Origin of the sequence: Rhodoplanes sp. SY1 (genome assembly GCF_046000175.1) — a bacterium.
Classification (GTDB): domain Bacteria; phylum Pseudomonadota; class Alphaproteobacteria; order Rhizobiales; family Xanthobacteraceae; genus Rhodoplanes.
The window spans coordinates 1-57,671 of the sequence record NZ_JBEOMB010000010.1 but is presented as its reverse complement, the minus strand read 5'-3'; the positions used below and the strand labels follow the sequence as shown (position 1 = coordinate 57,671).

Below are 57,671 nucleotides of genomic sequence, written 5' to 3'. Positions count from 1 at the left end.
ATGGACGATCCGCGCCACGTGAACGTGCGCATGCACGGCGCGACGCCGCCCAACGTCTACCGCCTGACCATGCGCGAGAGTCTGTTCCACGGCGTCCGCGCGCTGCGGATGACGCCGGTCGACCAGAGCAAGATGTACGGCCGCGCCGGCATCCTGGCGCATTCCTACATGCTCGGCCCGAGCGGCCAGTCGAACGGCTGCGTGTCGTTCAAGGACTACCAGGCGTTCCTTGACGCCTATCTGCGCGGCGAGGTGAACAAGATCGTCGTGGTCGAGCGGCTCGACTCGGCGCCCGGCGCGCCCCAGGTCGCGTCGTCGAACTGGCTCTCCGACACGCTCGGCAAGCTCTTCAAGAGCGACAGCAGCACCGGCCAGTACGCCGAGGCCGGCGCCAACTGAGGCGCTCGCCTTCGATCGTGGCGACCCGAGCCGCGCCCTGAACGAACGGCGGCGTGTCACGCCACGCGACCTTCCACACCACGTGATTTTCCACGAGGGTCTCAGCCCCTCGCCAGGTGCGAGCGTCCGGATCGGGCCCGCGAGCGTCGCGCGCCGCTAAAGACCCGTCCGACCGCTACCGCGCAGGTCCGGGACGCGGACGACGCCCGCGGTCCGGATTCCGTCGGCGGGCTCGGCGGCTCGGGCCGATTCCGGGATCGGACCGGTGGCCGCGGCCATATATGACCGCGGCCTGATCAGCAGAGGACGCTCAGTGCTCGAGGCCGGTCGGGGTCGGCACGTTCTCGGGCTCGAGCGTCATGCCGGAGAGCAGCGCCATGGTCTCCATCAGGGCCGCGAAGTCCTTCTCGAGATAGGCGTCCGGATCCTTCTGCAGCTGCGCCGCGCCGAAATGGGTCTGGATCATCTCGCGCGCCGCCGCCGTCACCGGCATGGTCACGTCCATCTCGCGGCCGAGCTCGAGGCCGAGATCCATGTCCTTGCGCATCAGCTCGGGCGTGAAGGTCGTGGTCCAGTCCAGATTGACCAGCGCCGGCGACTTGTAGGCCGTGAAGGTCGAGCCCATCACGCTGTTGTTGAGGAACTTCAGGAAGGCGCTGCGCGACACGCCCATCTTGTTCACCAGCAGCGTGATCTCGATCAGGTTCTCGATGACGACGCCGAGCATCACGTTGTGGGCGATCTTGCAGACGCGGGCGAGCTCGCCGTCGCCGACATAGGAGACGCCGTGCGGCGCGATCACGTTGATCAGCGCCTCGGCCTGGCGGAACGCCGCCTCCGGGCCCGACGCGACGGCCGACAGCTTGCCGGCCTTGATCACCTTGGCGTTGCCCGACACCGGACAGGCGACGAACTCGCCGCCGCGCTTGGTCAGCTCGGCCCGGATGTCGGCCGAGGAGTCGACCGAGATGGTCGAGCAGTCAACCAGCACGGGCGGCACCTTGGCACCGGTGGCGGCACCGTTCTCGCCGAAATAGACCTGCTTCAGATCGTCGCCGGTCGACACGATGGAGAACAGCACGTCGACGCCGGCGAGATCGGACGGCTTGTCGACGATCTTGCCGCCATAGGCGGCGAGCGGCTCGGCCTTCGCGCGGGTGCGGTTCCAGATCGACACGTCGTGCCCGGACTTCACCAGCCGCTCGGCCATCGCGTAGCCCATGCGGCCCATGCCGATCCAGCCGACCTTCTGCGTGTTCTGCGCCATCCTCGTGCTCTCCTCGCTCGTTCTCGACCCGCGCGGTCGGATGCGTTTTCGGGGCGCCGACCGGGTGGCGCGTATCACGTCGAACGCGTGATACACGGGACGGCACGGCGTGTCGACGACGGCACCGCGGCGATCGCGGCGCGTCTTGTGCGCCGCAGCACGAGCCGTCGTGCAATCGTTTGCATTTCTCATTGCACGCTGCCCGAAGTCATGTCAATCTGCCTGCGAGACGGGCCGCCTTGGGCCCGCGCCGTCGTTCTTCCGGGAGATCAACATGGACCAGCATCTGCGCGCCATCCGCGCCGAGGACATCGATCCGCGTCACGACTGGGGTCGCGCCTTGCCGGCGCTCGGGACCATGGGGGTCGACTTCGAGGAGCGCGTCGACTACCGCCGCCTGCACCGCTACCGCTTGTCGCGGGCCCGTCAGGCATTGGAGAACTCGGAGCTCGGCGCGCTCCTGGTCTTCGACGTCAACAACATCCGCTATCTCACCTCGACCAAGATCGGCGAGTGGGAGCGCGACAAGCTGGCGCGGTGGGCGCTGCTGACCCGCGGCGGCGAGCCGATCGTCTGGGACTTCGGCTCCGCCGCCATGCATCACAAGCTGTATGCGCCGTGGCTCAAGCCGGAGAACTGCCGGGCCGGCCTCGTCGGCCTGCGCGGCACCGTGAACCCGGCCTTCGGCCTGATGGAGAAGCACGCCAAGGAGATCGCCGCGCTGCTGAAGGAGGCCGGCGTCCTCGACATGCCGATCGGCATGGACATCGTCGAGCCGCCGATGATGTTCGAGCTGCAGAAGGCCGGCGTGAAGGTCGTGGACGGCCAGCAGGTGCTGCTCGAGGCGCGCGAGATCAAGTCGGCCGACGAGATCGCGCTCTTGAACCGCGCCGCCGCCATGGTCGACGGCGCCTATCAGGTCGTTTGGGACATGCTGCGCCCCGGCGTGCGAGAGAACGACGTCGTCGCCGAGGTGAACAAGTTCCTCTACACGCACGGCTCCGACGACGTCGAGGCGATCAACGCCATCTCGGGCGAGCGCTGCAACCCGCATCCGCACAACTTCACCGACCGGATGCTGCGTCCGGGCGACCAGGCCTTCTTCGACATCATCCAGTCCTTCATGGGCTACCGCACTTGCTACTATCGCACCTTCAACGTCGGCAAGGCGACGCCGGTGCAGCACGACGCCTACAAGCAGGCGCGCGAGTGGCTCGACAACGCCATCGCCCGCATCAAGCCGGGCGTCACCACGGCGCACATCTGCGAGGTGTTCCCGACCGCCGAGGAGTTCGGCTTCCCGGACGAGCTCGCCGCCTTCGGCCTGCAGTTCGCGCACGGCCTCGGCCTCGCCCTGCACGAGCGGCCGATCATCTCGCGCGTCGTCTCGATGGACCACCCGACCGAGATCAAGGAGGGCATGGTGTTCGCGATCGAGACCTACTGCCCGGCCAAGGACGGCTACTCGGCCGCCCGCATCGAGGAGGAGGTCGTGGTGACGGCGACGGGCTGCAAGCTGATCACGCTCTTCCCGGCCGAAGAGCTGCCGATCGCCGGCCGCTGGTGAGGGACGCGATGGCCAAGAAGACCGCGGAGACCACGGTGCTCGACCGCAGCAACGACGATATCGGCGAGGCGGTGCGGCTCGAGCTGTACCGCAAGCAGCAGGTGATCCGGCAGGCCGAGCAGCGCGCCTACGATCTGTTCCTGCAGAACCTCGTCAAGGGCACGAGCCATCTCTCGCTCGGCCAGGAGGCGATCGCCGCCGCCTTCGGCACCGCGATGAAGCCGGGCGATCTCTCCTTCTGCACCTATCGCGGGCACGCTCACACGCTCGCCCGCGGCGTCTCGGTGGAGAAGATGCTCGGCGAGCTGATGCAACGCGACAACGGCCTGATGCGCGGCAAGGGCGGCTCGATGCATCTCACCTCGGTCGAGCATGGCGTGATGGGCTCCTACGCCATCATCGGCGCGCATCTGCCGATCGCCTGCGGGGCGGCGCTCACCGCGCAGTACAAGGGAACGGGCGACGTCGCCGTCTGCTTCTTCGGCGACGGCACGACCAATATCGGGGCCTTCCACGAGGCGCTGAACTTCGCCGCGATCTGGAAGCTGCCGGTCGTCTTCGTGTGCGAGAACAATCTCTACATGGAGTACACGGCGATCCACGAGGTGACGGCCGTGAAGCATCCGGCCGCCGATCGCGCGGCTGCCTACGGGCTCGAGCGCATCATCGTCGACGGCAACGACGCCGACGCCGTCTACCGCACGGCGCAGACGGCCTTCGCCAAGGCGCGCGCCGGCGACGGCCCGTCGCTGATCGAGTGCCTCACCTACCGGCACAGCGGCCACTCGCGCGCCGACCCCGCCAAGTACCGGCCCGAAGGCGAGCTCGAGCGCTGGAAGGAGCGTGACCCGATCAAGATTTATCGCGAGCGCCTGAAGAGCTTCGGCATCGCCGAGAGCGTGATGACCAACATCGACCAGGAGGTCGCCCGCATGGTGGATGCGGCGACCGAGGCCTGCAAGGCGGCGCCGATGCCGCCCGAGGACATCCTCTTCACCGACGTGTATGCCGATGGAGGCTGGGCATGGCGGAACTGACCTATCGCGACGCGGTCGCCCGCGGCATCGCCCAGGAGATGGCGCGCGACAACGACGTGATCTTCTTCGGCGAGGACGTCGCCAAGGCTGGCGGCGTGTTCAAGGCGACGGTGGGGCTGCTCGATCAGTTCGGCCCGATCCGCGTGCGCGACACGCCGATCTCCGAGCAGGCGATCCTCGGTGCCGCCATGGGCGCCGCGATGACCGGCCTGAAACCGATCGCCGAGATCATGTTCTCGGACTTCCTCGCGGTGTGCTGGGATTACGTGGCGAACGAGTTCCCGAAGAGCCGCTACATGACCAACGGGCAGGTGAAGTGCCCGCTGGTCGTACGCACCGGCAACGGCGCCGGCTCGCGCTTCGGCGCGCAGCATTCGCAGTCCGTCGAGAACTGGTGCATGATGATCCCGGGCCTCAAGGTGGTCGCGCCGTCGAGCCCGGCCGACGTGGTCGGCCTGCTCGCCGCCGCGGTGCGCGATCCCGATCCGGTGATCTTCTTCGAGCACAAGTCGCTCTACGCCGTGAAGGGCGAGGTGCCGGACGGCGAGATCGTCGACACGCTCGGCACCGCGAAGATCCTGCGCCCCGGCAAGGACGCGACCGTGCTGGCGCTGGCCCTGATGGTGCCGCGCGCCCTCGCCGCCGCCGAGACGCTCAGCGCCGAGCACGGCATCGAGGTCGAGGTGGTCGACGTGCGCTCGCTGGTGCCGCTCGACATGCAGACCATCCTCGGCTCGGTCGCCCGCACGCATCGGCTGTTCACCGTGGAGGAGAATCCGCGGCTGTGCGGCTGGGGCGCCGAGATCGTGTCGATCGCCGTGGAGGAGGCGTTCTACGATATGGACGGCCCGCCGGTGCGGATCACCACGCCGCACATTCCGCTGCCGGCCGCCGATGCGCTTGAGGACATGGTGCTGCCGACGCCGGCCCGGATCGTCGAGACGATCCGCCGCAGTCTCGGGAGCTGATCACGCACGGCGGCGCGGGTCACCTCTCCCCGCATGCGGGGAGAGGTCGGATCGCAGAGCGATCCGGGTGAGGGGGGGCTTCCGCGAAGCAGAAGCTCGCTGAAACGCCCCCTCACCCCGACCCTCTCCCCGCGTGCGGGGAGAGGGAGTGCGTCCGTTCCGTGGCGGGCGACCGACGAGATTCGAGGAAGACATCATGTACGACAATCTGATCGCCGGCGTTCCGACCGACCTGTGGATCGGCGGCGCGTGGAAGAAGGCCTCGGACGGCTCGCGCTTCGACGTGATCGATCCGGCGACCGAGAGCGTGATCACCTCGGTGGCGAGCGGCACCGTGGAGGACGCCAAGGCGGCCGTCGACGCCGCCGCCGCGGCCGGCGCCGAATGGGCGGCCAAGAAGCCGCGCGAGCGTGGAGAAATCCTGCGCAAGGCGTTCGAGCTGTTCACCAGGGAGAGCGAGCGCTTCGCCAAGCTGATCACGCTGGAGAACGGCAAGGCGATGCCGGACTCGCGCGGCGAGGTCGCCTATGCGGCCGAGTTCTTCCGCTGGTTCGCCGAAGAGGGCGTGCGCAACCTCGGCCAGCTCTACAACGCGCCCTCCTCCGGCGCGCGCATCATGGTGCAGCACCGGCCGGCCGGCGTCGCCTGCCTGGTGACGCCGTGGAACTATCCGGCCGCGATGGCGACCCGAAAGATCGCGCCGGCGCTCGCCGCCGGCTGCACCGTGGTGCTCAAGCCCGCCTCCGAGACGCCGCTCACCATGCTGGCCCTCATGCCGCTCTTGAAGGAGGCCGGCGTGCCGGACGGCGTCGTCAACGTGGTGCCGTCGCGCCGCTCCGGCGCCGTCGTCTCGGCGATGCTGCACGACATGCGGGTGCGGGTCGTCTCCTTCACGGGCTCGACCGAGGTCGGCGTGAAGCTTCTCCGCGAGGCCGCCGACAACGTGGTGCGCCCTGCGATGGAACTCGGCGGCAATGCGCCGTTCCTCGTCTTCGAGGACGCCGACCTCGACGCCGCCGTGGACGGCGCGATGATCGCCAAGATGCGCAACCAGGGCGAGGCCTGCACGGCGGCGAACCGCTTCTATGTGCACGAGGCCGTGCACGACGCCTTCGCCGAGAAGCTCACCGCCCGCATGGCGGCGCTGAAGATGGGCAACGGGCTCGACGAGTCCGTCGCGCTCGGCCCGCTGGTCAACGCCGACACGCGCGACAAGGTGCAGGAGCTGGTCGACGACGCGGTCGCCAAGGGCGCCAAGGTGACGGTCGGCGGCACGCGGCCGGACGGAAAAGGCTTCTTCTATCCGGCGACGGTTCTCACGCACATCAGCGACGATGCCAAGCTGCTACGCGAGGAGATTTTCGGTCCGGTCGCGGCGATCAAGACCTTCAAGAGCGAGGACGAGGCGATCCGCGAGGCGAACGCCACCGAGTACGGGCTCGCAGCGTATCTCTACACCCGCGATCTGAGCCGCGGCCTCCGCGTCTCCGAAAAGCTCGACTTCGGCATGATCGGCCTCAACCGCGGCCTGATGTCCGACCCGGCGGCGCCGTTCGGCGGCATGAAGCAGTCCGGTCTCGGCCGCGAGGGCGCGCACGAAGGCCTGATGGAGTTTCTGGAGACCCAGTACGTCTCCGTGAACTGGTGAGGCCGAGGGCCGGCGACGCGCCGGCTCTCCCTCTCCCCGCACGCGGGGAGAGGCGAGGGACAAGGCCGCCGCCATGGCGGCAATCGTCTGCAGAGGTTGGGACCACGATGGACATCCTGATGCCGCAGCTCGGCGAGACGGTCGCCGAAGGCAAGATCACCACCTGGTTCAAGCAGCCGGGCGACACGGTGGCGCCGGGCGACAATCTGTTCGAGATCGAGACCGACAAGGTGTCGATGGAGGTGCCGGCGATCACGGGCGGCGTGCTGGCCGAGATTCGCGTGCCGGCCGGCCAGGCCGCGCCGGTCGGCGCGGTCGTCGCGATTCTGTCCGGTGACGGTGCCGCCGCGGGCCCCGCGACCAGCGAGACGGCCAAGACCGGCGCGCCGCCCGCCAACACGGCGGCAGCCCCGGCGCCTGCGCCCACGCAAGCGCCCGCCCAGACCAAATCAGCTCCGCCAGCGGCGCCGGCTCACGCCGCGTCGCCCGTCACGTCGAGCCTGCGCAACGGCCCGCTCGATCCGTTCCACGCGGTGCGCATGCCGGAGCGGAATTTCGGCCCGGCGCGGCTCGCCGGCGGCCGCACCATCACGCCGCTCGCCCGCCGTCTCGCCGCCGAGGCCGGCATCGACGTGTCACGGATCACGGCCACGGGCCCCTACGGCCGCATTCTCGCGCGCGACGTGCAGAGCGCCATGGCGAGTGGCGCCGCGACGGCTGGGCATGCGCTGGCGATCGGCCCGAGCGCCGAGCGCGTGAAGGCGCTCTACGAGGCGGGCAGCTATGCCGAGGTGCCGGCGGACGGCATGCGCAAGACCATCGCGGCGCGCCTCGTCGAGGCCAAGCAGACGGTGCCGCACTTCTATCTGTCGTGCGACGTGACGCTCGATCGCCTGCTCGCGTTGCGCCACGAGGCGAACGGCTCCGCCCCGCACGACCGCGACGGCACGCCCGCCTGGCATCTCTCGGTCAACGATCTCGTCGTGCGCGCGCTGGCCCGCGCCCTCGTCCAGGTGCCCGCCGCCAACGCGGTGTGGGCCGCCGACCGCATCCTGCGCTTCGATCGTGTCGACATCGGCATCGCGGTCGCACTCGACGACGGCCAGGGCCTGATCACGCCGGTGCTGCGTGACGCCGCGGGCAAGCCGATGAGCGTGGCCGCCGCCGAGACCAAGGATCTGATCGCCCGCGCGCGCGACAAGAAGCTGAAACCCGGCGAGTATCAGGGCGGTGTCAGCACGGTGTCCAATCTCGGCATGTACGGCATCAAGGAGTTCGCCGGCATCATCAACCCGCCGCAGTCGACGTTGCTCGCCGTCGGCGCCGCCGAGCGCCGGCCGGTCGAGGCGGAGGGTGGCGGCGTCCGCTTCGAGACCCGCATGACGGTGACGCTCTCCTGCGACCACCGCGTCGTCGACGGCGCGCTCGGTGCGCGACTTCTCGCCGCGTTCAGGCACGCGATCGAGCATCCCACGGGGCTCCTGATGTAACGTCCGGGCGCCCCGTCACCGCCGCACGAACGCGGCGGGACCATCGAACGAACAAACAGGAGGAACGGCTATGAGACTCTTCAAGACGACGGCGCTCGCCGGTGCGGCGCTGCTCGCCCTCGCTGCCCCGGCCCTGGCGCAGGGATCCTCGGCGGCCACCTGGCCGACCCAGATGGTGCGCATCGTCGTGCCGTTCTCGGCCGGCAGCGTCACCGACACGCTCGCCCGCATCATGACCGACAAGCTCGCCGAGATGTGGAAGCAGCAGGTCATCGTCGAGAACCGCCCCGGGCTGCCGGGCACGACGAGCGTCGCCAGGGGCCAGGCCGACGGCTACACGCTCATGCTCACCTCCAACGGCCACACCATCGCCAAGACCATCAACAAGAACATCTCCTTCGATCCGGTGGCCGACTTCGCCGGCGTGACCAAGATCGCCTCGGTCCCGATGGTCGCCGTGGTGCCGCCCGACCTGCCGGCCAAGAACCTCGCCGAGTTCATCGCGCTCGCCAAGGAGAAGCCGGGCAAGCTGAACTTCTCCTCGGCCGGTCTCGCGTCCACGACGTTCCTCTCGGCCGAGGTGCTCAAGCAGGCGGCCAAGATCGACGTCCAGCACGTCCCCTACAAGGGCACACCGGAGGCGACCACGGCGGTGATCCGGGGCGACTCGCAGCTCTATTTCACGCCGATCCCGCTCGCCCAGGAGCTGACCGCCGGCAACAAGGTGCGGGCCATCGCGATCAATTCCGGCACCCGCAGCGACCAGATGCCGGACATCCCGACCGTCAAGGAGACGGTGCCGTCCTACGACTACGACTCGTGGTTCGCGGTGCTGGCGCCGGCCGGCACGCCGAAAGACGTGATCGCCAAGGCGAGCCGCGACATCGCGACCGTGCTGAAGATGCCCGACGTGATCGAGAAGGTGAAGCAGCAGGGCGCCGTGCCGGCGCCGACCTCGCCGGAGGCGCTCGACGCCCAGATCAAGCGCGAGGTCGAGCTCTACGCCAAGCTGCTGCAGGAGGCCGGCGTCGCGGCGAAGTGATCACGTGTGTCGGGCGGTCGGTCTCCGACCACCCGGCCCGTTCCTCAACGCGCCGCGGCGAGCCCGCGGCGCGTCTTTCCTTTGTGGGCCGCGACGCCGGTCGAGCCGCGCACGACCAGCTGGACCGGGAGCACGATGCGGACCGGACGCCGCTGCCGCGCCGCGCCGCCCTCGATCGCCTCGATCAGCAGGCGCGCCGCCTCCCGGCCCGCCTTGTACTGCTGGACCCGCACGGTGGTCAGCGCCGGCACAAAGCGGTCGGCGTAGGGCATGTCGTTGAAGCCGGTGACCGAGACGTCCTCCGGGCAGCGCAGGCCGTAGCGCTGCAGCACGTCGATCACGCCGACGGCGAGGCGGTCGTTGGCGCACAGGATGGCCGTGAAGTCGCCGGTGCGGGCGAGCAGCGCCTCGGCGCAGCGCGCGCCCTCCTGCTCGTTGAAGCCGTCCGCGAACACCATAAGCCGCTTGTCGAGCGGCAGCTTGAGCTCCCGCCGGGTCGCCTCGAACGCCTCCCAGCGCGTGTAGCCGGTCGATATGGTGCGCGGCCCGGCGATGTTGGCGATGCGCCGATGGCCGAGCGAGACGAGATGCGTCAGAGCATGGCGAATGCCCGCGCGCTCGTCGAAGATGACGCAGGGTGCGATCGGCTTCTTCGTCTCGCGGAACACCGTGACGACCGGCACGTCGCCGATCCGCGGAATGAGCTTGTCCTCGAAGCGGCTGCTCGCGAGCGCGAGCCCGTCGACGGAGCGGGCCAGCATCGACGCGACGATCTCGGACTCGCGCCCTTCGTCGCCGTCCGTGTTGGCGAGCACGACGGCGTAGCCGCGCTCGCTGAGCACGTCCTCGACGCCGCGGATCATCGGCGGGAACACCGGATCGGTGATGTCCGGCACCACGATGCCGATCGTGCGCGAGCGATTGGTGCGCAGCGAGGCCCCGGCCGCGTTGGGGCGGAAGCCGAGCTTCTGCGCGACCTCGGCGACCTTGGCGGCGACATCCGGCGAGATCAGATGGCAGGTCTTGGGGTCGAGCGCGCGCGATACCGTCGACACGTGGACGCCGACGATCCGGGCGATGTCGCTCATGGTCGGACGGCTGCGCATGTCCGGTTCGCCGTGGCCCCGTCGTCGTGGCTGAATGTCGCGGGGATTGTATTTGCACGGTCGAGACGACGCAATGCAATCCATTGCATTGGCAGTGCGGGCGATGCCTCGGGTCTCGGCGACGCGAGACGCCGGACGAAGACGATCAGGACGAACGACGGTCAGGACGGCGCGACGGCCCGGACCGCCGGGACAGCGGCGGCGGGTCCCGTCAATCCGGCTTGATGCCACCGTCGTGCACCAGGGCGCGATACTTGGCGTGCTCGCTCGCCGTGTAGTCGGCGAGCTCGCGGCGCGTGCCGTCGCCCGGCGTCACGCCGACGCTGCGCAGCCGCTCGATCACGTCGGGCGACGCGAGGGCCGCCTGCAGCGCGGTGCTGAGCGTCGCGAGGATCCGCTCCGGCGTCCTGGCCGGCGCGAACAGCGCGTACCACCCGTTGACGTCGAGATCGGCGACGCCGACCTCCGCGAAGGTCGGAACGTCGGGGAAATCGGGGTTCCTTCGCTTCGCCGAGAGGGCGATGGGACGCACCTTCGCGCCCGCGATCAACGGCGTGGCGTTGGTGGTCGAATCGAAGATCACGTCGAGCCGCCCGGCCATCAGGTCGAGAATGTGCGCGCTGCCGCCCTTGTAGGGCACATGGACCATGTCGAGGTTGTTCTTCAGGCAGAAGCTGACGCCGGCCATGTGTAGCGGCGAGCCGTTGCCCGACGAGCCGTAGGTCACGCGCCCGGGATTCGCCCTGGCCGCGTCGATCACATCCTTCAGCGTTCGGAAGGGCGCCCCCTCGTGCGTGATCACGACCATGGGGGCGGTGCCGATCAGCCCGATCGGGGCGAAATCGTCCACCGGGTGGAAGTCGGTCTTGACCAGCAGCGGCGTCACGGCGTTCGAGGCGAAGCCGCCGAGAAACAGCGTGTGGCCGTTCGGCGCGGCGCGCGCCGCCTGACTGGCGCCGATCAGCGTGCCGGCCCCTGGCCGGTTGTCGATGATGACCTGCTGCTTCAGGCGGTCGGCGAGCTTCTGACCGATCAGGCGGCCCAGCATGTCGTTGGCGCCGCCGGTCGGATACGGCACGATCAGGGTGATGGGCCGCGACGGCCATGCCTCGACGGCCTCGGTGTCGTCGACACCGGCGAGCGGCCACGTCAGCGCCGCGGCGACACCGATCATCGCGGCGCGTCGGCTGCCGCACGGAGACGCTTCGGATCGGGTCGCCGGGCCGGCCGGCAACCGAGCCGCGAGATACCTCGACACGCGGAAGACGCCGGTCGATATCACGTCCGCACACCTCCCATCTCGACTCGATCGACGATCGAATCTGCGCGCATGCGAGGTTCGCCCTGTCCAGCATGTAAGGACGTTCGACGCGCGCTGACAAGAGTGGCGGCGGATGTGAATTTCGAGCCGGCGATTCCGCCGGATGGTGGTTAGCTCCCGATTAGTCGGATCGCGGCGCGGACGGTACCGTGGGGCGTCAGGCCGCCTTCCGGGTTCCCCAGGCCGGGAACGGATCGTCGAGGCGCGCCCAGGCCTCCGGCTGGAAGGCCTCGGTCTCGACCAGGCAACGTTCGAGCATCGTCGCGATGCGGGCCCGGTTCATGGTGCCGAGCGTGCCGATGAAGACCAGCTCCTGCCGGCGGTCGCCGAACTCCGGATCCATCCTCTCCCGCATGCGCGAGAGCGCCTCGCCGTCGTCGGGCCAGTGCTTCTTCGGCACCGCCGCCCACCACAGGCCGAGCCCACGGGTCGCCACCATGGCACCGGCGAGGCTGAACTCGCCTGCCCAGTCGGGCCGCGTGGCGAGCCAGAAGTGCCCCTTGGCGCGGATCACGCCGGGCAGCGGCGTCTGCAGGAACGCGTCGAAGCGCTCCGGCACGAGCGGTCGGCGCGCCCGCCAGACGAAGCTCGTGATGCCGTACTCGGCGTCCTCCGGCACGTGCTCGGCGTGGCCGTAGAGCTCCTTGAACCACAGCGGATGCTGGTGCGCGCGGGTGAAGTCGAACAGGCCGGTGTCGAAGATCGCGTCGGGCGCGACGCGGCCGTGGTCGGCCTCGATCAGCCGCGCGTCCGGATTGAGGGCGCGCACGATGTTGCGGGCCGCCTCGCGCTGCGCCGGCGTCGCGTCGGCGTACTTGTTCAGCACGACGATATCGGCGAACTCGATCTGCTCGACCAGCAGGTTCACGAGCGTGCGCTCGTCCTCCTCGCCGGCCGTCTCGCCGCGATCGGAGAGGAAGTCGGTCGAGGAATAGTCCTTGAGCAGGTGGATGGTGTCGACGACCGTCACCATGGTGTCGAGTCGGGCGACGTCGGAGAGGCTCTCGCCCGTCTCGTCGCGGAACTCGAAGGTCGCCGCGACGGGCAGCGGCTCGGAGACGCCGGTGCTCTCGATCAGCAGATAGTCGAAGCGCCCCTCGGCGGCGAGCCGGCGCACCTCGCGCAGGAGGTCGTCGCGCAGCGTGCAGCAGATGCAGCCGTTGGTCAGCTCGACGAGCTTCTCCTCGGCGCGCTTCAGCTCGGTCCCCTCGCGCACCAGGTCGGCGTCGATGTTCACCTCGGACATGTCGTTGACGATGACGGCGACCCGGCGGCCGGCGCGATTGTTGAGCACGTGGTTGAGCAGCGTCGTCTTGCCGGCGCCGAGGAAGCCGGACAGGACCGTGACGGGGAGGCGAGTGTCGGGCATGGCGCGAACCTGAATTTATGCAATGTTATACTATAACAGTATCTACGATGAAACCGCCCGGGCGGCAAGAGCGCCGTCATCACCCGGCGTTCGCGTCGAGACGGCGGGTCAGCGAAGCACCAGGACCGCGCCGAACGGCGCCGAGGCGCCGACATGCGCGGGTGGCACCGCCCAGATCACCGGGGCGCGCGGCCGCAGGCGGGCCGGGCCGTCGAGATCGGTCAGCACCACGATGATGTCGGGCGCGTGCCGATCGGCCTCCTCCAGGAGCGGCGTGAAGTCGGTGCCGCCCGCACCGTCGAAGACGATGTCGCGCAGGTCCGAGCGGCCGGGCTCCCGATGCGCGACTTGGCGCACCCGGTCGTCGCCGATGACCAGCACGAGGCCGGCCTCCTGGCGGCGCGAGATGGCGTCGATCTCGTCGGCGAAGCGTCCCATCAGGGCGTCGTCGATGGAGCCGGAGACATCGACGACCACGGCGAGGCGCGGCACCCGCCGAGCCGTCGTCGAGCCGGGCTCCCAGGGCATCCGGCGCCCACCGGCGCGCCCCTGATTGGCGAGGTAGGAGCGTGACGGCCGCGACCACGAGAGATCGGGTTTTCGCGCGAGGCCGCGGGCGAGGCGGGTGCGCAGCACCTGCTCCCATGGCGTGTGGGAGCGCGGCAGATCGGCGATCAGGGTGCGCAGCATCGAGAAGGCGCCATCGCCCGCGTGGCCGCGCACGAGGCGCTCGCTCCAGTGTCGCATCGCCTCGGCCTCCGCCTCGGGCGCGCCGAGGGCCGCGGGGTCCGGCCGCAGATCGGCGGGCGCGTCGCGGCCGAGCACCCGGGCCGCCATGGCGCGCGGGCCGTCCTCGCGGGCTTCCGACTGCTGCACCGGGTCGGCCGGCGCAGGGCGACCGTCGGAGTCGCCGGCGCGCGCCGACGCGCCGCGATCGCTGCGCCGCGTCGAACGCCCCTGCCCCTCCGGCTCCGGTCGGCGGCGATCGTCGATCTCCCGGTAGAGCCGCTCGACGTCCCAGGCGAGCAGCGCCGCCTCGACCGTGAGCTTTTCGCCGAGCGCCCGCTCGAGCAGCCGGTCGAGCGTCACGGCGCCGGGCGGCAGCTCCAGCCAGGCGAGATGATCGAGCGTGCTGTTGACGATCGCGTCGGCGCAGATCGTGAACAGCTCGAGATCGACATCGCCGACGAGCCGCTGCAGATCGACGTAACGCTGCGCGTGGCGAAGCGCGATGTGCAGCACCTCGTGGGCGACGAGCCCGGTCTGGCGCGCCAGCGGCAGACCTGCGAAGGCCGCGCCGTAGAAGACCGCGTCGCCGTCGGTGTGGACGATGGGAGCCGCGCTGTCGGCCGGCAGGTCGTGATGCCGCACCCACAGCGCGAGCCCGCCGGTCGAGGGCGCGAACTCCACCATGCGCTGGATGGCGCGCGTGCCGCGATGCTCGTAAAGGGCCGGCGCATCGGCCGGAGCAGCATCGGGCCGGTCCGCCGTCATCGGCCCTCGCCGTCGCGGCGCCGCTCGTCCTCGCGGCGCGCGTCGTAGCGGCGATAGGCTTCGCTCGCCAGGATCGCGCCCTCGGTGCCGTCGGCGAGCGCCTTCTGCATCAGGAGCTCCATGGCGAGCGTCTGCGCCTCGCGGATCGGCAGCGGCACCGGCCCGCGGATGTCCGGAAGCTGCTCGACGATGGCGACGGCGCGGGCCATCGCGACGGTGTCGGTCGCCGCGGCCAGGAGGCCGTAGATCAGGCCATAGAGCCCGTCGAGCGTCTTCGGCAGCAGCGCCGCCGTCTCGGCGCCGGGCGCGGCGGCGAGCAGCCGCACCACGTCGGCGCCGGCCGAAATCTCGCGCAGCACGCCGAAGAACTCGGCCGCGTTGGCGGCGCCGATGCGGCCCTGCACGAACAGCCGCCGGCCCGCTTCGGAGAGGCCGGAGTTGAGCACGTTGGAGATGTCCTCCCAGCCGCGCGGGCTGGCGCCGACCAGATGGTCGGCGGCGAGCTGCGCCTGGGTGTCGTCGAGCTTGTCAGGGCGGACCTTCAGATACGCCATCACCTCGGGCGCGAAGCGGTGCTCGATCGCATAGGCCAGGAAGGCGTCGATGACGGTCTGGATGTTGAAGTGGAACATGCGGTCGGCGAGCGCCGTGCCCATGTCGTGACTGACCGCGCCGTGGAAGCTCGCATTGCCGGCAGCGACGACGAGCCAGCCGTCCGGCAGGCGGTAGTTGCCGACCCGACGGTCGAGGATCAGCGAGTAGGCCGAGATCTGGAGCCGCTGGTCGGCCGCAGTCAGCTCGTCGAGGAACAAGATGCCGTCCGGCTGGTCGGCGCCGGGCAGGAACTCGGGCGGGAACCACACGGTCTTGGCCAGCGTGTCGTCGGCGAAGATGGCGCCGCGGATGTCGACCGGCTCGATCGTCGTGAGCCGCAGGTCGACCAGCGGCACGCCGAAATGCGCCGCGACCTGACGGACGATCGACGATTTTCCGACGCCCCGCGTGCCCCACAGCATCGAGGCGCGCCGCCGCAGCACCGGGTCGGCGAACTGCTCGATCAACGCCGCCTTTGCGGCGGCGATCGAGACCGGCGGAAGGTTCAGCGGATTGCCGTGCATGGGTCCGGACCGCCCGCTCAGCCGCGCGACGCTTCGGGCGCCGTCGACGCCGCGGAGCCGGCGTCGAGCCCGGCACCCGCGCCGCCCCCCGTGTCGGCCCGGGGCCGCCACGTCGCCGTCGCGGAAACGCGCGGCAGCGGCGGGATCTCGATGCGCGGAATCTCGCGGAAGCAGAAGAAGGCGACCAGCATCAGGGGCGGCGCATGGAACAGCGCCATCCACAGGCCGGAGTTCTGGTCGAGCTCGAGCTTGGAGAGGAACAGCGTGCCGATCAGCAGAGCGAGGCTGACCAGCAGCGGCACGGCGCGGCGCAGCACCACGCCCCATCGCGCCCGGTAGAGTCGCGCATGAAACCGGCTCGGCGGCTCGGCGAGCGTGCGGGCGAGATGCGCGGCGCCCGTCGTCAGCGCGGCCTCGGCGGCGCGGCTGCGGCCGGGCTCGCGGCCGTGCGGCTTCAGGGTGCCGATCCATCTGTGGCCGTTGCGCCGCAGCGTCGACCAGTCGGTGCCGAGCACGGCGAGCAGATCCTCGGTGAGATCGAGCCGGCCGCCGTCGACCGTAGTGATCTCGAGGTCGGCGAGGTAGCGCCGGAGCGCCGGCATCTTCAGCGTCAGCACCACGTCGCCGAGCACCTCGTCACCGAGCCGAGCGATACCGTCGGTGAGCACCAGCGCGTCCGCCGCGCCGTCGGACGGATCGACGCGCCAGCTCATCCCGACCACCCAGCCGGCGCCGGTGCAGACATGCCGCTCCGGCGCGACCGCAGCGAGTCGGTCGAGCAGCGCATCGAGATCGCGACCTTCGATCTCGAGCCGCGCCGTGACGCCGGCCGGATCGTCGAGCACGCGGGTAAGGCGCCACGGCGCCTCGGCGGTCTCGGGGGCGTCGAGCACAATGGTGATGCGTTCGCTGGAACGGTCCGCGGGGGACGTCGGCGTATCGGCGTCCTCCGCGCCCGGCGCGGGGGGCTGCGGCACGAACACCAGACGGCGCGCCTGGCGGTCGCTCGCGGCCGTGTCGAGGCGCAGTCCGCGCCGCGTGAACGGCGCGACGAGCCGCAGGATCTCGTGATGGGTCATCGGTGTCATGGGCGCACCACCATCCCGAAAGACATCGTGCCGATCCGCCCGACGCGGCGCGAGAAGGAACGCGCGCGAGCCCCGTCGGGATACGCGGGCGGTTCGCGGTCGGATCACGCCAAGGTCGAAATGCGAGCCCTCGATTGGAGGTGTTATAGCCGTCGCCACACTGGAGCGTCACCCGGGCGAAAATCGCACCATGCCGGTGAGGGCGGCGAGCAGATCGAGCCCGTGCGGCCAGGGGCCGAACCCCGCCTCGGCGTTGATGTGACCCGCCTCGCCGAGATCGGCCGGCACGGCGCTCCAGGTGCGGATCCAGTGCTCGGCGCGGGAAAACCGCATCACCGGGTCGTTGTGGCTGACCACCACCAGGGCCGGGACGCCGAGCGGCCCGTCGGGCACGCGCTCCTCCGCCTCGAAGCGGCTCGGCTCGGCGGGGGCGACGAGCATCAGCCCGGCGACCTGCGGATGGCGGTCACCGGCGACGCACGCGGCGGCCAGTGCGCCGAGCGAGTGGCCGATCAGCACGGCCGGCCGCCGCCGCTCGCCGAGCAGGCGCAGGATGGCTGCGATCCACAGCTCGATGTCGGGGTCGTCCCACCGCTTCTGGGCGATGCGCTGAAAGATCGGAAGGCCGTCCTGCCAGAGGCTCTGCCAATGCTCGGGGCCCGAATCCTTGAATCCCGGCACGAGTACGAGATCGAGGCGACTCGCAGCCTGCACGAGAATGTCCCGGGTGCCTCCCGAGAGGAACGCGATCATCTCCGAAGGCCTTGATCCGTCGGGCGGACGCCCGCCCGGACAATAGGCGGGCCGGGCGACCGCTTCAATACGAGCGCAGCGCCGGGCCGCTGCGCAGAAGACGGGGGAGCCGATGCAGCGCCCAGGTGACGGCGAGCAGGTCGGCGCTGCCACCCGGGCTGAGATTCCTGCCGATGAAGGCGTCGTCCAGCGCCTCCATGCGGGCGACGAAATCGCGCGCCGCGACGCCGCCGGCCCGCTCGACGCGTGCCGCCTCGGCGCGGGCGAAGCGCAGCCCCGCGATGCCGCCGCGGGCCGCCAGGTTGGTGTCGGCGTTGCGGGCGAGGAGATGCAGGAAGGCGGCGGCGAATGCCGTGTCCTCCGCGTGGCCGTCGGAAAGCGCACGTTCGAGCACCGGCAGGGCGCCGTGCCGCACCGTGGCAAAACCGGATTCCGCCTCGCCGCGCGCACCGGTCAGGCCGTGCGCCTGAAAGAGCCGTTCGCCGGCGGTGCGCGGCTCGCCCGGCCGCCGCAGCTCGCGGGCGACGATGCCGTCGGCGATGCGGGCGACCTCGTCGCAGACGGCGTCGGCGTCGATCGGATCCGCGGCCGGATCACCGGAGGCCCACAGCCGGCCGACAGCGGTGAGCAGCAGCCCGAACGCGAAGATGCTGCCCTTGTGGGTGTTGACGCCGCCGCTCGCGGACAGCATCGCCCGCTCGCAGGCGAGGCCGGCGGGACGCGCCAGCGCGAGCACGGCATCGGCCGGCACGGCGGCGCATTCGATCCCGAGCATCACGAACTCTGCGAAGCCGGGGCGCAGCGCCGCCGCCGAACGCTCGAAGGTCGCGACGTCCATGTCGCGATGCGAGCCGGTGTTGCGGCGGTCGACGAGGCCGGGCTTCGGCGTCAGCCACACCTCGCGTAGCAGCGCCTCGACGACGAGATCGGCGAGCGAGCCGGCGAGGCGAGCCACAGTCTCTCCGCTCGTCCCCGCGCAGGCGGGGACCCAGGGGCCGCACCCCTGGGCCCTGGATCCCCGCCTGCGCGGGGATGAGCGGAATTCGGCGGCTCCGGCTTGTTCACCAGGCATCGTGTCAGTCGACCGGACAGCAGAGCCAGGCATCGACCCTCTCCTCCATCGCGGTCAGCAGCGCATCGAGCGGATGCGCACGCGAGCGGGCGCACGCATGCGCCGGAGCGTCGCAGACGAGGCAACGCCGCGGCGGCAGGCCGAGGTCGCGGCGCGACACGGCCCGGTCGCCGGGCGCGGCGACGTCGAGGTCCCACAGGCGGCCGAGCGGATGCAGCTCCTCCAGCTCGACCAGCGCCCGCTTGAGGGCGCGCGGATCGGCCGCGACCGCGATCAGCGCCTCCGGCCCGGTCGGGCCGGTTTCCGCTGCGAGCGTCGTCGTCGTGAAGCCGCGGGCGGCGAACAGCCGCTCCAGCGCCGCATGCGCGGCGGCCGCCGCCGTCCGGCTCAGCTGAGAATCCTTCACCGGCCCCGGCATCACCACCGAGAGCGTGACGAGCGACACGTCGGGCCGGGCCGCGAAGGCATCGCGACGGCGGGCGACGCGGCGCTCGCGCGCCGCCAGCATCGCCTCGATCGTCACGGCCGGACCGGCCCGACGATCGTCCGCCGCGAGAGTCTTCGCGTCGCGCGTCATCCCTTCACCTGGCGGACGACGTCGATCACCGAGCCGTCGCGGTAGCGGATGATGCCGACGACCTTGTCGAGGAACGCGATCGGCTGCGGCTTGCCGGTCAACGAGCACGCGCGGGCGTAGAGATCCTCGATCGTGGTGACCGGCAGGCCGGCCGCCTTCAGCCGCTCGGCGACATCGGGCCGCCGCGGATTGACGGCGATGCCGTGATCCGTGACCAGCACGCCGATCGTCTCGCCCGGCGTCACCACGGTGGTGCAACGCTCGACCACGGTCGGGATGCGCGAGCGGATCAGCGGGCCGACGACGATCGGCAGCGACGCGCCGGCCGCCGTGTCGGAGTGTCCGCCGGAGGCGCCGCGCATGACGCCGTCCGAGCCCGTGATCACGTTGACGTTGAAGTCGAGATCGATCTCCAGCGCCGACAGGATCACCATGTCGACCTGATCGACCGAGGCGGCCTTGGCGGTCAGATTGGCGTAGGTGTTGGTCGAGATCTCCAGGTGCTCGGGGTTCTTGCCTAGCGAGGCGGCGGCGACCGCGTCGAAGCTCTGGGTGTCGAGGATGCGGCCGACGAGCCCCTTCTCGTGCAGGTCGACGATCGAGCCGGTGATGCCGCCGAGCGCGAAGCCCGCCTTGATGCCCTTGCGGCGCATCTTCTGCTCGAGGAAGCGGGCCGTGGCGGTGGCCGAGCCGCCCGTGCCGGTCTGCATCGAGAAGCCGTCCTCGAAATAGCCGGCGTGCTCCATCACGTCGGCGGCCCAGCGCGCGATCAACAGTTCGCGCGGATTCGAGGTGATGCGCGCCGCGCCGACCGAGATCTTGGCCGGGTCGCCGATCTGGTCGACCTTGACGACGAGATCGACCTGATCCTGACGGATCGAGGCCGGGGCGTTGGGATAGGCGACGATCTCCTCGGCGAGCAAGATCACGGTCTTGGCGCGGGCGGCGTCGACCATGGCGTAGCCGAGCGAGCCGCAGCGCGACTTGCCCGACACCGCATTGGCGTTGCCGAACGGATCGGCCGTGGAGACGCCCAGGAAGGCGACGTCGATCGCGATCTCGCCGCGGTCCATCAGATGAACCCGGCCGCCATGCGAATGGATGTTGATCGGCTCGTCCATCAGGCCGTTGGAGATCGCCTCGGCGAGCTTGCCGCGCATGCCGGAGGTGAAGATCCGCCGAATGACGCCGGACCGGATGTGCTCGATGAGCGGCGTGTTGCACGACAGCAGCGACGACGGCGCGAGCGTGAGGTCGCGAAATCCCATCTCGGCGAGCTTGGCGACGACGAAGTTGATCGTCTGATCGCCTTCGCGGAAGGCGTGGTGGAACGAGATGGTCATCCCGTTCTTCAGGCCGGAGGCGCGGATCGCGTCCTCGAGCGACGTCGCCAGCTTGCGGCCGTGCTTTTCCTCGCGATCGGCGAGCCAGGGCGCGGCGGCGGCGACGCCGCCGAAGAGCGGGACGCCGGTCGGCGGGGCGAAACCGGCGAGGCGGGTCTGGATGGTGTGGGTCATGGCTTCGTCCTCGCTCACTGCCGGACGCCGGAGGCCGCGGCGCGTTGCAGCACCACGCGCGCGTGCTGGATCACCGGGGCGTCGATCATCTTGCCGTTCAGCGAGACCACGCCGAGGCCCTGCTGCTCGCCCTTCTCGGCGGCCGCGACGACACGGCGCGCGTAGTCGACCTCCTCCTGGGTGGGCGCGAAGGCGTTGTGCAGCAGCTCGATCTGGCGCGGATTGATCAGCGACTTGCCGTTGAAGCCGAGCTTCCTGATCAGCTCGACCTCCTTCAGGAATCCGTCGTCGTCGTTGACGTCCGAGTAGACCACGTCGAAGGCGTCGATCTTGGCGAAGCGGGCGGCATGGAGCACGGCGCAGCGCGCGTAGAAAAGCTCGGTGCCGTCGCCGCGCTCGGTCTGCATGTCCATCACGTAGTCGAAGCCGGCGAGCGCGATGCCGACCAACCGCTTCGAGGCGGTGGCGATGGCGACCGCGTTGACGACGCCCGATGCGCTCTCGATCGCCGCCATCAGCTTGGTCGAGCCGACCTCGCGGCCGCAGGCGCGCTCGATGCGCTCGACCTCGGCCTCCAGCGCGTGGACGTCGTCGGCCGTGTCGGTCTTCGGCAGCCGCACGACGTCGACGCCGGCCCGCACCACCGCCTCCAGATCCTTCAGGCCGAAGGGCGTCGACAGCGGGTTGATCCGCACCGCCGTCTCCATGGTCCGGTACACCGGCATCTGGAGGGCGTGGAACACCAGGAGGCGCGCCGAGTCCTTCTCGCGCAGCGAGACGGCGTCCTCGAGATCGAACATGATGGTGTCCGGCTTGAAGACGAACGCCGTCGACAGCATCGCGGCGTTGGCGCCCGGCAGGAACAGCATGCTGCGGCGAAGCGTCATGACAGGGCACTCCAGTCGGCCGTCCATTCGTCGACGGCGCGCGACACCGCCGTCTGGACGCGGGCCGCGATCACGCAGTCGAGCGCGCCCTTGTCCTCGATCATCACGAGGCCTTCCTCGATGCCGAGCTTGGCCAGGCAGTCGCGCACGACCGCCTCGATCTGGGCGCCGAACTGATGAACGACCTCGCTCTGCAGCACGACGGCGAGCTCGCCCTCGCGCGGCGATATCCTGACCATCAGGTCGCTCGACTCGAGCGTCCCGGCCAGGGCCTCTCTCACGATCTTCATGCGGTGTCCTTTCGGCGTTGCGCGGCGTCGGCGACCTTCGGCGGGGGAGCGCCCGCGGCGGGCCTCAGGCGGCGGAGGTTCGCGGCGCGCGATACTTGGTTTCCAGGAGCTGCAGGGTGGCGGGCGGCACCAGCCGCCGGATGTGGGCGAAGTCGCCGGCGGCGAGCAGCCGGCGCACCTCGGAGGCGGAGATCGGCGTCGCGTCGCATTCGGTGCGGGCGATCTCGACCATCTCGACGGGCGGCATCGGCGACACGTCGCCCATCAGCCACTCACGCATGTCCGCGTTGTACTTGAAGGTGGTCGGGCAGAACGGCTCGGTGCCGACGAAGCGATGCGTGATGCCGAGCGCCGGGGCGATGTGCTCGCGGAAGATCAGGAGATCGATCGCCGTGCAGCAGTTCTCGACCAGGCCCTTCTCCTTGAGGAAGTAGGCCGAGAAGGTGGCGCGCGACACCATGTATTCGGAGCCGTGGTGCAGCGTGGTGCGCGGGATGTCGCCGATGCCGGCGGCGACGAGCGCGTAGCGGTCGCGGTAGGAGATCAGCGACACGTCCTCGGCGACGACGAAGACGTGCAGCCAATCGCAGGCCGCGGCGGCCTGCTCGACCAGATAACGATGGCCGCGGGTGAACGGGTTGGCGTTCATCACGACGGCGCCGGTTTTCGCGCCGGGTCGGCGGAGCCGCTTCAGCCGATCGCAGTAGGTCCGAATCCCGATGGGCGTGTTCTCCATCAGGGCGACGAGGTCCGGCACCTCGGCGAGCAGATAGAAGCCGCAGGCGCGGAAGAAGTCGACGCAGTCGGGCTTGGTGTAGAGGAACAGGTGGCTGTGGCCGCGCTCGTGGGCCACGTGGCTGATCTCGGTCAGCAGGGTCAGACCGAGCGATTCGCCGCGAAGCTGAGGCGTGATCGCCGCACACTTCACGATGTTCTTCTCCAGCCCGGCACACGCGACGAGTGCATGGCCGCGTCGGAACACCACGAAGGCCTGGACGCCGGCTTCGTAGTCCAGGCCGCAGGTCGCGAGAAACCTGCGGATGTCCTCGCGCTCGTCCGGCTCGCGGGCCGGGTCGACCGTGTAGGACTGCAGTTCGGACGTCATCGCATTCACTCTCGATCGAGCGGGTGGTGCCGCCGCATTGCGGCGAAACTCCGTGCTCCGCTCGGGAGAATCGGCGCACCGCACGGGGCGGCGCGCCGATTCGGGCCTCCTCAGACGATCTGCGCCAGGAAGATCAGCACCAGCGTGACAGTGATAGCACCACCGATGCGCGTGGCGATCTGCGCAAACGGCATCAGAACCATGCGGTTCGCCGCCGTGAGGATGGCGACGTCGCCGGTGCCGCCCTGCCCGGAGTGGCAGGCGTTCACGATCGCCGCCTCGATCGGGTACATGCCGATCCGCTTGCCGACCAGGAAGCCGGTGCCCATCAGGGTCACCACGGTCGAGACGATGATGGCGAGGTGGGTGGCATTGAACGCGGCGACGAGCTTGTCCCAGGGGGTGATCGAGACGCCGACCGCGAACAGGAGCGGGAACGTCACCGAGACCTGGAAGAACTTGTAGACCACGCCGGCGCCGGCCTGAAGCTTGGGCGACACCAGACGGCCGAGCTTGATCGCCACGGCGAGGAACAGCATGGCGACCGGCCCGGGAAGCCCGGTGAGCTTGTAGACCAGCATGCCGAGCAGATAGAACGTGCAGGCCGTGATCAGCGCGCCGGCGACGACGCCGGGGCCGATCGTCGACGGGTCGACCCGCTCCTCGGTCGCGGCGACGTCGTTCGCGACGCCGGGCTGGAGCTGACCCTCGCCGGTGAGATGCGGGTAGCGCTTGCCGATCGTGTTGAGCGCGCCGGAGAGCAGGATCGCGGTGAGGCTGCCGAGCATCACGCAGGGCAGCACGGTGGCGAACATCTCGCCCTGCGGCTGATGCAGGATCTCGGAATAGCCGATCGACAGCGGGATCGCGCCCTCGCCGACCCCCCCGGCCATGATCGGCACGACGATGAAGAAGAAGGTCTCGTAGGCCGACTTGCCGAGCGCGACGCCGACCAGCGTGCCGACGATGCCGGCCGCGACCGAGCCGATGGCCAGGGGGATGAAGATCTTCAGGAAGCCCTTGATCAGCACCTGCCGGTCCATCGCGAAGATCGAGCCGACGATGATGCAGGCGATGAACAGATAGAGGAACTGGGTCTGCTTCGAGAACTCGGTGGTGACCCGCACCACCTCGGCCGGCAGCAGATGATAGAAGGCCAGCGCCGACGGGATGAAGGTGGCGAAGATCGCCGCCGCGCCGACCTTGTTGAGGATCGGCATGCGCTTGCCGAGCTCGCCGCAGGCGAAGCCGCCGACCGACAGCATGCCGATCGCCATGGTGATCTCGCCGGAGAGCTTTCCGATATACGAGTAGTAGCCGATGATGCCGACCAGGGCGACGAAGATCGGCAGCGGCACCACGCCGATATTGGTGTCGACGATCTTCCACCAGGTGCGCAGCCAGGTGCCGCGCGGCTTCGCTCGATCGACCGCGGCCATCTCGGGCAGCGATCCTTCCAACTGCAACGTCATGACATCCTCCAAACGACCGCGATTCTCACGGGATCGAGCTGCCCGCTCGTGCCGGTCCGACCAGATCGGGACCTGACACGAGGACTTCCGACGACGCCCGAACTCTCGGACGCGGACTGCTCCGCAATCGCCGTGCCACCGCGCGAGGGATTCCCAAGTGGTTAAGAAGACGTGATAATTTCCGGCGCCTCCGGATGTCTGCGGATGTCGGCGGACCTGGTTCCGGACGGTCCTTCGGACGGTTCGAAGGGGCGATTTCCGAGAATCCGGAATTCGGCGCGGGCGCGGTCGTTCTCACGGAGACGCGCGGACGGCACGCGGATGCGTAGAACTCGGGATGGCGCCGACCACCGGCGCAGGGCAGCACGTCGAAGGCGCGGCCCGTCCTCGCGGTGATCAGAACGGCGCGGCCCGCGACACCCCCGGAGATCCGCCTTGAGCCTGTTGTCTCACGTCACGATCCGCGCCCGGCTGATCCTCGCCATGGCGCTGTCGCTCCTGCTGCTGGTCGCGGTCGGCCTGTCGTCGCTCGATGCGCTCGCCACCGTGGACCGTGCCACCCGGGATCTCTACGCCCGCTGGCTGCCGGCCGTGCACGACCTCTCCGAGATCAAGTACGTGATGGCGAGCCACCGGCTGCGCTTCATCCGCGCCATTCTCACACCGGAGGTGGAGGAGCGCGCCCTGGTCTTCGACGCGGCCGAGCAGCGGCGCAGCGACGTCGCCGCGCTCAGCCGCGCCTTCTCGGCGCGCCTCTCCGATCCGGTCGAGACGCGGCGCTTCGCCGACGCGATGGCGGCCTGGGACGTCTATCTGGGCGAGGAGCGCCTGATCCGCGAGAGCCTCGCGAGCCGCTCGCCGGGCGAGATCGCGACCCTCGTCAACGGCCCGTCCCGGCTCGCCTTCGACGCCGTCTACGCGGCGATCAACCGGGCGATCGCGTTCTACAGCAGCGGCGCCGACCGCTCCGGCGCCGATGCGGTCGCCACGTTCCGGCAGGCGATGCGGCTCAACCTGACGCTGTTCGTCTTCGCGCTGGTGCTGATGGCCGGCTTCGTCGTGATCGTCGTGCGCTCGATCGGCCGTCCGATCGAGCAGATCACCGAGACGATGCGGCGTCTCGCCGAGGGCGACCGCACCGTGTCGGTCGCCGGCCTCGAGGGCACCAACGAGATCGGCCGCATGGCGGCCGCCGTCGACGTGTTCCGCAACTACCTGATCGAGCGCGACGCCGCCCGCGCGGCGTTGGAGCGCGCCTACGAGGATCTCGAGGGGAAGGTCGAGGCGCGCAGCTCGGAGTTGCGGATCGCCAACGCGGCCCTCAAGGCCGAGGTCGACGAGCGCGACAAGGCGAACCGCCAGCTCAAGTCGATGCAGGAGGAGCTGATCCGCACCGAGAACCTCGCCGTAATCGGCCAGCTTTCCGCCGGCATCGCCCACGAGCTGAACCAGCCGCTCGCCGCACTCGCCACGCTGTCGCAGAACTCGGTTCGGTTCCTCGACATCGGCGACGAGGCGACGGTGCGCGAGAATCTCGACCGCATCGTCCGCCTGGTCGACCGCATGGGCATCCTCACCAGCCGGCTGCGCTCGTTCGCGCGGCGCACCGGCGCCGAGCGCGAGGTAATCGATCTCGGCCGCTCGGTGGAGAACGCGCTCGCGCTGCTCGGCCACCGGCACGACCGCGAGCACATGCGCATCGTGCTCGATCCGTCCGAGACGCCGGTGCTGGTCCACGCCAACGCGGTCCGGGTCGAGCAGATTCTCGTCAACCTGATCTCCAACGCCTTCGACGCGACCCGCGGCGTCGCCGACGCCGTCGCCGTGATCGCCTGGCGAGCGGCGGGCGGGTGCGCCGCCCTCACCGTGACCGACAACGGCCCCGGCTTTGCGCCCGACATCCTCACCCGCATCTTCGAGCCGTTCTTCACGACGAAGTCGAAGAGCGGCGGCGGTCTCGGTCTCGGCCTCGCCATCTCGGCCGACATCGCCCGCGTCTACGGCGGTTCGCTGACCGCGACCGATGCGCCGCAGGGCGGCGCCGTGTTCACGCTGACGCTGCCGCTCGCCGACGCTTCGGGCGGGGCGGCGGCGAGCGTCGGCGAGGGCGCGTAGCCGTCAGCTCTGCTCGCTGTCGAGGCCGTGCTTCTTGATCTTGTCGAACAGGGTCGACTTCGCCGTCGACAGGGTCTTGGCGGCGCGCAGCACGTTGCCGTGATGACGGCGCAGCTCCTCGGCGATCAGCGTCTTCTCGAACAAATCGACGGCCTCGGCGAGCGGCACCGGGCGATCGTTCGCCGCGGTCGACACCTTGATGCCGAGCACGTGACGCTCGGCGCAGTTGCGCAGCTCGCGAACATTGCCGGGCCACGGATGCGCCATCAGCTCGCGCACCGTCACCTCGGTCACGGCGGGCGGCTCGCGGCCGTGACGCAGCGCCGCCTGGGTGACGAAGTGCTCGAACAACAACGGCACGTCCTCGCGCCGCGCGCGCAACGGCGGCAGCTCCAGCGTGACGACGGCGAGGCGGAAATAGAGGTCGTTGCGGAACCGCCCGGCGCCGCTCTCGGCGGCCAGATCCGCCTTGGTCGCCGCGACGACGCGGAAGTCGACCGGAATCTGCTGATTGGAGCCGAGCCGCTCGATCACGCGCTCCTGCAGCACGCGCAGGAACTTGATCTGCATCGGGATCGGCATGCTCTCGATCTCGTCGAGGAACAGCGTGCCCTGCTGGGCGTGCTCGATCTTGCCGATGCGGCGCTTCACGGCGCCCGAGAAGGCGCCCTGCTCGTGACCGAAGATTTCGCTGTCGAACAGCGTCTCCGGCAGGCCGCCGCAGTTGAGCGCGACGAACGGCCCGCGCCGGCCGGAGGCGTCGTGCAGGCATCGCGCGACCAGCTCCTTGCCGGTGCCGGTCTCGCCGAGGATCAGCACGTCGGCCGAGGTCGGGGCGATCTCCGAGACGGTGCGGCGCAACCCGCCCATCGCGGCGGAGCGGCCGATGATGCGTCCCTCCAGGCTGCCGAGCCCGGCGAGCTGCTTCTTCAGGCCACGCACCTCGAGCGTGAGGGCGCGCTTCTCCAGCGCCCGCTTCACCACCTCGACCAGATGCTGCGACGTGAACGGCTTCTCGATGAAGTCGTAGGCGCCGTCGCGCATCGCCTGCACGGCGGTCGCGACGTCGGCGTGCCCGGTCACCAGGATCACCGGCAGGGCCGCGTCCTGGGCGAGCAGGTCGCGCATGAAGGAGAGCCCGTCCTGGCCGGGGAGGCGGATGTCGCAGACGACGATGCCGGAGAAGCCCGGCCCGAGCAGCCGTTGCGCCCTCTCGGTCGACTCGACGCCGAGGCTCCTGATGCCCTCCAGCGTGAGCGCCTGGACGCAGCCGAGCCGGACGTCGGCGTCGTCCTCGATGATCAGCACCTGCGGGTCGGACACGACGAGCCTCCTGCCGAAGTGCGTGCGCGGGGGATTGGGGGGTACGCGGCTTCGGGATCCGAACGCAAGCAAGACGCAGGCGAGCGGCGCGCCGAACGCCGGAGGTTTAGTTCGGAGGAGCCATCATCAACAATATGGCAACCTACTTAGAGTCGTTTGCCGGTCCAGAGCGGTTTTCGCTGAATGCCCCACACTCCGCTCATTCCCGCGGAAGCGGGAATCCGGGGCGTCACGTGCGGCCCCCGGATCCTCGCCTTCGCGGGGACGAGCGGAAGTCGGGGTCGGTTCATGACAACCGAAAAACTGGTCTAGCCGTCCCGGAGGGGATCCGCAGAGCGACGGACCGACCAGCGCGCCTCGATCCGCGATGAACATGCCGGATATGCGACGTGGCGTCGGCGCTTCCGCGATCCGGAGCGCCGAGCCGGCGCGTTCTGAAAATGTCGCGAGCGCCGACGAAACAATCATCCGGACGTGTGAAGGAGCACATCGGCGACGCATTGCGTCGTTCGGGCGACGAGGATCGGCGATGTCCGGATCGCCGGACGTCGTTTCGCTGAATTTTCCGGAAATCCAGCCGAGGAGCGCGCGCTGGTCGTCACACTCGCTTAACGAATGGAAGCCCATTCAGCCGGTTGCAGTCGCATGCGTGCGAGCCTCGCTCTGGCACGCCGCTTGCGACGCGGCGTCGCTGGCGTGAGCCGGTGGCGTGAGCGCGCGACATCGCGACCACGCGACATCGTGAACACGTGATCACGATCTGGTCGGCTCCGCGTGCGATGCAGATTGCGGGACGTGACGTCCCTGGTTACCAACACCGGCCCGCTCGGCCCGCGCATCGATTCGCGGAGCGGAGCGACCGGACCGGGCGGCACCGGCCGCCCCGTTTCCTCGGGTTTCGAACAGGCAGGTTCATCATGCGCCGTTTTCGTCGAGCCAAGATCGTCGCCACCGTCGGGCCGGCCAGTGCCGCGCCCGAGATGCTGCGCGCCCTGCTGCTCGCCGGCGTCGACACGTTCCGGTTGAACTTCAGCCACGGCACCCACGAGGATCACGCCCGCGTCCACGCCGCGATCCGGGCGCTCGAGCAGGAGATGGGCTGCTCGGTCGGCATCCTGCAGGACCTGCAGGGCCCGAAGATCCGCGTCGGCACCATCGCGGGCGGCGCCATCGTGGTGGAGGCGGGCGACCGCATCCGTTTCGTGCGCACCGGCGCCGACGGCGACGCGATGTCGATCCCCCTGCCCCATCCCGAGATCTTCGCCGCCGTGCTCCCCGGCCACGAGCTGCTGATCGACGACGGCCGGGTGCGCGTGAAGGTGACGGGCCTCGGCGACGACACGATCGACGCCGAGGTGCTGCTCGGCGGCACCATCTCCAACCGCAAGGGCGTCAACCTGCCCGGCACCGTGCTCGACGTCTCGCCGCTGACCGAGAAGGACCGCCGCGACCTCGCCTTTGGGCTCGAGCTCGGCGTCGACTGGGTGGCGCTGTCCTTCGTGCAGAAGGCCTCCGACGTGATCGAGGCGCGCCGGCTGGTCGGCGACCGCGCCGGGCTGATCGCGAAGATCGAGAAGCCGAGCGCCATCGAGGCGATCGACGACATTCTCCGGCTCTCCGACGGCGTGATGGTGGCGCGCGGCGATCTCGGCGTCGAGATCCCGCACGAGCACGTCCCGGGCCGCCAGAAGGAGCTGGTGCGGGCCTGCCGCCAGGCGGCCAAGCCCGTGATCGTCGCGACCCAGATGCTCGACTCGATGGTCGGCGCCCCGACGCCGACGCGCGCCGAGGCGTCCGACGTCGCCACCGCGATCTACGACGGCGCCGACGCCGTGATGCTCTCGGCCGAGTCGGCGACCGGCAAGTATCCGGTCGAGACCGTCGCCATGATGGACCGGATCATCCGCGCCACCGAGGCCCACAAGCTCTATCACTCGATCGTCCAGGCCTCGCAGCCCGGCACCGAGGAGACGGCGCCGCACGCCGTCGCGGCCGCGGCGGCCGATCTCGCCGAATCGGTCGGCGCGCCCGTCATCGTCGCCTTCACGTCGTCCGGCACCACGGCGAGCCGCATCGCCCGCAAGCGGCCGGCGCTGCCGATCCTGGCGATCACGCCGCACCGGGAGACGGCGCGCCGCCTGTGCCTGCTGTGGGGCGTCCACGGCACGCTGGCCGGCGACGTCGGGTCCTACGAGGAGATGGTCGAGCGCGGCATGGCGGTCGCGGCCGGCGAGGGCTTCGCCCAGCCGTTCGACTTCGTCGTCATCGTCGCCGGCGTCCCGTTCGGGCGCGCCGGCACGACCAACAATCTCCGCGTCGTCCAGATCTCCGACCGGCGCGAGTCCTGATCAGGTCGAAGCATCCTGCTCACGGGGGCGCCCGGCGGTGGACGCTGCGGCGCCCTCGTGATCACCACACGTAGCGCAGCGTGCCCTTGCCGGCGTAGGTGGAGGTGGTGTTCGAGAGCTCGCCCTCGAACGTGCCGGCGAGCGAGATGCCGTTGCGCCAGCGAATCTCGGCGCCGGCCGTGGCGAGCGCCGAGTCGGCGGCGGGCCGCACCCCGTTCACCGTGAAGGTCGCGCCGGGCAGCATCTGGAAGGCCGCCGACACGGGCCGGTCCGTGTTGGTGTCGTGCGCCCAGGCGAGCCGCCCCCGCAACGTGATCAGGCCGTCGCCGAGCAGGCCGTGAGCGAGCGGCACGGCGGCGTCGAGCCGGACGCCGAGCTCGCTGCGCAGATTCGTCGTCGTCTGCGCCGCATAGGCGAGCGCGAACTGGCTGCTGCCCGACGCGACGCTCTCCTGATAGCCGGGCAGATGGACGCTCGACACCTGCAGGGCGCCGTAGGGCGCGATCCCCATCGTGGCGTTCAGCCACGGCGCGATGCGCCAGCCGGTCTCGGCGCGGCCCGACAGCGTGCTCGCCTTGTAGCGCGCCGAGAGCTTGTCGAAGCCGGCGACCGAGACGGTGCGCTCGGTCTCGACGTCCTGCCAGCCATAGGCGAGCGCGCCGGAGACATAGAGAGGGCCGGCGGCGTGGCGGCCGTAGACGCCGGCCTGGAGCACGTCGGCGCGACCGCTGCCGAGCCCGTCCGCCACCGCGAAGTCGAAGCCGGCGCCGCCGAGCGCGACGCCGATCCGCGTGTCCGGCGCGACGCGGCGGTCGGCGCCGACGACGGTGCCGTAGACCCGGCTGGTGGTGGCGCTCGCGCCGACCATGCCGCTGCCGTTCACGGTGCTGGTTCCGCCGTAACCGGAGGCCCACACGCCCCAGCGCTCGCCGACGCGATCGAACTGCCGAGACGCAGCTCGCGCGTCGGCCGGCGTCACAGCCGCGTAGGCGGCGCGCACGGCGGGATCGCGCAGCGCCGCCTCCTCGGGTGCGTAGGCCGTGACGCCACGCTCGCTGCCCGGATTGCCGGCGTCGCCCGAGACCGGGTCGAGCATCATGACGAACTGCTGCATGGCGCCGAGCGACACCTGCGTGCCGGCGGCGCCGGGCTGACCCGAGACCTGATTCAACGCAGTCGAGAGCTGCGGCCCGCGCGTGTTGAGGAGCACGTCGAAGCCGGCCGGCGGCGTCGCGCCGCTTTCGACCGCACGGTTGATCGCGCCGGCGACACTGGACTGGTTGCCGCTCGCGCCGGCGGGGAGCTGGAGCGTGTCCGGATCGAGCACCAGATAGACGTTGGTGGCGTCGTAAGTGAGACGCGAATTGCGCACGTCGGACCCGAAGCTGCCCGTGACGGCGAGCCCGGCGAATTGCGTGCCGGCGAAGCCGCCGGCTGCATTGACGATCGTGTAGCTGCGCGGGCGAAAGCTGCCCGGCAGCGCCGCCGCCTGCACGGTCGCGCCCGTGAGAGTCGCGACGCCGGTGACGTCGGTGCGATCGGCCGCGCTCGGCGACACCTCGACCCGGTAGGTCGAGCCGGCCGCGAAGCTCAGGTCGCCGGCCACCGTGAGGGTGCCGATCGAATGGCCCGGCGCCAGCGTCGCGCCGCCGGCGATCGTCGTGGTCGAAACCATGCCGGTGCCGGCGAGCGTCGTGCCGCTGGTCATGGTCAGGCTGCTGGAGGCGGCGATCGAGCCATCCACCACCAGCGCGCCGCCGCTCACGGCGGTCGCGCCCGTGTAGGTGTTGGTGCCGGCGAGCGTCAGCGTGCCGGTGCCGGTCTTGATCAGCGACGCGCCGCTGCCGCCGCCGATGCCGCCATCGGCGACCACGCCGCTCACGAGGGTCGACAAGTTGTTGCCGCCGACCATCAGCTCGTCGGCGCCGAGATGAAACGTGCCGGCGCCGGCGATCGAGCCGGCGGTGAGCTTGCCGTCGCCGCTCTGCCCCATCGACCTCGAGAAATCGACCGAGGCGCCGGCGTTGTTGACGATGGTGGCATTGCCGGCCGTGCTGTTGTCGATGAACGACACGCTGACATTATTGACGATGGTGGCGCTGCCGGCCGTGCTGGAGTGCTCGAAAACGAGGCCGCCATTGTTGGTGATGGCGGCATTGCCGGCCATGCTGCTGTCGTGGAACGTCACGCTTCCATTGATGGTGATGGTGGCGCTGCCGGCCGTGCTGGAATGATCGAACGAGATGCCGCCATTGTTGACGATGACCGCATTGCCGGCCGTGCTGACGTTCTGGAAAAACAGGACACTGTCGTTGGTGATGGTGGCGCTGCCGGCCGTGCTCGCGTTGCTGAAGTACACCCTGCCGAGGGCGCTGTTCGTGATGCTGGCGTCCGCAGCCGTGCTGTGATCGTAAAAAGTAACCCATCCGTCATCGTTGATTATGGTGGCGCTGCCGGCCGTGCCGGTGCTGAAGAAGTCCAGACTGCCGCGGTTTGTGATGCTGGCGCCCCCGGCGGTGCTGGTATTGGTGAAATACAGACTGCCGCGGTTGTCGATGGTGGCACTTCCGCCATTGACGACGATTCCCGCCCCGTCGAAGGTGATCTGAAGGAGGTTGATGAAGCTGTAGTTGCTCGCCCCGCCGTTGAACGTCCAGCCCCCGACCGTGGTGTTGCCCGAGAACAACAGGGCGGTGACGGCGGACGTGTCGAAATAGGCCGTGCCGGTCGGCACGCTGCCCGTGCTCCAGTTGGCGGCAAGATTGTATCTGTCCGAAACCGGATTGGTGAGCCAAGTCGCGTCCTGGGCCCGCGCTGGCCCGGTGGCGGGCAGCACCGTGGCCATGACCAGCGCAGTCGACGCCAGCAGGGTGGCCCGCACGCGCCGCCGATCGTTCTGTTGTTCGCTCTTGGTCACCGCCGGGCTTCCCCTCGCCATCGCGGGCCCGCCGCCCCGGACCGGGGACAGGGCGAACCTTCGTTCCGGCCTCCGGGAAGGCCCGGCGGCTGGTGCGATGGTGGAAAAGGGCGGCGGCGATGTCCTGAAACGGCGCGGAGGCGATTCTGAAATTTCCCTGAAATTTGCGCTTTCAGGGCGCCGTCGTTACCGTCGAGGCACACTCCGTCTGGTATCCCGGCGCGGCGTGGGAGAGCAACGAGGCTCCTGCGGTGGAATGATGCTTTGCTTTTGCGGCTGTCGACTGGATCTCGACCGGGCCGAGCTGCATCGTCCCGATGGCGGGGTCGTGAAGCTGCGCCCGAAGACCTTCGAGATTCTCCGGCTGCTCGTTCAGAATGCCGGCCGCGTCCTGCGCAAGCAGGAGCTGATGGAGGCGGTGTGGCCGAACGTCCATGTCGGCGACGACAATCTCTTCCAGTGCATTCGCGAGATCCGCGCGGCGCTCGGCGACGACAAGCGGGAGATGGTCAAGCTCGTCTCCGGCCGCGGCTACCTGTTCACGGCCGAGGTGACGGCGGCACCGTCCGCCCCGGTGCGTCCCGCGGTGCCCCCGGCGGCCGAGTCCGTGCCGGCCGAGCCCACCCTCCCCGCAGTGCCATTGGCCGCGGCAGAGCCCGCCGTATCTGAGGCGGTCGCCGAGGCCGCGCCCCCTGCCCCGCGCCCCGAGCCGCAGACGCGGCCGGCGGCACAGCCCCGCGTCGACCTCCCGTCCGGGCGAGCCGAGCCCCCGCGCGTCCGGCTTCGCCTGCGGCGGCCGGCGGCTGTCGCCGCGGGGGTCGCGGTCGGTGCCGTCGTCGCGCTCGCGGCGGCCGCGCAAGTCTTCCCGCAGGTGATCCGACCCGACCTCGTGTTCCGGCGGGCGCCGCCGACGCTCGCCGTGACGGCGATCGTCGACGCGAGCGGCGACCCACGCGGCGCCGGCGTCGCGGCCGACGTGACGGCGCGGCTGACCGACGGCTTCGCCCGCATCGACACCATCCGGGTGGTGACACCGCGCCCCGCAGAGCACGCCGCCGGCGTCGCGTCGGCCGTCCTGTCCCGTGCTCCGTCTGACTACGAGCTGCACGGCGAGCTGCAGCGCGCCGGGCAATCATGGGTCCTACGGGCTCGCATGATCCGCACCGCGACCCGTGAGGTCCAGGCGGTCGCGACCGTTTCGGTCGATGCCGACGCGCCCGATCTGCAGCTCCAGCAGTCGCGGCTCGCCGCCGGCGTCGGCCATCCGCTGGCGCGCCGGCTCAACGAGAGCCTGGAGACCGGCGGATCAACGACCACGACCACGGCGGCGAGTGCCGGCCGCGCCAAGGTCGTCATCGAGCAGGCCACCGCGGCGATCAACCAGACGTCGCGCGAGCGCTTCGGCATGGCGCAGGGCATGCTGAAGGACGCGCTCGCCGCCGAGCCGGACAATGTCTACCTCGCCGTCGCGCTCGCCGCGCTGCAGATGCGCGGCATCCAGATGGTCTGGTACACGCCGGACGAGGCCGCGGCCGCCGAGGCGCAGGCCGGCGCGGCGCTCGCGCGCGCCCTCGCGGCCAAGCCGAGCTCCATCGCGGTGCTCGAGACGCAGTGCCGCTTCCTCAGCGCCACCAACCGATTTGTCGAGAGCCTGGTGAGCTGCGCGCGGGCCGCGAGCCTCGATCCGTGGAACGGGCTCGCGCTCTATCTGGTCGGCCTCGGCCAGCTCCATCTCGGCCGCTTCGAGGATGCGCTCGCGACCTTCCGGCAGGCCGACCAGTTCGACACCCCGGCGGGGTCGCGCTGGACCTGGCGGCTCGGCGCCGGGTGGGCGCATCTGATGCTCGGCCAGGGCAGCGACGCCGTGCCGTGGATCGAGCGGTCGATCGCCATCACGCCGGGCACCGGGCGCTCGCACATGCTGCTCGCGGCGGCCTATCAGCAGGCGGGTCGTGGCGCGGAGGCGCGCGCGGCCATGCTGGAGGGCCTGCGGCTGCGGCCCGGCACGACGGCGCTCACCGTGATGCCGCCGACCAAGAACGCCAGTCCGATCTACGTCGAGACGGCGGCGCGGGTCGTCGCCCTGATGGTCGCGGCAGGCCTGCCCGAGGAGTGACCCGGCCAAAGCCCCCGTCCGAAGGGCGCGGCCGGCCGGACTTCGATCGCCGAGCCGCCCACCGCGTGAGCGGCCGTTCCGATCATCATGGTCTGCGGGAAAGTGGTGGGCGCACAAGGACTCGAACCTTGGACCCGCTGATTAAGAGTCAGCTGCTCTACCAACTGAGCTATGCGCCCGCACGCCTTGGCGGCGCGCGTCTGTAGCAAACGCTGCCGGCCGTGTCCACCGCGTCGCGTCACAAATCGTGCATGCGCCGAATGCGTCCGGCCGGCTCCGCCGGGCCGGTGCGCGTTTTCGCCCGCGCGCCGCGGCGCTCGCGCGGTGAGCCCGGCTCTCGCCCGGCCCGAAAAGACGTCGGCCGCCGGGCCGAAACCCGGCGGCCTTCGAGGCCCTGCCGTCGCTGGGGGGGCTGGGGGGAGGCATCGGGGTGCGACGCCGGGCCTCTAGTCGAGCCGCGCGGCATCATGCTCGCGGCGTAGGCGAATCTCCTCGTGTCGGCTCGTCGCTGCGTCTCGTCCGCGGGCGGCCGTGTCGGCGAGTCCGAATCAGAGCCGCTCCTCCATGGGGCCGAGCGGTCGGCGATCGTCCGAGCGCCGCGACGAGCCCGAGGGGCCATAGCCGCGCCGGTCGTCGTCGCGGCGGCCTTCCCGCCAACCGCGCCAGTCGTTCCGGCGCCAGTCGTCGTCGCGCCAGTCGTTCCGGTTGTAGCCATCGCGGCCGTAACCATCGCGGCCGTAGCCGTAGCGGTCGTAGCCGCGCCCGTAGCCATGACCACCGTCGCGCCACTGATCGGGGCCGCGGAAGCCGTGGCGACCGTGGTCGTGGAACCGGTCGTGCGGGCGGCCGCCGTGGTGCCAGCCGTGGTGTCCGTGCGGCCCGCGACCGTCGCGCCCGGCGTAGCCGTCCCGTCCGGCGAAGCCGTCTCGGCCGGCGTAGCCGGACCCGAAGGGCCGCGCCAGGGACCAGAAGCGGCGCTTCTGCGATTCGTCGAGCCCGTTCACCAGCGGCGCCGTGGCGTCGGCGAGATCCTTCAGGGCGGCGGCCCGGCGGCTCGCCCGGTCGGCGAAGCGCTGCAGCCGGTCGAGCGGATCGTCGCGCTCGGTGCGGTCACGGTCGGTGCTATCCCGGTCGGCCCGGCGCTCGCGCATCCGGTCGCGGAACTCGGCGCGGGCGGTGGCGCGCTCCTCCATGAACTCCCGCCAAGCGCGCTCGAACGCCGGCCAGGCCTTCTCCTGCTCGGGGCTGAGCGCCAGGCCGGCGCGCAGCGCCGCGATGCGGGCATCGCGATAGGCCTGGGCATCGCTCGCCGTTCCCGGAGCCGTCCGGGCCTGGGGGGCGGGAGCGGGCGCCGACTGCGCCGGGGCCGTCTGGGCCGGCGGCGTCGAGCTGGACGGACCCTGCTGCGCCAGAGAGAACCCGGTTCCCGCCAGCGCGAGCACGGCCGTGCCGGCGAGGAGTGACTTCCACATGACCGTCTCCCGTCGATTACTATGATCACGCTAGTATTCGTCGCCCGGACCGGCAAGTTAAACTTGGGTAAGAATTACGAACCGGCAATGTTCGCCACCATTTCGTCACCGGGATTTGTCCGCGGCATGGCACAGCGGCGGCACCGGGGTGCCGCCCGTCACCCCGCACGGCCCATAATCCCCTGCAAAGTCGCGAATAAACGCCTGCGTTAACCAGTCGGTAACCATGAACCCGGCAAATTTTGCCGGGGGCCGGCTTTTTAGCCGGCGCGCGTGCGCGGGGCGGGGTCATGTCGGACGTAGCGGCGGGTCAGGGCAGATCGAGATTCAAGGTCCCGAGCCTGCACGATATCGGCCAGACGCTGAGGTCGGGCGACATCGCGCTCGCCATCGGCGTGATGACCGTCCTGGTCGTCCTCATCCTGCCGCTGCCGCCGCTGCTGCTCGACTTCGCGCTCGCCATCTCGATCATCACCTCGGTGCTGATCCTGATGACGGCGCTGTTCATCCACACGCCGCTGGAGTTCTCGGTCTTCCCGACCGTGCTCCTGATGTCGACGATGCTGCGGCTGTCGCTCAATCTCGCCTCCACCCGCCTGATCCTGTCGCACGGCCACGAGGGCACGGCCGCCGCCGGCCACGTCATCGAGGCGTTCGGCAACTTCGTGATGGGCGGCAACTTCGTCATCGGCATCATCGTGTTCACGATCCTGGTGATCGTGAACTTCGTGGTGATCACGAAGGGCTCGGGCCGCATCGCCGAGGTGGCGGCACGCTTCAACCTCGACGCCATGCCGGGCAAGCAGATGGCGATCGACGCCGACCTCTCGGCCGGCCTGATCGACGAGAAGGAGGCGCGCATCCGCCGCAAGAACCTCGAGGACGAGAGCTCGTTCTACGGCGCCATGGACGGCGCCTCGAAGTTCGTCCGCGGCGACGCCATCGCCGGCCTGCTGGTCGTCTTCATCAACATCATCGGTGGCATCATCATCGGCATCGCCCAGCAGGGCATCTCGTTCGCCGAGGCCGGCCGCACCTACACGCTGCTCACCGTCGGCGACGGCCTCGTCACCCAGATCCCGGCCCTGATCGTGTCGACCGCGGCGGGCCTCCTGGTGTCGAAGGCGGGCCTCTCCGAAGCCGCCGACAAGGTGCTGCTCCGCCAGCTCTCCGGCTATCCGAAGGCGCTCGGCATGTCGTCGGCCGTGATGCTCGCCATGGGGCTCCTGCCGGGCATCCCGATGCTGCCCTTCTTCCTGCTCGGCGGCGGCGCCGGCGTGCTCGCCTATGTGATCGACAAGCGCGCCAAGGACGAGGTGCAGGTGGCGACGACGACCTCGGCGGCGGCCGCCGCCGCGGCGCCCGCAGAGGAGCCGATCTCGGCCGCGCTGAAGATCGACGACCTCAAGATCGAGCTCGGCTACGCGCTGCTGCCGCTGGTCAACTCGCCGGACGGCAGCGATCGCCTCACCGAACAGATCAAGGCGCTGCGCCGCTCGCTCGCCATGGACATGGGCTTCGTCATGCCCGCCGTGCGCATCCTCGACAACGTGCAGCTCGACGCCAACAGCTACGTCATCAAGATCAAGGAGGTCGAGGGCGGCACCGGGCGCGTCTGGCCGGGCCAGTACATGGCGATGGATCCGATGGGCGGCCAGGTGAACCTGCCCGGCATGCACACGACCGAGCCGACCTTCGGCCTGCCCGCCACCTGGATCGACGCCAGCCTGAAGGAGGAGGCGGCCGTCAAGGGCTACACCGTGGTCGACGCCGCGACCGTGCTGGCGACGCATCTCACCGAGCAGCTCAAGGCCAACATCTCCGAGCTGCTGTCCTATGCCGAGGTGCAGAAGCTCTTGCGCGAGCTGCCCAAGGAGCAGGGCGAGTTGGTCAAGGAGATCGTGCCCGGGCAGATCACCATCACGGGCATCCAGCGGGTGCTGCAGCTCCTGCTCACCGAGCGCATCTCGATCCGCGATCTCGGCACCATCCTGGAAGGCGTCGCCGACGCACTGTCCTTCACGCGCAGCCCCAACGTGCTGGTCGAGCATGTGAGGAGTCGCCTCGCCCGCCAGATCTGCGCCCAGTACACGACGCCGGCCGGCCACCTGCCGCTGATCGCGCTCTCGGCGCGCTGGGAGCAGGCCTTCGCCGAGTCGATCGTCGGCCAGGGCGACGACCGCCAGCTCGCCATGCAGCCCTCACGCCTGTCCGAGTTCATCACGCTGGTGCGCGAGCGCTTCGAAGAGGCGGCCCGCATGGGCGAGGCGCCCGTGCTGGTCACCTCGCCCGGCATCCGGCCGTTCGTGCGCTCGATCGTCGAGCGATTCCGGTCGCAGACGCCGGTGCTCTCGCAATCCGAGATCCATCCGCGCGCCAGGCTGCGGACGGTGGGCAGCATCTGATCAGCCTGACGTCGATCTGCGCTTCGAAGCGCCCCGGACGCGGCCCGTCCGGGGCGCTTTTGCGTTCGGTGCAGCCGCGGCGTTCGGCACGGCACTTGCTATGCAAGGCGGCCACGATCGAGGCCGCGACGGCCCGATCGACCCCTGCCGGTCCGGACACCCCCGCTCCGCCGATGTTTTGGAGGTCCTCATGATCGATCATCCGCGCGCCCGCGCGTCTGCGCTCACGCGCCGTCACGTGCTGATCGGCGGCGCCGCTGCCGGCGTGCTCGGCACGCTGCACGATGCGGCGGCACAGACGGCCGCCAAGGTGACGATCGCGATGTCGCTCGGCGACGTCCCGCGGTTGTGGGCGGGGCCGGACGGCGGCTTCGAGGGCCTGCGCTTCGGCGGCTACACGGTGTTCGACGCGCTGGTCTCCTGGGATCTGTCCGCGGCCGACAAGCCGTCGACCCTGGTGCCCGGCCTCGCCGAGTCCTGGAGCATGGACCCGGCCGACCGCACCCGCTGGATCGTCAAGCTGCGGCCCGGCGTGACCTTCCACGACGGCACGCCGTTCGATGCCGACGCGGCGGTGTGGAACTTCGCCTCGGTGTTCGACGACAAGGCGCCGCAGTATCTCGCCCAGCGCGCGCTCGGCATCCGGGGCCGCCTGCCGAGCGTCAAGGGCGCCGAGAAGATCGACGCGACGACGATCGCGATCCTCACCCATGCCGAGGATTCGCTGCTCCCGTATCAGCTCACGTTCCTGCTGTTCGCGAGCCCGGCCCGCTACGCCGCGCTCGGCAACGACTGGATGAAGTTCGCGGGCGAGCCCGCCGGCACCGGGCCGTTCAAGGTCGTCAGGCTCGAGCCGCGCGTACGCCTCGAGCTCGCCCGCAACGACGCCTACTGGGACAAGCCGCGCGTGGCGAAGAGCGCGACGCTGGTGCTGGTGCCGATCCCGGACGGCACGGCCCGCGTGTCGGCGCTGCGGGCGGGCCAGGTCGACTTCATCGAGTCGGTGCCGCCCGACACGATCCCCAGCCTGAAGGGCGCCGGCTTCGCCGTGACCCAGAACGTCTATCCGCACACCTGGATCTGGTATCTCTCGGTGCTGCCGGGCTCGGCCTTCGCCGACAAGCGGGTGCGGAAAGCCGCCAATCTCGCGATCGACCGCGCCGGCATCGTCGAGATGCTCAACGGCACGGCGATCGCGGCCGAGGGTCTGGTGCCGCGCTCCTCGCCGTGGTTCGGCAAGCCCGGCTTCGTGCTGAAGCACGACCCGGCGGCGGCGAAGAGGCTGCTGGCGGAGGCCGGCTACGGCCCAGGCAAGCCGGCGCAGGCGAAAATCCTGATCGCCAACTCGGGCGGCGGCCAGATGCAGCCTTTGCCCATGAACGAGGCGATCCAGCAGAGCCTCGCCGAGGTCGGCATCGGGATCGAGTATCAGGTGGTCGACTTCATCACCTTGTTCACGGCCTACCGCAACGGCGCCAAGCCGCCGGCCGACAATCCGGTCGGCCTCAACCTGTCGCTGCCGACCCAGGACCCGACCAGCGGTTTCGTGCGCTGCTTCGATTCCGCGTTGGTGTCGCCGCGCGGCACCAACTGGGGCCACTATGCGAACCCGGCCGTCGATGCCGCCTTCAAGAAGGCGCAGCTCGCCCGCGACGTCGCGGCGCGTGATCAGGCGATGGCCGAGGCGCACGCGCTGCTGGTCGACGACGCCGTCGCCCTGATGGTCGTGCACGACCGCAACCCGCGCGCCATGTCGGCCAAGCTGAAGGGCTTCGTGCAGCCGCAGAACTGGTTCGCCGATTTTTCCCCCGTCGCGATGGGGTGAGACGCCCACGATCGCCGGGCTGGTCATGGCCGGCTCGTCCCGGCCATCCAGGTCTCTGTTCACCAGCGGTCTCCAAGCCGTGGATGCCCGGCACGAGGCCGGGCATGACGAGTTGGAATCCGCGGCTACCTACACGAGCCGCAACGAGACCCGGGAGACGAACTGATGAAAGCGGATCTCGTCGTGCGCAATGCGCGCGTCGTGCGGCACGACGGCGCGTTCTTCGGCGGCGTCGCCGTGGTGGACGGCACCATCGCGATGCTGGGCGCCAATGCGCTGCTACCCGACGCCACCCGGGTGATCGATGCCGAAGGCCGGGTGCTGATGCCCGGCGTGATCGACACCCACTGCCATCTCGGCTTCCACTATCCCTACGACGAGGATCTCGCCACCGAGACGCCGCCCGCCGCGGTCGGCGGCGTCACCTCGGCGCTCGACTACACGCCGCTGGTCACGGCCGACTATCTCGGCTTCTTCCGCGAGAAGTGCCGGCAGATCGAGACCCGATCGGCGATCGACTGGGGCTTCCACTTCATCATTCAGCGCGAGGAGGACGTCCACCGGCTGGCGCAGATCACGGCCGACACCGGCGTCACCTCCTACAAGTTCTATTTCGGCTACGAGCCCGACAACGCGATCGGCATCGTGCCGGCGACCGACGGCTGGATTTTCGGGGCCATGCGGGCGCTGGCGACCATCCCCGGCGGGATCATCAATGTTCATTGCGAGAACACCGCGGTCGGCACCTGGCTGGAGCGCGAGATCCGGCCGACCGGCCGGCAGGATCTCGGCGCCTATCAGGAGTCGCGGCCGGGCTTCGTCGAGGAGGAGACGATCCGGCGAATGATCTTCTTTTCCGAGCTGACCGGCTGCCCGTTGCACGTCGTGCACACGACCATCGGGGCCGGCGTGAAGCTCGGCGTCGAGGCCCGCGCGCGCGGCGTCGACGTGACGATCGAGACCTGCCCGCATTACCTGACGCGCACCTCCTACGATCCCGACCTCGATATGAAGGCGAAGATCTGCCCGCCCTTGCGCACCAAGGACGAGCAGGAGGCGCTGTGGCACGGCGTGGCGGACGGCGGCATCTTCTCGATCGGCACCGACCACGTGCCGTTTCGCCCGAAGAAGGGAGTCGATCTGTGGACCGAGTCGCCCGGCGCCGTCGGCTTCCAGTGGGAGCTGCCGCTGATGCTGCATTTCGGCCACCACGCCCGCGGCCTGCCGCTCACTCGGCTGGTCGAGATCAACTCCTTCAATCCGGCGCGCCGCTTCGGCCTCGCGCCGAGGAAGGGCACCCTGCAGGTCGGCGCCGACGCCGACCTCGTGCTGGTCGACCTCGACCTCGAGAAGACCGTCACGCACCGGGGCAAGGGCCACTGCATCTACGAGGGCATGCGGCTGAAGGGCTGGCCCGTGACGACCATCGTGGCCGGCGCCGTGGTGGCCGAGAACGGCGCCTTCGACGACACCGCCACCCGCCCGGCGCGATGCCTCAACGTGCCGGTCGCGGGGTGACCCGAAATTCGGGATGCGCCTGCAGCGATGAACCAGGTGCCGGTGCGATCGCGGTTCGGTGCACGCCCCGGGCTCGTGCCCCGGACAAGGGGCCTAGGACCGCAGGAACGAGGCCCGCAGAACCGGGGCCAGGGCCACACGACGGGAAGCCCGATACCTCCCTGATCACCCCTTGGTCGGGGTTCGCGGCGCGACGCGCCGCGCCCTTAACACGAGGCCTTTCCGTTCGGCGGAGTTGATTAAAATCCTGATGAATTTTGTAAATCGTTCTAAGAACAAGAGATTTATAGTCTGCCCCGGGTCGCCGATCACGACAACGTGAGCGACCGGCGGGGAAACCTTCCGGGTCCGTATCGGTTGTTGCGGCGAGGGGATGGTGCGCTGCACGGGGATTTTCGGTTTCCACGCCACGTCCGAGATGAACACGGGTTCGTGACCGAACACGGGTTCGCTACCGACGGAAGCGGATTGAACCGGGTTCCCATCGCCGGCGACCAACGGACAAGCTCGATGGGAGGGGTCACATGAACAACGCGTCGCTCGCCACTGCCGACCGGGTCACTCACCTGAAGGTCGTCGTGCTCGCGCTGATCGCCTCGATCGCCATCATGGTGATCGGCATCACGGCGCATGCGGTCGACGATGCCCGCGCCTACGGGGTCGCCGCGACTCCGGTCAAGGCCGGCAAGGTGATGGTCTCCACCTCCGACACCCGCATCCTGGTGCGCTGAACAGTTTTCCTCCTGGCCTCGGCGATTGCCCCGCCGAACCGCCAGTCACGTCGAACCTCCAGACGTCGCAAACGGCCGGGCCCCGCCCCGGCCGTTTTGCGTTTGGCCCGCTCGCACCACCGCCTCAGCGGAGGGGGTTCTCCCAGGCGAGCCCCGGAAACCGCGAAAAGTCACTGTCCGACGAGCACGGGACGAGACCGTGCTCGACCGCCAGCGCGGCCAGATGCGCGTCCGGGATGAGGTTGCCGCGAACGAACGGCAGCCGAAGGTAGGCCTCGAACAATCCCGCATGCCGGTCGCCCGGGCTCGGGATCCACACCGCCTCGCAGCCGAGCCACGCCGTGACCTGCCGCCAGGCGTCCTCGACCGGAGCCGGCCGTTCGAACACACGCGAATTGGTGACGATGCGGAGAAACGCGAGAATGCTCGGCCAGGGCAGCCCGACCCGCTCGGCCGCATTCAGCCTCGCGTCGAGCCAAGCCCGAGCCACCTCGTGCTGCGGGAACGAGGTCACCGAGGCGTAGATCAGAAGGTTGGCGTCGACCAGGATCACGCCGCTGTCGACCCGCGCGTCAGGTCGCCTTCTCGCCTTCTGCCGCCGCGATGGTCTCCGCGACATTGTCGATCGGCATCAGCACGCGGCCAAGCGACACCGGTCGGGTTCTGAAGCCGGCCCCGGATGCGCTATGGCCGGTCATCCCCGGCAAGCCGCGCTTCAAGGCCTCGTTGACGACATCGTCAAGGCTCGCGTCCCGCTCGCGGCTGAGCCGTTCGAGCGCAGCTGCAATGTCATCGTCGAGTGTCACGGTGGCCTTCATCGACCACAGGATGAAGGTCGGAGTGGCCGAAGTCAAAGCGCACCGCGCACCGGTGCTCCCGAAACAAAAACCCCGCCATTTGCGGCGGGGGTCGGAAGACGTCCGAGTTCGGGAGGAGAGCCCACGGCTCACGGACAACGCCGAACAACTGGGACGAAACAGACGCGATCAGCGGGGACACTCGGCTCGGTCGCCGGCCGGGCCGGCGACCCTTGGTCGATCGGGGTCAGATGGCGATGCGGGCCTCGTCGTCGGAGGGCTCGCGGAGAACGTAGCCGCGGCCCCAGACGGTCTCGATGTAGTTGCGGCCCTGCGACGCGTTCGCGAGCTTCTTGCGCAGCTTGCAGATGAACACGTCGATGATCTTCAGCTCGGGCTCGTCCATGCCGCCGTAGAGATGGTTGAGGAACATCTCCTTGGTGAGCGTGGTGCCCTTGCGCAGGCTGAGGAGCTCCAGCATCTGGTACTCCTTGCCGGTGAGATGCACGCGCTGGCCGCCGACCTCCACGGTCTTGGTGTCGAGATTGACGATCAGGTCGCCGGTCTGGATGACCGACTGGGCGTGGCCCTTCGACCGGCGCACGATCGCGTGGATCCGCGCCACCAGCTCGTCCTTGTGGAACGGCTTGGTCATGTAGTCGTCGGCGCCGAAGCCGAGACCCTTCACCTTGTCCTCGATGCCGGCGAGGCCGGACAGGATCAGGATCGGCGTCTTGACCTTGGAGACCCGCAGCGCCCGCAACACCTCGAAACCGGACATGTCCGGCAGGTTCAGGTCGAGCAGGATGATGTCGTAGTCGTAGAGCTTGCCGAGATCGACGCCCTCTTCGCCCAGATCGGTCGTGTAGACGTTGAAGCTCTCCGACTTCAGCATCAACTCGATGGATTGCGCAGTCGCGCTGTCGTCTTCGATCAGGAGAACGCGCATGCCAGTCCCCTTCCATGCCGCGTCGGATTGAGGGCGGCCCGCCGCAGTGCCGGCCAACTCTGACGCCTCGGGACCCAACTGATTCGAAAGGTTAACGGCCAATCCTTAACAAAGTCTGATTCCCCAGCGCAAGACACCGCTGGGCAATTTCGCCAGAATCGGCCTAAAATGTTGTGGCGGGATGATTTTTTGAGCACGTTCACGCTCACATCTCACTTTAGGAAGTGGCCGTAACCGATTCAGTCGACTCGCCCCTCCGTCGGCGGGGAGACGAGATTGCCGGATGGACCCGAGGACGGTGATCCAATGATTAACGGTGCGGGTAAACATCGCGTTAAAGTCGGCGGATCGGGCGCCGGCGGCGCGAATCGGTCGACCCCCGCGGGGCGTGGGTGAGGAGGCGCAGGTGAGGACGCTCGCCGAGCAGATCGCCGAGATCGACGGGGTCGAGGTGTTCGGCCGCGTCGTCGGGGTGCGCGGCCTGATGGTCGAGGTGGCCGGGCCGCTGCACGCGATGTCGGTCGGGGCGCGCGTCGGGATCGAGACCACGGGCCGTACAATCCCTTGTGAAGTCGTTGGATTTTCCGGCGACCACGCGCTGCTGATGCCGTTCGCGGCGCTCGAGGGCGTGCGCCGCGGCTGCCGTGCCGTGGTGATGTCGGCGGCCGCCGCGGTCCGCCCCTCCGAGGGCTGGCTCGGCCGCGTCGTCAACGCGCTGGGCGAGCCGGTGGACGGCCTCGGCGCCCTGCCGATTGGCCCGACACCGTGTCGTTTCCGCAACAGTCCGCCGTCCGCGCACGCCCGCCAGCGGGTCGGCGGGCCGATCGATCTCGGCGTGCGGGCGCTGAACACCTTCATCACCTGCTGCCGCGGCCAGCGCATGGGCATCTTCGCCGGCTCCGGCGTCGGCAAGTCGGTTCTCCTCTCGATGCTCGCCCGCAACGTCGACGCCGACGTCTCGGTGATCGGCCTGGTCGGCGAGCGCGGCCGCGAGGTGCAGGAATTTCTTCAGGACGACCTCGGGCCGGAGGGCCTCGCCCGCTCGGTCGTCGTCGTCGCCACCTCGGACGAGCCGGCGCTGATGCGCCGCCAGGCCGCCTATCTGACGCTCGCCATCGCCGAGTATTTCCGCGACGCCGGCAAGAGCGTCCTCGTTCTGATGGATTCGGTGACGCGCTTCGCCATGGCGCAGCGCGAGATCGGCCTCTCGGCTGGCGAGCCGCCGACCTCCAAGGGCTACACGCCGACCGTCTTCACCGAGCTGCCGCGCCTGCTGGAGCGGGCCGGCCCCGGCACGAATGCGGGCGCCATCACGGGCATCTTCACCGTGCTGGTCGACGGCGACGACCACAACGAGCCGGTCGCCGACGCGGTGCGCGGCATCCTCGACGGCCATATCGTGATGGAGCGCTCGATCGCCGAACGCGGCCGCTACCCGGCCATCAACGTGCTGAAGTCGATCTCGCGGACCATGCCGCGTGCCTGCGACCCGGAGTACCTGCCGGTGATCATGCAGGCCCGCAAGGTGATGGCGACCTACGCCGACATGGAGGAGCTGATCCGGCTCGGCGCCTATCGGCCGGGCTCCAGCGCCGAGGTCGACGAGTCGATCAAGCTGCACGAGCCGCTGGAGACCTTCCTGAAGCAGGGCAAGAGCGAGTCGACCTCGCTGGCCGACGGCTACCGGCGATTGCAGCAAATCCTCATGGGCGCAGAAACCGAAAACTAAGACTATGCTCCCAGAATGGCGATCTGTTCGGAGCGGCTCTCGGCCCTGACGTGCCAGGCTGCGTTCGAGGCTGCACTCGGGGCTTCTGGGGAGTAACGGTCGATGAAGTCACGCGATACACTCATTCGGCTCAAGAAGTTTCAGGTCGACGAGCACCGCCGCAAGGTCGCCCAGATCGAGACCATGATCGCCGAGTTCCTGCGGATGGCCGGCGATCTCGATCGCGAGATCCAGGTCGAGCAGGAGCGGGCCGGCATCAACGATCCGGCGCACTTCGCCTATCCGACCTACGCCAAGGCCGCGATGCAGCGGCGCGAGAACCTCAGGCGCTCGGCCGACGAGCTGTCCGGGCAGCTCGAGGAGGCCCGCGCGGCGCTGCAGGAATCGTTCGAGGAGCTCAAGAAGGTCGAGCTGCTCGACGAGCGCGACCAGCTGCGCGAGCGCACCGTCGAGCACGCCCGCGAGCAGAACGAGCTCGATTCGATCGCCGGCCTGCGGGCGCGCGGCGCCGTCGCCTGACCGACTCTCGCCTCCTGACGTTCGCGAAGGCCCGGGCCCGCAGCCCGGGCCTTCGCCGTTCCGGGGCCATGCGGGCGCGGCGCCCACGGGTCGCCCCGCCCGCGGCGCTTGCGGGGCGGCGACCTTCGGCCATAATCGCGGCCGGGTGGGAACGGGGCGCCGGGATGCTGTCGTCGGCCGAACTGGTGTGGCTGCTCGCCGGAGTCGCCAAGGGCGATCTCGCGGCGTTCGAGCGTCTGTACACGGCGACGAAGGGCCGGCTCTATGCCGTGGTGCTCGGCATCGTGCGCCGGCCCGCGGTCGCCGGTGCGGTGCTGCAGGAGGCCTATCTGCGCATCTTCGCCGAGGCGGCCCGCTTCGACCCCGCTTGGGCGACGCCGATGACCTTTCTGGTGGCGATCGCCCGCCATGCGGCGATCGTCGCGGCACGTCGCGACGGTGCCATCCTGATCGACGACGCGGACACGGAGGACGCCGACGCGCCAGACGAAGTGGGGCAGGAGGAGGCCGGACAGGACGAGTCGGGGTCGGAGGACGGCGACGCGGCCGCAGCCCCCGCTGCGCCGCCGAGCGAGACCCTCAAGCAGCTGCTCGGCGCCATCGGCCGGCTCGAGCCCGACCGCCGGCGCATGATCCTGCTCGCCTATTTCAACGGGATCGACCGCGCCGGCCTCGCCCGCGAGTTCGACCGGCCGGTCGACACCATCAAGACGCAGCTCCGGCGTGCGCTCGCCGACCTGCGGGAGTTTTTGGGGAATGACTGAGGACGACCGCGCCGGGCTCGCGGCCGAGTACGTGCTCGGCACGCTGGACGCCGACGAACGCGACGAGGCCGCCGCGCTGATCGCGCGCGATCCGGCCTTCGCGGCGCTGGTCGCGGCATGGGAGCGCCGGCTCGGCGAGCTCGACACCATGGTCGATCCGGTGACGCCGCCGGCGGCGATCTGGATGGCGCTGCGCGCCCGGCTGCCGGAGCCGGCCGCCGCCGCGCCGCCGGTCTCGGAACCGGTGGCGCCGGCCGCGCCGGTCGCTCCGGACTCCGCCGTTCCCATCACTGCGCCGGCCACGGCTCCTGCTGCGATGGCCGCACTCCCGGCGATTCCGCCGGCCGACGTCACGCCCGGACCGGCCGAGCTGCCGGTGCCCGCGGCGCCGGAGCTGCCGACGGGGATGTCGGTGGCGACACCGAGCCCTGCCTCCCCGCCCCCCTTCGAGCCGATCCCGGCCGAGCTGGTGGCGCCCGAGGTCGCGGGCTCGGGCGCGTCGTCCGTGGCGATGCCGCCGGACACACCGCAGGAGCCGGCGGCCTCGCCGCCCTATGTGCTGCGCGCCGTCGCCGAGGCTTTGGCGATGCCGCTGCCGGAGCCCGAGCGCCACGACGCCCGGCCCCCGCCGCCCGCGCCGCCCGTCGGACCGCCGATCACGGCGGCCGGCGATCGCGACACGACGACGACCGACAGCGCGGCCGCCGCGCCGCGTCCCGACGGCACGCCTCCGGTCGGCGCCGACTTCCGCGCGCCCGACCCCCGCGCGCCCGACTTGCGCGCACCCGACTTGCGCGCACCCGACTTGCGCACGCCAGACTTGCGCGCACCCGACCCCGACTTGCGCGCGAACACCCTCGACGCGGCCGACCTCCGCGCTGCCGACACCGGCGCGAGCATCGGCGGCGCCGGCACGGCGCCCGACATCAAGATACTCCCGGACGAGGAGGTCACGGTACCGGGCTATCCGCGCGGTCCGGCCGACGGGCCGGACCTCGGACCGGCACCAGCCGCCCCGGGAGGCCCCGCAGGCGGCGCCCTTGTTCCGCTGCCGGCGGGCGGCGACGATGCGACGGTGCGGCGGCTGGTGCGCAGCGTGCAGCGCTGGCGCAGCGTCGCGGTCGGGCTTCTGGCCTTCGTGCTGGCGCTCGCCGGCCTCGCCGCCACGGCGCTGCTCGCCCCCGACTGGCTGCCACCGGAGCTGCGGCTCGTCCCGACCAGGGTCGAGATCCGCGAGGTGGTGCGCACCGTCGAGGTTCCGGTCGCGCCGCCGCCCGCCCCCGCCGCGCCGGCGACCGACCCGGCCCGCCATGTCGCGGTGCTGCAGGCCGAAGGCGCGACGCCGGCCTTCATCGTGTCGCTGCAGCCCGACCGCAAGAGCCTGATGGTCCGCCGCGTCAAGGCCGCCGACGAGGGCGACAAGCGCTACGAGCTGTGGCTGGTCTCGGACAAGTATCCGGCGCCGCGCTCGCTGGGCCTGCTCGGCACCGCCGAGTTCACCATCGTGCCGGCGGTCGCCGATTTTCCGCCCGAGGTCGTCGCGGAGGCCGTCTACGCGGTGTCGCTCGAGGCCGAGACCGGCTCGGCGGTCGACGGCCCCTCCACCCCGGTGATCGCCTCCGGCCGCCTGATCGAAGCCGTCCCCGAAATGCCCGCCAGCCCCCCGAGCGGCAACGGCTCGCCGTAGCGGCGTGAGCCTCGACGAGGCCCGTCATGCCTTGCCGGGCGGATCGTCGGACTGATCGTCGAAACCGTATCTGATCAGATCGTCGAAGCTGCGCGGCTGGAGGATGTCGGCGACCGTGGCGAGGGAGGCGGTGGGAGATACTCTTCACTGCGGCGATGCGGGTGTCCTCCGAAGACACCGCGCACACGATGCTGCTCCCTCTCCCCGCCGGGGAGAGGTGAAAGACCTGCGCCGGCGCGGCGCCGTTCCGAGCGATCGATCGGCGCGTGAGCGCCGCGATGCGCCACCCACCAAACAAAAACGCCCGGTTCTCACCGGGCGTCTTCGTCGGGGGATTCGCGACCCGTTCTGGGCCGCGGGGTAACCGAACCGATCAGCGCGGGGCGCCGAAATTGGCGGCGAGGCGCTGGGTGGCCGGCATCGCGAAGCCGGCCGGCCGGCCGGCCGCCGAGGCGGCGTTCGGGGCGTAGACGCCGCGCTGGTCCGGCACCGGCTTGAACGCGTCGGTGAGGCCGACCACGGTCTCGGCGGCGCCGAGCACCAGAAAGCCGTCCGGCTCGGTGATCTTGCGGATCCGCTCCAGCACGTCGACCTTGGTGGCCTGGTCGAAATAGATCAGCACGTTGCGGCAGAAGACGAGATCGAACGGGCCGAGGCTGGTGAAGTCGCCGAGCAGGTTGAGCGTGCGGTACTGCACCATCGAGCGGATCTCGGAGGAGATCTGCCAGGTCTCGCCGGTCTGCGTGAAGTACTTCAGCAGCATCTGGATCGGCAGGCCGCGCTGCACCTCGAACTGCGAGTAGACGCCGGCCTTGGCCTTGTCGAGCACCTCCATCGAGAGGTCGGTGGCGACCATCTCGATGCGCCAACCGTCGAGCCGCGGGCCCATGTCCTTCAGGCACATCGCGAGCGAGTACGGCTCCTGGCCCGTGGAGGCGGCGGCGCACCAGATGCGCAGCTTGCGCTTGGCCTCGCGCGACTTCAGCAGCGACGGGATGATCGAGTTGCGGAAGTGATCGAACGGCACCTTGTCGCGCAGGAAGAAGGTCTCGTTCGTGGTCATCGCCTCGACGACGGCGACCAGGAGGCTCTCCGAGCCCGGACCTTTCAGCTTCTGCACGAGCTCGCTGAGCCCGCCGAGATTGTTCTTGCGCGCGATCGGCAGCAGGCGACTCTCGACAAGGTACTCCTTGTCGGCGGAGAGCACGAGGCCGGACCTGTCCTTGAGCAGCTTTCGCAGGTAGTCGTAGTCGAACGGCGTCACGAGCGCTCTCCCGAGAAAATACGCGTTACTTTCTGGGCGATCTGCCCCAGCGGCAGGATTGCGGAGCACAATCCCGCCTGGGCGACGGCCCCCGGCATTCCCCACACGACGCTCGAGGCTTCGTCCTGAGCGATGACGCTGCCGCCTGCGGCGACGAGCTCGGCCGCCCCCTTGGCCCCGTCCGATCCCATTCCGGTGAGGATGACGCACAGCGTCGCCCCTCCCCAGACCTGCGCGGCCGTCGACAGCAGCGGGTCGACGGCGGGCTTGCAGAAGTTCACCAGGGGACCGTCGCGCAGGACGATCACCGGGTTTCCATCGCGCCGCGCCACCTGCATGTGGATGGCGCCCGGCGCGACATAGACGCGCCCCGCGACGACCGGTTCCCCATCCTGGGCTTCCCGAACCGTGCGACCGCTGGCGCGTGACAGATGCTCGGCCAGAATCGTGGTGAAGGTCGGCGGCATGTGCTGCGTGATCAGCACCGGCACCTGATCGATCACGCGGCCGAGTTGCGCGATCACCTCGTTGAGGGCCTGCGGGCCGCCGGTCGAGGAGCCGATCAGCAGCACGCGCGGCAGGGTGTGCGAGAACGGCCGCAGCTTGAGCGCCGCCGTCCTCTCGATCGTGTGCGCGAGCGGCGCGACGGACGGACGGGCGCCGCCGCCGGCGAGGCGCGTGTCGGGATGGGCCGGCGCCGCCGGCGTCGCCGGACGCGGCCCGCGCATCCGCCGGCGGCGCTGGCCGAGCTGACGGACCTTCTCGACGAGATCGCGCTTGAAGTCGGCCGAGGTGGTGACGCCGCGTGCCGTCTCCGGCTTCGGGATGTAGTCGGCGGCACCGAGGGAGAGCGCCTTCAGGCTGACCTCGGCGTTCTTCAGCGTCAGCGTGGACGCCATGATGACCACGAGATCGCGCTTCTTGGCGAGCAGCAGCGGCAGGGCCGAGATTCCGTCGAGCACCGGCATCTCGATGTCGAGGATCGCGACGTCCGGATCGAGCTTCTCGACCTGGTCCACCGCTTCCTGGCCGGTGCGCAGCGAGGCGACGACCTCGAAGTCCGGCTGCTCCTCGAGCCAGCGGGCGATCAGGCCGCGCACCACGACCGAATCATCGACCACCATGACCCGAACCCGGTCCCTGGTGGCGGTCGATGCCCTGGACGTGGATGTGACGGCGAGTGCCATAACACGAGATACTCGGTTACGTCCGAAGAGACGACGGAGATGGATTGCGAATGTGGAGCGTCCGACCGGACGCGCCGATCAGGTCTGGGCCGGATCGGCGGCGACGAGGCCGACTTCCTGGAACTTCGCCGCGACGATGTCCTTGTCGAACGGCTTCATGATGTACTCGTCCGCGCCGGCGTGGAGGGCGCGGGCGATCTGCGCGACCTCGTTCTCCGTGGTGCAGAACACCACCTTCGGACGGTCGCCGCCCGGCATGCGTCGCAGCGTGCGCAGGAACTCGTAGCCGTCCATGCGCGGCATGTTCCAGTCGAGCAGGACCGCGTCGGGAAGCTCGCGCTGGCAGGCGTCGAGTGCCTCCTGGCCGTCCTCGGCTTCGGTGATGGCGAAGTCCATGCCTTCCAGGATACGCCGCGCCACCTTGCGGATGACGCTCGAGTCGTCGACCACCAGACAAGTCTTCATCGCGTGCCTCGTCTCTCTCGTGCCCCGGCCGCGATCGTGCCGCCGGCGCAGCCGCAATCGTTGAACGCTCGGCTCAGGCCGCGATGGCCTCGCCCATGTCGAGCACCCGGTCGACGTCGAGGACGACCAGCAGCTGTCCCTCGAGCCGGTGGACGCCCGCCGACACGCGGGCGAGCCGCGCATCGAGATTGACCGGGTTCGGCTCGCGGGCCGTCTCGTCGAGCTTGAGCACCTCGCCGACCGAGTCGATCAGCAGGCCGTAGGACTCGCCCTTCGATTCGATGCCGATCGCCATCGGCTTCTTGCCGTCGTTGCGCTTCGGCAGGCCGAGCCGGCGACGCATGTCGATCGCCGTGACGATGCGGCCGCGCAGGTTCAGCACGCCGGCGATCTCCGGCTGCGAGAGCGGAACACGAGTGAGACGCTCGAGCATGAACACGTCCTGCACCCGCGAGATCGGCAGCCCGAAGAGCTGCTCGCCCAGCATGACGGTGACGTATTCGGTGAGCTGGTCGCTCGAAGTGTTGTCGTTCGCCATCCTCGTCTCCATCACGCGGCCTCGGCGTGGGCGGTCTGTTCCTTCAGGGCGGCGATCAGGCCGGGCCGGTCGAACTTGGCCACGAAGTCGTGGAAGCCGACCTCGCGTCCGCGCTCGATCGCCTCGGGCGAGGTCAGGCCCGACAGGGCGATGATCGGGACGTCCTTGGTCTCCGGATCGTTGGTCACAGCCTGGGCGAGCTCGAAGCCGTTCATGCCCGGCATGTCGATGTCGGTGACGACGACGTCGATCCGCTTGCCCGACTTGAGCACCTCGAGCGCCTCCTGGGCGGCGCCGACCGTGGTGACCTGATAGCCGGCAGCCTTGAGGACCGGCGTGAGCATGTTGCGGAAGAACGCCGAGTCGTCGACGAACAGGAGGGTGCGGATCACCGGCCCGCCGAGCGCCTTGTCCTTGCGGCGCAGCCAGTCCTCGAAGGCGATCGGCAGGAAGTAGCCCATGTCGAGCACCTCGGTGGCCTGGCCCTTGATCACGGCCGAGCCGAGCACGCCGGCGACCTCGCTCGACACCTCGATGTTGAGGTTGTCCTCGACGATATCGACGATCTCGTCGACGACGAGGCCCATCGAGCGTCCGTCGTCGGAGAAGACGAGCAGCGGCTGGGTGCCCTGGGTGCGGATCTGGACCTCGTCGTTGACCCGGACCAGCGGCATCAGCTGGCCGCGGTACTGGACCAGGCGACGACCGTTGGAGATCTCGATCTTGGTGGCGTCGATCTCCTCGAGCCGGGTGACCAGCGACAGCGGCACCGCCTTGGGCTCCGGCGAGCCGGCGCGGAAGACGAGCAGCGAGGTCGTGTTGTCCTGGCCGACGTGATGCTGCACGGCGTTGCCGTCCTCGGACTGCGCCTGCGTGGTGGCGATGGTGCCGAGGGCGCGGGCGATGCCGTTCGGGTCGATGATCATGATCACCGAGCCGTCGCCCAGGATGGTGTTGCCGGAGAACATCGCGATGTCGCGCAGCTTGCTCGACATCGGCTTGACCACGATTTCCTCGGTGTGGAAGACGCCGTCCACCACGATGCCGAAGGTCTGGGTGCCGACCTGCGTCACCACGATGAAGCCGTTCTCGGCGTCGTCGGTCGACTGCACCTCGCCCTCGTCCATCTTGAGCAGGCTCTTGAGCCGGATCAGCGGGAGGAGCTTGTTGCGCAGGCGCAGGACCGGGGTGTCCTTGATCCGCTCGATGCGGTGCTCGGAGTTGGTCTGGGCGCGCACCAGCTCGACGACCGAGAGCTGCGGGATGGCGAAGCGGTCGCCGCCGGCCTCGACGATCAGGGTCGAGACGATCGCCAGCGTCAGCGGGATCTTGATGACGAAGCTCGACCCGGAGCAGGCCACCGACTTGACGTCGACGGTGCCGCCGATCTGGTCGATGTTGGAGCGCACCACGTCCATGCCGACGCCGCGGCCCGACACGCTCGTCACCTTGGCGGCGGTCGAGAAGCCCGGCGCGAAGATGAACTTGTGGATCTGCGCCTCGCTCATCTTCTCGATCTGGGCCTCGGTGGCGAGCCCGCTCGAGATCGCCTTGGCCTTGATCTTCTCGGTGTTGAGGCCGCGGCCGTCGTCCGAGATGTCGATGATGATGTGGCCGCCCTCGTGATAGGCGGAGAGGCGGATCGTGCCCTTGTCCGGCTTGCCGAGCGCGCGCCGCTCGGCCGGCGACTCGAGGCCGTGGTCCGCCGAGTTGCGGACCATGTGGGTCAGCGGATCCTTGATCAGGTCGAGCACCTGGCGGTCGAGCTCGGTGTCGGCGCCGTGCATCTCGAGCTCGATCTGCTTGCCGAGCTCGGTGGCGAGATCGCGCACGATGCGGGGCAGCTTCTGCCAAGCGTTGCCGATCGGTTGCATGCGCGTCTTCATCACGCCTTCCTGCAGCTCGGCCGTGACGTTGGAGAGCCGCTGCAGCGGCACCTTGAACTCGCTGTCCTCGTGACGACGGACGATCTCGAGCAGCTGGTTGCGGGTCAGCACCAGCTCCGACACCATCGTCATCAGGTGCTCGAGCGTCTCGACGTTGACGCGGATCGACTGGTTCGCGACCTTGCCGTCGCCGCTCTTGTCGTCGTCGCCCTTGGGCTCGGTCGCCTTGGCGGCGAGCGCGGCGGCGGCCTTGGCGGCCGAGGTCGTCTGCGCCATGTCGGGATTGAAGACCGGCCCGGGCGTGTCGCGGAAGGCGCGCTCCAGCTCGTCGAGCGACACCTCGCCCGGACGCAGCTGACGCTCCAGCACCTGATAGGTCAGCTCGCCCTTGGTGACGTCGGCATCGGCCTTCGCGGCCTGAGCCGAGGCGGGCGCCGGGTTCGGCTCCTCCGCCGCCTTGGCGGGCGCCGGGGCGTTGATGGCGAGCCGCTCGAGCTCGTCGATGAGGTCGCGGTCCTGGCCGGACGGCTCTTCCTGGTTCTGCTCGAGGTCGTCCAGGATCGACTTGATCCGGTCGATGGTCGAGAGGATCAGGGTCACGGCCTCGCCCGTGACGGCCGTGCCGTCGCGGAACTTGCCCATCAGGGTCTCGGCGGCGTGCGCCAGAGCTTCGAGCCGGGGCAGCCCGAGGAACCCGCAGGTTCCCTTGATGGTGTGGACGAGCCGGAAGATGTTGTCGAGGATTTTGGCGTTGTTTGGATCCTGCTCGAAACGAACGAGTTCGACGTCGACGACATCGAGGCTTTCATTCGTCTCGGTCAGGAATTCCCGGAGCAAGTCGTCCATCGGATAAAACTCGCGTTACAGGCCCGCGCAGCCCGGAGAGGAATTCGGGAGCGAATGCAGTCTCTTGGGAAAGCGTTTAAGTTTCGTTGCGGACGAGGTCGCGGAAACACGCATCTTGCTACTGTATTTGCGCTCGGGATGCGGGCGGTCGTCGCGCCGCGCGCTCGCAACGGGGTCGACGACGATCGGAATTGTTGAAAATTAGAGGGAATATCGCGACGCGACCGGGCCCGTTAAGCGCGGGTTAAGGGGCTTCGCAGCCGCCGGCGGACCGCAAAAAAATTTGCGCGGCATCACCGTCGCGCGGCGCGACTAACACTCGGAAAGGCTTCGGATAACCCTTTCGTACGAGGGCCTTTTCAGCCGACGCTCGCCACCGGCTCGGCACCGGCACCGGCCGGCGCGACCGCCGTGATCACGACCGCCTCGCCCTCCACGGCGAAGGCGACGTCGAGGCCGCAGGCCCGCGCCAGGAGGCCGGCATAGAAGGGCTGCACCGCATGCGCATCGAGGGCCGGATCCTCGGGCGTGCCGGCGACGAGATGCGGCAGATGCTGCGGCACGCGGGCATTCATGCCGCGCGTCTCGACCCGGAAGCCCATGGACTCGCCGGCGCCGACCGGGTCGATGGCGAGCGTGCCGCCGCGCGGAATCGTCTGCCCGGCGAGCAGCAGCAGGTTGAGCACCAGCTTGACCCGATTCTTCGGCAGCAGGAGCCGCGGCAGGCTCCAGGACAGCTTGACCTTCTCGTCCTCGAGGGCGCCGCGCGCCACCTTCTCGGCGTCGCCGAGATCGATCTGAGCGCCGGCCGAGCCGGAGGCGCCGAAGGCGAGCCGGCAGAACTGCAGCCGGGCCGAGACCCGCCCGGCGCTCTTCTTGATGAGGTCGAGCGCGAAGGTCTTGGTCTCCTCGTCCTGGGCGTCCTCCAGGACCTCGAGGCCGTTGACGATCGCTCCCGAGGGGCTGATCAGGTCATGGCAGACCCGCGAGCACAGCAGGGCGGTGAGATCGAGCGGGTCGAGCGTCACGGTGCTGGAGGGCACGGTGCTGCCGGGCACTGCGCTGGACATCGGGTCTGGTCTCCGCGGGGGCCACCGAATCGGCGCCGCGCCGCGGTGGTGCGATGTGATACACCGGCCCTGAGCGACAACGCAAACCACTGTTGAACTCGCCGGACCGCCCGATGGAGCCGACCCGAGACGCCCGCGACACCGCCCCTCGTTCGTCCGGCGACGACCTGCTCGACGACGGCCTGATCGCCGCCCTGTCGGCGCTGGTATCGCAGGCCGGCCACGCCATCCTCGAGGTCGCCCGCGGGCCGCTCGGTGTCACCGAGAAGGCCGACCATTCGCCCGTGACGGCGGCCGACCGGGCCGCCCAGGACGTGATCCTGAGCGGCCTCGCCCGGCTGCTGCCGGGCCTCCCGGTGGTGTCCGAGGAGAGCGACGCCAATACCGGCCGCGACTTCGGCGCCGCCCCCTTCGTCCTGGTCGATCCGCTGGACGGCACCCGCGAGTTCATCGCCGGCAACGGCGATTACGCCGTCAACATCGCGCTGGTGCAGGGGCGCCGGCCGGTCGCCGGCGTGGTCTTCGTCCCCCGATGCGGGGTGCTCTACCGCGGCCGGGTCGGGCGCGGCGCCGAGCGCGTGGCCCTGCCGGCGGGCGCCCCGGACGGCGCGGC

46 protein-coding genes and 1 tRNA gene (1 of these 47 running past the window's edge) are annotated in these 57,671 nt (G+C 69.8%); 19 read left to right on the top strand and 28 right to left on the bottom strand.

Going from position 1 to position 57,671, the window contains the following annotated elements; translation table 11 throughout:
- Positions 1–399: the end of a tlde1 domain-containing protein gene (locus ABTU92_RS03995; protein ID WP_408087891.1), read on the top strand. It extends 666 nt beyond the left edge of the window; the window shows 399 of its 1,065 coding nt (coding positions 667–1,065); its start codon lies off the left edge, out of view; the stop codon is at positions 397–399.
- Between the two features lie 310 nt (positions 400–709).
- Here ABTU92_RS03995 and ABTU92_RS03990 read toward each other — a convergent pair whose 3' ends face one another.
- Positions 710–1,858, bottom strand: a complete 1,149-nt coding sequence (locus tag ABTU92_RS03990) for an NAD(P)-dependent oxidoreductase (protein ID WP_408087881.1) — start codon at positions 1,856–1,858, stop codon at positions 710–712.
- Positions 1,859–1,940: 82 nt separating this feature from the next.
- Here ABTU92_RS03990 and ABTU92_RS03985 point away from each other — a divergent pair, with 82 nt between their 5' ends.
- The 6 genes from ABTU92_RS03985 to ABTU92_RS03960 all read left to right on the top strand — a co-directional run bounded on the left by ABTU92_RS03985 (position 1,941) and on the right by ABTU92_RS03960 (position 9,418).
- Positions 1,941–3,233 carry a M24 family metallopeptidase gene (locus ABTU92_RS03985; protein ID WP_408087879.1) on the top strand — a complete coding sequence of 431 codons (1,293 nt, stop codon included), beginning with the start codon at positions 1,941–1,943 and terminating at the stop codon, positions 3,231–3,233.
- A gap of 8 nt (positions 3,234–3,241) precedes the next feature.
- On the top strand, positions 3,242–4,270 hold the full coding sequence (locus ABTU92_RS03980) for a thiamine pyrophosphate-dependent dehydrogenase E1 component subunit alpha (protein WP_408087877.1): 1,029 nt from the start codon (positions 3,242–3,244) through the stop codon (positions 4,268–4,270).
- Complete coding sequence (locus ABTU92_RS03975) at positions 4,258–5,238, top strand: alpha-ketoacid dehydrogenase subunit beta (protein WP_408087875.1); 981 nt, start codon at positions 4,258–4,260, stop codon at positions 5,236–5,238. The genes ABTU92_RS03980 and ABTU92_RS03975 overlap by 13 nt, the downstream gene beginning before the upstream one ends.
- 196 nt (positions 5,239–5,434) lie before the next feature.
- On the top strand, positions 5,435–6,886 hold the full coding sequence (locus ABTU92_RS03970; protein ID WP_408087873.1) for an NAD-dependent succinate-semialdehyde dehydrogenase: 1,452 nt from the start codon (positions 5,435–5,437) through the stop codon (positions 6,884–6,886).
- A gap of 107 nt (positions 6,887–6,993) precedes the next feature.
- Positions 6,994–8,376: a dihydrolipoamide acetyltransferase family protein gene (locus tag ABTU92_RS03965; RefSeq protein WP_408087871.1), complete on the top strand. Its 1,383-nt coding sequence runs from the start codon at positions 6,994–6,996 to the stop codon at positions 8,374–8,376.
- Positions 8,377–8,446: 70 nt separating this feature from the next.
- Positions 8,447–9,418, top strand: a complete 972-nt coding sequence (locus ABTU92_RS03960) for a Bug family tripartite tricarboxylate transporter substrate binding protein (protein WP_408087869.1) — start codon at positions 8,447–8,449, stop codon at positions 9,416–9,418.
- Positions 9,419–9,462: 44 nt separating this feature from the next.
- Here the strand turns inward: ABTU92_RS03960 and ABTU92_RS03955 are convergent, their stop codons facing one another.
- The 14 genes from ABTU92_RS03955 to ABTU92_RS03890 form a co-directional block, all read right to left on the bottom strand.
- Positions 9,463–10,524, bottom strand: a complete 1,062-nt coding sequence (locus tag ABTU92_RS03955; protein WP_408087867.1) for a LacI family DNA-binding transcriptional regulator — start codon at positions 10,522–10,524, stop codon at positions 9,463–9,465.
- 211 nt (positions 10,525–10,735) lie between these two features.
- The gene (locus ABTU92_RS03950; RefSeq protein ID WP_408087865.1) at positions 10,736–11,698 is read right to left on the bottom strand and encodes a Bug family tripartite tricarboxylate transporter substrate binding protein; all 963 of its coding nucleotides are present in this window, start codon (positions 11,696–11,698) and stop codon (positions 10,736–10,738) included.
- Between the two features lie 304 nt (positions 11,699–12,002).
- Positions 12,003–13,214 (bottom strand): GTP-binding protein, encoded by a 1,212-nt coding sequence (locus tag ABTU92_RS03945; RefSeq protein WP_408087863.1) that lies wholly within the window; start codon positions 13,212–13,214, stop codon positions 12,003–12,005.
- A gap of 108 nt (positions 13,215–13,322) precedes the next feature.
- Entirely contained in the window at positions 13,323–14,708 is a 1,386-nt protein-coding gene (locus tag ABTU92_RS03940; RefSeq protein WP_408087861.1) for a DUF2201 family putative metallopeptidase, read from the bottom strand.
- The gene (locus tag ABTU92_RS03935) at positions 14,705–15,826 is read right to left on the bottom strand and encodes an AAA family ATPase (RefSeq protein ID WP_408087859.1); all 1,122 of its coding nucleotides are present in this window, start codon (positions 15,824–15,826) and stop codon (positions 14,705–14,707) included. Before ABTU92_RS03935 ends, ABTU92_RS03940 begins: the two co-directional genes overlap by 4 nt.
- A 17-nt stretch (positions 15,827–15,843) precedes the next feature.
- Positions 15,844–16,914, bottom strand: coding sequence for a hypothetical protein (locus ABTU92_RS03930; protein ID WP_408087857.1), 1,071 nt, complete (start codon positions 16,912–16,914; stop codon positions 15,844–15,846).
- A gap of 168 nt (positions 16,915–17,082) precedes the next feature.
- Positions 17,083–17,628, bottom strand: coding sequence for an RBBP9/YdeN family alpha/beta hydrolase (locus ABTU92_RS03925; RefSeq protein ID WP_408087855.1), 546 nt, complete (start codon positions 17,626–17,628; stop codon positions 17,083–17,085).
- A 103-nt stretch (positions 17,629–17,731) separates the two neighbouring features.
- Positions 17,732–18,622: a triphosphoribosyl-dephospho-CoA synthase CitG gene (citG, locus tag ABTU92_RS03920; protein WP_408087853.1), complete on the bottom strand. Its 891-nt coding sequence runs from the start codon at positions 18,620–18,622 to the stop codon at positions 17,732–17,734.
- A 121-nt stretch (positions 18,623–18,743) separates the two neighbouring features.
- Positions 18,744–19,316 (bottom strand): citrate lyase holo-[acyl-carrier protein] synthase, encoded by a 573-nt coding sequence (gene citX, locus ABTU92_RS03915; RefSeq protein WP_408087851.1) that lies wholly within the window; start codon positions 19,314–19,316, stop codon positions 18,744–18,746.
- A complete protein-coding gene (gene citF / locus ABTU92_RS03910) occupies positions 19,313–20,833 on the bottom strand; it encodes a citrate lyase subunit alpha (protein ID WP_408087849.1) in 1,521 nt (506 codons plus the stop codon). The genes citX and citF overlap by 4 nt, the downstream gene beginning before the upstream one ends.
- A gap of 14 nt (positions 20,834–20,847) precedes the next feature.
- Entirely contained in the window at positions 20,848–21,720 is an 873-nt protein-coding gene (gene citE / locus ABTU92_RS03905; protein ID WP_111356946.1) for a citrate (pro-3S)-lyase subunit beta, read from the bottom strand.
- Entirely contained in the window at positions 21,717–22,010 is a 294-nt protein-coding gene (gene citD / locus ABTU92_RS03900; RefSeq protein WP_111356947.1) for a citrate lyase acyl carrier protein, read from the bottom strand. Before citD ends, citE begins: the two co-directional genes overlap by 4 nt.
- A 64-nt stretch (positions 22,011–22,074) precedes the next feature.
- Entirely contained in the window at positions 22,075–23,115 is a 1,041-nt protein-coding gene (gene citC / locus ABTU92_RS03895) for a [citrate (pro-3S)-lyase] ligase (protein WP_408087846.1), read from the bottom strand.
- A gap of 110 nt (positions 23,116–23,225) precedes the next feature.
- Positions 23,226–24,587, bottom strand: coding sequence for a 2-hydroxycarboxylate transporter family protein (locus tag ABTU92_RS03890; RefSeq protein WP_408087844.1), 1,362 nt, complete (start codon positions 24,585–24,587; stop codon positions 23,226–23,228).
- A 435-nt stretch (positions 24,588–25,022) separates the two neighbouring features.
- Here ABTU92_RS03890 and ABTU92_RS03885 point away from each other — a divergent pair, with 435 nt between their 5' ends.
- Complete coding sequence (locus ABTU92_RS03885) at positions 25,023–26,702, top strand: ATP-binding protein (RefSeq protein ID WP_408087842.1); 1,680 nt, start codon at positions 25,023–25,025, stop codon at positions 26,700–26,702.
- Between the two features lie 3 nt (positions 26,703–26,705).
- On the opposite strand, the gene ABTU92_RS03880 is transcribed toward ABTU92_RS03885, so the two are convergent.
- Positions 26,706–28,025 (bottom strand): sigma-54-dependent transcriptional regulator, encoded by a 1,320-nt coding sequence (locus ABTU92_RS03880; RefSeq protein WP_408087840.1) that lies wholly within the window; start codon positions 28,023–28,025, stop codon positions 26,706–26,708.
- A 917-nt stretch (positions 28,026–28,942) separates the two neighbouring features.
- Between ABTU92_RS03880 and pyk the strand changes: the two genes are divergently transcribed.
- A complete protein-coding gene (gene pyk, locus ABTU92_RS03875; RefSeq protein ID WP_408087838.1) occupies positions 28,943–30,373 on the top strand; it encodes a pyruvate kinase in 1,431 nt (476 codons plus the stop codon).
- A 61-nt stretch (positions 30,374–30,434) separates the two neighbouring features.
- Here the strand turns inward: pyk and ABTU92_RS03870 are convergent, their stop codons facing one another.
- The gene (locus tag ABTU92_RS03870; RefSeq protein WP_408087836.1) at positions 30,435–33,290 is read right to left on the bottom strand and encodes an autotransporter domain-containing protein; all 2,856 of its coding nucleotides are present in this window, start codon (positions 33,288–33,290) and stop codon (positions 30,435–30,437) included.
- A 328-nt stretch (positions 33,291–33,618) separates the two neighbouring features.
- On the opposite strand from ABTU92_RS03870, the gene ABTU92_RS03865 reads away from it, so the two are divergent.
- A complete protein-coding gene (locus tag ABTU92_RS03865) occupies positions 33,619–35,406 on the top strand; it encodes a winged helix-turn-helix domain-containing protein (RefSeq protein WP_408087834.1) in 1,788 nt (595 codons plus the stop codon).
- 103 nt (positions 35,407–35,509) lie between these two features.
- Here ABTU92_RS03865 and ABTU92_RS03860 read toward each other — a convergent pair.
- Both ABTU92_RS03860 and ABTU92_RS03855 read right to left on the bottom strand, forming a co-directional pair.
- Positions 35,510–35,585: transfer RNA gene (locus tag ABTU92_RS03860), tRNA-Lys, on the bottom strand.
- A gap of 369 nt (positions 35,586–35,954) precedes the next feature.
- Entirely contained in the window at positions 35,955–36,878 is a 924-nt protein-coding gene (locus ABTU92_RS03855) for a Spy/CpxP family protein refolding chaperone (RefSeq protein ID WP_408087832.1), read from the bottom strand.
- A gap of 290 nt (positions 36,879–37,168) precedes the next feature.
- On the opposite strand from ABTU92_RS03855, the gene flhA reads away from it, so the two are divergent.
- The 4 genes from flhA (at position 37,169) to ABTU92_RS03835 (ending at position 43,357) form a co-directional block, all read left to right on the top strand.
- Positions 37,169–39,283, top strand: coding sequence for a flagellar biosynthesis protein FlhA (gene flhA, locus ABTU92_RS03850; protein WP_408087830.1), 2,115 nt, complete (start codon positions 37,169–37,171; stop codon positions 39,281–39,283).
- A 190-nt stretch (positions 39,284–39,473) separates the two neighbouring features.
- Positions 39,474–41,108, top strand: coding sequence for an ABC transporter substrate-binding protein (locus ABTU92_RS03845; RefSeq protein WP_408087828.1), 1,635 nt, complete (start codon positions 39,474–39,476; stop codon positions 41,106–41,108).
- Between the two features lie 165 nt (positions 41,109–41,273).
- Complete coding sequence (locus ABTU92_RS03840; RefSeq protein ID WP_408087826.1) at positions 41,274–42,626, top strand: dihydroorotase; 1,353 nt, start codon at positions 41,274–41,276, stop codon at positions 42,624–42,626.
- A 524-nt stretch (positions 42,627–43,150) separates the two neighbouring features.
- Positions 43,151–43,357 carry a hypothetical protein gene (locus ABTU92_RS03835; RefSeq protein ID WP_408087824.1) on the top strand — a complete coding sequence of 69 codons (207 nt, stop codon included), beginning with the start codon at positions 43,151–43,153 and terminating at the stop codon, positions 43,355–43,357.
- Between the two features lie 124 nt (positions 43,358–43,481).
- Here ABTU92_RS03835 and ABTU92_RS03830 read toward each other — a convergent pair whose 3' ends face one another.
- From ABTU92_RS03830 to ctrA, 3 genes are all read right to left on the bottom strand, one after another.
- Positions 43,482–43,910, bottom strand: coding sequence for a TA system VapC family ribonuclease toxin (locus tag ABTU92_RS03830; RefSeq protein ID WP_408087822.1), 429 nt, complete (start codon positions 43,908–43,910; stop codon positions 43,482–43,484).
- A gap of 19 nt (positions 43,911–43,929) precedes the next feature.
- The gene (locus ABTU92_RS03825; protein ID WP_408087820.1) at positions 43,930–44,163 is read right to left on the bottom strand and encodes a hypothetical protein; all 234 of its coding nucleotides are present in this window, start codon (positions 44,161–44,163) and stop codon (positions 43,930–43,932) included.
- Between the two features lie 238 nt (positions 44,164–44,401).
- On the bottom strand, positions 44,402–45,103 hold the full coding sequence (ctrA, locus tag ABTU92_RS03820; RefSeq protein WP_111359911.1) for a response regulator transcription factor CtrA: 702 nt from the start codon (positions 45,101–45,103) through the stop codon (positions 44,402–44,404).
- Positions 45,104–45,509: 406 nt separating this feature from the next.
- On the opposite strand from ctrA, the gene fliI reads away from it, so the two are divergent.
- From fliI to ABTU92_RS03800, 4 genes are all read left to right on the top strand, one after another.
- Entirely contained in the window at positions 45,510–46,832 is a 1,323-nt protein-coding gene (gene fliI / locus ABTU92_RS03815) for a flagellar protein export ATPase FliI (RefSeq protein WP_408087818.1), read from the top strand.
- Positions 46,833–46,934: 102 nt separating this feature from the next.
- Positions 46,935–47,351, top strand: coding sequence for a flagellar export protein FliJ (fliJ, locus tag ABTU92_RS03810; protein WP_408087816.1), 417 nt, complete (start codon positions 46,935–46,937; stop codon positions 47,349–47,351).
- 164 nt (positions 47,352–47,515) lie between these two features.
- Positions 47,516–48,115 (top strand): sigma-70 family RNA polymerase sigma factor, encoded by a 600-nt coding sequence (locus ABTU92_RS03805; protein WP_408087814.1) that lies wholly within the window; start codon positions 47,516–47,518, stop codon positions 48,113–48,115.
- Positions 48,108–49,802: an anti-sigma factor domain-containing protein gene (locus ABTU92_RS03800; protein ID WP_408087812.1), complete on the top strand. Its 1,695-nt coding sequence runs from the start codon at positions 48,108–48,110 to the stop codon at positions 49,800–49,802. Before ABTU92_RS03805 ends, ABTU92_RS03800 begins: the two co-directional genes overlap by 8 nt.
- 373 nt (positions 49,803–50,175) lie before the next feature.
- Here the strand turns inward: ABTU92_RS03800 and ABTU92_RS03795 are convergent, their stop codons facing one another.
- The 6 genes from ABTU92_RS03795 to chpT all read right to left on the bottom strand — a co-directional run bounded on the left by ABTU92_RS03795 (position 50,176) and on the right by chpT (position 57,058).
- Positions 50,176–51,066, bottom strand: a complete 891-nt coding sequence (locus ABTU92_RS03795) for a CheR family methyltransferase (RefSeq protein WP_408087810.1) — start codon at positions 51,064–51,066, stop codon at positions 50,176–50,178.
- The gene (locus ABTU92_RS03790; protein WP_408087808.1) at positions 51,063–52,253 is read right to left on the bottom strand and encodes a chemotaxis response regulator protein-glutamate methylesterase; all 1,191 of its coding nucleotides are present in this window, start codon (positions 52,251–52,253) and stop codon (positions 51,063–51,065) included. The genes ABTU92_RS03795 and ABTU92_RS03790 overlap by 4 nt, the downstream gene beginning before the upstream one ends.
- Before the next feature lie 78 nt (positions 52,254–52,331).
- The gene (locus ABTU92_RS03785) at positions 52,332–52,718 is read right to left on the bottom strand and encodes a PleD family two-component system response regulator (protein WP_378477070.1); all 387 of its coding nucleotides are present in this window, start codon (positions 52,716–52,718) and stop codon (positions 52,332–52,334) included.
- 73 nt (positions 52,719–52,791) lie between these two features.
- The gene (locus ABTU92_RS03780; RefSeq protein ID WP_111359292.1) at positions 52,792–53,256 is read right to left on the bottom strand and encodes a chemotaxis protein CheW; all 465 of its coding nucleotides are present in this window, start codon (positions 53,254–53,256) and stop codon (positions 52,792–52,794) included.
- Between the two features lie 11 nt (positions 53,257–53,267).
- A complete protein-coding gene (locus tag ABTU92_RS03775) occupies positions 53,268–55,988 on the bottom strand; it encodes a chemotaxis protein CheW (RefSeq protein WP_408087805.1) in 2,721 nt (906 codons plus the stop codon).
- 359 nt (positions 55,989–56,347) lie between these two features.
- Positions 56,348–57,058, bottom strand: a complete 711-nt coding sequence (gene chpT / locus ABTU92_RS03770; RefSeq protein ID WP_408087803.1) for a histidine phosphotransferase ChpT — start codon at positions 57,056–57,058, stop codon at positions 56,348–56,350.
- Positions 57,059–57,171: 113 nt separating this feature from the next.
- On the opposite strand from chpT, the gene ABTU92_RS03765 reads away from it, so the two are divergent.
- Positions 57,172–57,671: 3'(2'),5'-bisphosphate nucleotidase CysQ (locus tag ABTU92_RS03765; RefSeq protein WP_408087801.1), on the top strand; the 500-nt coding region annotated here is incomplete at its 3' end.

What these genes read in the sequence shown, in the direction of transcription:
- ABTU92_RS03990 (WP_408087881.1), bottom strand. Translation starts at nt 1,858, where the DNA reads ATGAGAAATGCAAACGATTGCACGACGGCTCGTGCTGCGGCGCACAAG.
- ABTU92_RS03985 (WP_408087879.1), top strand. Translation starts at nt 1,941, where the DNA reads ATGGACCAGCATCTGCGCGCCATCCGCGCCGAGGACATCGATCCGCGT.
- ABTU92_RS03980 (WP_408087877.1), top strand. Translation starts at nt 3,242, where the DNA reads ATGGCCAAGAAGACCGCGGAGACCACGGTGCTCGACCGCAGCAACGAC.
- ABTU92_RS03975 (WP_408087875.1), top strand. Translation starts at nt 4,258, where the DNA reads ATGGCGGAACTGACCTATCGCGACGCGGTCGCCCGCGGCATCGCCCAG.
- ABTU92_RS03970 (WP_408087873.1), top strand. Translation starts at nt 5,435, where the DNA reads ATGTACGACAATCTGATCGCCGGCGTTCCGACCGACCTGTGGATCGGC.
- ABTU92_RS03965 (WP_408087871.1), top strand. Translation starts at nt 6,994, where the DNA reads ATGGACATCCTGATGCCGCAGCTCGGCGAGACGGTCGCCGAAGGCAAG.
- ABTU92_RS03960 (WP_408087869.1), top strand. Translation starts at nt 8,447, where the DNA reads ATGAGACTCTTCAAGACGACGGCGCTCGCCGGTGCGGCGCTGCTCGCC.
- ABTU92_RS03955 (WP_408087867.1), bottom strand. Translation starts at nt 10,524, where the DNA reads ATGCGCAGCCGTCCGACCATGAGCGACATCGCCCGGATCGTCGGCGTC.
- ABTU92_RS03950 (WP_408087865.1), bottom strand. Translation starts at nt 11,698, where the DNA reads ATGATCGGTGTCGCCGCGGCGCTGACGTGGCCGCTCGCCGGTGTCGAC.
- ABTU92_RS03945 (WP_408087863.1), bottom strand. Translation starts at nt 13,214, where the DNA reads ATGCCCGACACTCGCCTCCCCGTCACGGTCCTGTCCGGCTTCCTCGGC.
- ABTU92_RS03940 (WP_408087861.1), bottom strand. Translation starts at nt 14,708, where the DNA reads ATGACGGCGGACCGGCCCGATGCTGCTCCGGCCGATGCGCCGGCCCTT.
- ABTU92_RS03935 (WP_408087859.1), bottom strand. Translation starts at nt 15,826, where the DNA reads ATGCACGGCAATCCGCTGAACCTTCCGCCGGTCTCGATCGCCGCCGCA.
- ABTU92_RS03930 (WP_408087857.1), bottom strand. Translation starts at nt 16,914, where the DNA reads ATGACACCGATGACCCATCACGAGATCCTGCGGCTCGTCGCGCCGTTC.
- citX (WP_408087851.1), bottom strand. Translation starts at nt 19,316, where the DNA reads ATGACGCGCGACGCGAAGACTCTCGCGGCGGACGATCGTCGGGCCGGT.
- citF (WP_408087849.1), bottom strand. Translation starts at nt 20,833, where the DNA reads ATGACCCACACCATCCAGACCCGCCTCGCCGGTTTCGCCCCGCCGACC.
- citE (WP_111356946.1), bottom strand. Translation starts at nt 21,720, where the DNA reads ATGACGCTTCGCCGCAGCATGCTGTTCCTGCCGGGCGCCAACGCCGCG.
- citD (WP_111356947.1), bottom strand. Translation starts at nt 22,010, where the DNA reads ATGAAGATCGTGAGAGAGGCCCTGGCCGGGACGCTCGAGTCGAGCGAC.
- citC (WP_408087846.1), bottom strand. Translation starts at nt 23,115, where the DNA reads ATGACGTCCGAACTGCAGTCCTACACGGTCGACCCGGCCCGCGAGCCG.
- ABTU92_RS03890 (WP_408087844.1), bottom strand. Translation starts at nt 24,587, where the DNA reads ATGACGTTGCAGTTGGAAGGATCGCTGCCCGAGATGGCCGCGGTCGAT.
- pyk (WP_408087838.1), top strand. Translation starts at nt 28,943, where the DNA reads ATGCGCCGTTTTCGTCGAGCCAAGATCGTCGCCACCGTCGGGCCGGCC.
- ABTU92_RS03855 (WP_408087832.1), bottom strand. Translation starts at nt 36,878, where the DNA reads ATGTGGAAGTCACTCCTCGCCGGCACGGCCGTGCTCGCGCTGGCGGGA.
- flhA (WP_408087830.1), top strand. Translation starts at nt 37,169, where the DNA reads ATGTCGGACGTAGCGGCGGGTCAGGGCAGATCGAGATTCAAGGTCCCG.
- ABTU92_RS03845 (WP_408087828.1), top strand. Translation starts at nt 39,474, where the DNA reads ATGATCGATCATCCGCGCGCCCGCGCGTCTGCGCTCACGCGCCGTCAC.
- ABTU92_RS03840 (WP_408087826.1), top strand. Translation starts at nt 41,274, where the DNA reads ATGAAAGCGGATCTCGTCGTGCGCAATGCGCGCGTCGTGCGGCACGAC.
- ABTU92_RS03835 (WP_408087824.1), top strand. Translation starts at nt 43,151, where the DNA reads ATGAACAACGCGTCGCTCGCCACTGCCGACCGGGTCACTCACCTGAAG.
- ctrA (WP_111359911.1), bottom strand. Translation starts at nt 45,103, where the DNA reads ATGCGCGTTCTCCTGATCGAAGACGACAGCGCGACTGCGCAATCCATC.
- fliJ (WP_408087816.1), top strand. Translation starts at nt 46,935, where the DNA reads ATGAAGTCACGCGATACACTCATTCGGCTCAAGAAGTTTCAGGTCGAC.
- ABTU92_RS03805 (WP_408087814.1), top strand. Translation starts at nt 47,516, where the DNA reads ATGCTGTCGTCGGCCGAACTGGTGTGGCTGCTCGCCGGAGTCGCCAAG.
- ABTU92_RS03800 (WP_408087812.1), top strand. Translation starts at nt 48,108, where the DNA reads ATGACTGAGGACGACCGCGCCGGGCTCGCGGCCGAGTACGTGCTCGGC.
- ABTU92_RS03790 (WP_408087808.1), bottom strand. Translation starts at nt 52,253, where the DNA reads ATGGCACTCGCCGTCACATCCACGTCCAGGGCATCGACCGCCACCAGG.
- ABTU92_RS03785 (WP_378477070.1), bottom strand. Translation starts at nt 52,718, where the DNA reads ATGAAGACTTGTCTGGTGGTCGACGACTCGAGCGTCATCCGCAAGGTG.
- ABTU92_RS03780 (WP_111359292.1), bottom strand. Translation starts at nt 53,256, where the DNA reads ATGGCGAACGACAACACTTCGAGCGACCAGCTCACCGAATACGTCACC.
- ABTU92_RS03775 (WP_408087805.1), bottom strand. Translation starts at nt 55,988, where the DNA reads ATGGACGACTTGCTCCGGGAATTCCTGACCGAGACGAATGAAAGCCTC.
- chpT (WP_408087803.1), bottom strand. Translation starts at nt 57,058, where the DNA reads ATGTCCAGCGCAGTGCCCGGCAGCACCGTGCCCTCCAGCACCGTGACG.